This window comes from Microbacterium oxydans, assembly GCF_000956405.1.
Lineage (GTDB): Bacteria > Actinomycetota > Actinomycetes > Actinomycetales > Microbacteriaceae > Microbacterium > Microbacterium oxydans_C.
The window spans coordinates 1-57,671 of sequence record NZ_JYIV01000012.1 but is presented as its reverse complement, the minus strand read 5'-3'; the positions used below and the strand labels follow the sequence as shown (position 1 = coordinate 57,671).

Below are 57,671 nucleotides of genomic sequence, written 5' to 3'. Positions count from 1 at the left end.
GCTCGACACGACGCTGCGCGAGCTCACCAGCACGGCGCGCTCCGGCACGATGCCCCCTGAGCGCCTGCGGGGATCGACCTTCACCCTCAACAACTACGGGGGCCTCGGGGTCGACGGCTCGGCCGCGATCATCAACCACCCGGATGTGGCGATCCTCGGCATCGGGCGGATCATCGAGCGGCCCTGGGTGGTCGATGGCGCGATCGTGGCGCGACGGATCGTCCAGCTCTCGCTCGCCTTCGACCACCGGGTGTGTGACGGAGGCTACGCCGCGGGCTTCCTGCGCCGGGTGACCGAGCTCATCGAGCATCCTTTGCGGGCATTCGGGAGAGTCTGACGGGAGCCCCTTCGATCCCGGGGGCCGCCATGCGCTACGCTCGGCAATTACTGACCGATCATTCGGTTATGAACACCCGAGCGCCGCCCAGCGCTCTCTCCCCCGGAATCGCAGAACAATGGAGTTCGCATGACGTCAGCAGTCTCCGCCCGCACCTCGTCCACACGGATGCCCACCGAAGAACGGCGCGTGCTCGCCGGCACCCTGGTGGGCACATCGATCGAGTGGTACGACTTCTTCATCTACGCGCAAGCAGCAGGACTGGTGCTCGCACCCCTGTTCCTGGCGCCGATCGCAGAGGAGAACCCCGGCTTCGCCCAGGTGCTCTCGTTCGCGACGATCGGCATCTCCTTCCTCTTCCGCCCGCTCGGGGCGATCGTCGCCGGCCACCTCGGCGACAAGCTCGGTCGCAAGAAGATGCTCGTGCTCACGCTCGTCATGATGGGTCTGTCGACGTCGTTGATCGGCCTCCTTCCGACGTATGCCGCGATCGGCGTGGCCGCGCCCATTCTGCTGATCCTGCTCCGCATCGTGCAGGGATTCTCCGCGGGCGGCGAATGGGGCGGGGCCGCCCTGATGGCCGTCGAGCACGCGCCGAACAGCCGCAGAGGACTCTTCGGGGCCTTCCCGCAGATCGGCGTTCCCGTCGGGATGATCCTCGCCACCTCCACCCTGTGGGTGCTCACCAGCTCCATGTCGCCGGAGGCCTTCCTCGAATGGGGCTGGCGCATCCCCTTCCTGCTCTCGATCGTGCTCATCGCGGTGGGCTACGTGATCCGCCGCGCGGTCGATGAGAGCCCGGTCTTCGAAGATCTGCGACGCCGCCGCAAGGAGGCCTCCGCTCCCCTGAGCCGGCTCTTCCGCCAGAACACCAAGCAGGTCGTCCTCACCGCCATCATCTTCATCGCGAACAACGCGGCGGGGTACCTGCTGATCGCCTTCTTCGCGACCTACGCCGTCACCACCCTGGGCATGGACCGACCCCCGGTGCTGCTGGCGACCACCCTCGCCTCGTTCGGATGGCTCATCTTCACCCTGTGGGGCGGACACCTCTCCGACCGGCTCGGCCGCATCCGCACGTTCCAGATCGGCTACGTGGCGCTCGCGCTCTGGGCGGTGCCGATGTGGTTCCTCATCGACACCGCGAACATCCTCTGGTACTTCGTGGCGCTGTTCGTGATGACGTTCGCGCTCGGGCTCTCCTATGGCCCGCAGGCCGCCCTCTATGCGGAGATGTTCCCCGCGAACGTTCGCTACTCGGGCGTCTCCATCGGCTACGCCCTCGGCGCGATCCTCGGTGGAGCGTTCGCACCGATGATCGCCGAGGCTCTGATGAACCAGTTCCACGCGGCATGGACGATCGGCGTCTACATCGCAGTGGCGTCCGTGATCTCGCTGATCGGCGTCTCGCTCGTCAAGGAGACCAAGGGCGTGGACCTGCTCAGCTGACGCCGCCCCGATGCGGCTCCGGCCACACGTGTGACATAATTACCGGACGATCGGTCAGTAATTCGGGCCGATCGTCCGGACAACGGGAAACCGTCGAGACAACGCAGTCAGGAGTTCCGCATGACCGAGGCCTACCTCGTCGGAGGCGTACGCACCCCGGTCGGTCGCTACGGCGGAGCCCTCGCCTCCGTCCGTCCCGACGACCTCGCATCGATCGTCGTCCACGAGGCGGCGCGACGTGCAGGCGTCGACCCTCTCCAGGCGGAGATCGACGAGGTCATCCTCGGCGCCGCGAACCAGGCGGGCGAGGACAACCGCAATGTCGCCAGGATGGCGGTCCTGCTCGCCGGCCTTCCCGACAGCGTCCCCGGCATCACGGTCAATCGGCTATGCGCCTCCGGCATGTCCGCCGTGACGATGGCCGCTCAGGCGATCCGCGCCGGTGACGCCGACCTCATCATCGCCGGCGGCGTCGAATCGATGACCCGCGCACCCTGGGTGCAGGCCAAGCCCGAGAAGGCGTGGGCGAAGCCCGGCGCCGCGTTCGATACCTCGATCGGCTGGCGGTTCCCGAACCCGCGACTCATGGCCCGCGAGAAGGCGACGTACACGATGCCGGAGACCGCGGAGGAGGTCGCGCGCGTCGACGGCATCGGACGCGAAGAGGCGGACGCGTTCGCCCTGCGCTCGCAGCAGCGGGCTGCCGCGGCGATCGCAGACGGACGGTTCGAGGCGGAGATCGTCGGAGTCCCCGTCGGCTCGGGTGAGGTGCTCGTCGACGAGGGCCCTCGTCCGGAGACGACGCTCGAAGGCCTCGCCCGACTGCGGCCCGTCGTCGCGGGCGGTCAGGTCGTCACCGCCGGCAACTCCAGCGCGCTCAACGACGGTGCCTCGGCGATCATGGTCGCGAGCGCGGAGGCGGTCGAGCGGCACGGGCTGACACCGCGGGCGCGGATCGTCGTCGGCACCAGCGCGGGACTCGCGCCCGAGATCATGGGGCTTGGACCGGTGCCCGCCACGGAGAAGGCCCTCCGACGCGCCGGGCTCTCCGTCGACGACATCGGCTCGATCGAGCTCAACGAAGCATTCGCGACGCAGTCCATCGCGTGCATCCGACGCCTCGGACTCGACGAGACCCGCGTGAACGCCGACGGCGGAGCGATCGCGCTCGGTCACCCGCTCGGCTCGTCCGGCTCACGCCTTCTGGTCACCCTCCTCGGACGCATGGAGCGCGAGGGCTCCCGCTATGGACTCGCCACCATGTGCGTCGGCGTCGGCCAGGGCGCTGCTCTGATCGTGGAGAAGGTGTGATGCCGCGGTCTCCCCTCGGCGATACGCAGGCGCACGACGAACCCCTCCTCGTCGAAAGGCGTCACGACCGCGTGGTCGCCACCCTCAATCGGCCGCACAAGCGCAACGCGATCGACCAGGCCACGATCGACGCGCTGCACGCGCTGTGCGCCGAGCTGGAGGCCGTGCCGCTCCCGCTGATCCTCACCGGCGCCGGCGGGGTCTTCGCGGCGGGTGCCGACATCGCCGAACTGCGCGAACGGCGTGCCGCCGACGCGCTGCGCGGGATCAACGCTCACGCGTTCGTCCGTCTCGCCGAGCTGCCGATGCCCGTCATCGCGGCGATCGACGGCTACGCGCTCGGCGGTGGAGCCGAGCTCGCCTACGCGGCGGACATCCGCATCGGGACGCCGACGCTCGCGATCGGCAACCCGGAGACCGGGCTGGGCATCCTCGCAGCGGCCGGCGCGAGCTGGCGTCTCAAGGAGATCGTCGGCGATGCCAGGGCGATCGAGCTGCTACTCACGGGTCGCGCGGTGAAGGCAGAGGAGGCGCTGCGCATCGGGCTGGTCTCGGCGATCCACGAGACGGCGGACCTGCTGCCGGCCGCCCACGCCATCGTCGACCGCATCGCCCGCAACGACCCTGCAGCGACCATCGCGACCAAGCGGGTGTTCCGGACGCCCCGCGACCAGCACCCCTCCGCCGACCTGGAAGCCCAGGCCGAGCTCTTCGAGAGCCCGGAGAAGTTCCGACGGATGACCGACTTCCTCGAACGGAGAGACCGATGACCGAGAGCACGTTCATCGCGCCCGAACAGGTGGGGGTGCTCGGCGGCGGACGCATGGGCGCAGGCATCGCGCACGCCTTCCTGCTCGCCGGCTCCCGGGTCGCCGTCGTCGAACGCGACGCCGACGCGGCGGAGGCGGCCACAGCACGCGTGCTCGAGTCCATCGACGCCTCGGTCGCACGCGGCACGGCCCTCGACTCCCCCGAGGCCTATCGGGCGCGCCTGACCACGGGCACGGATGCCGCCCTGTTCGCGCAGTGCACGCTCGTCGTCGAAGCCGTTCCGGAGGATCTCGCCCTCAAGGTCGACGCGCTCCGTCGGGTCGAGGCGCAGATCGCGCCGGACGCCGCCATCGCCTCGAACACCTCTTCCATCTCGATCGATGAGCTGGCCGCGGTGCTCGATCGCCCCGAACGCCTGCTGGGCATGCACTTCTTCAATCCGGTGCCCGCCTCCACCCTCGTCGAGATCGTCCATGGTGCGAGCACCGCCCCTGCGCTCGTCGATGCCGCCCGCGGCTGGGTGGCCGCCATCGGCAAGACACCGATCGTCGTGGCCGATGCTCCCGGATTCGCGTCGTCCCGCCTCGGCGTCGCGATCGGGCTCGAGGCGATCCGAATGCTGGAAGAAGGTGTGGCCTCCGCCGAGGACATCGACGCCGCGATGACGCTCGGATACAAGCATCCGGTCGGTCCGCTGCGACTCACCGACATCGTCGGGCTCGACGTGCGTCTGGGCATCGCCGAGTACCTCTGCGCACAGCTGGGTGAGCGCTTCGAACCGCCGGCCCTGCTGCGACGACTGGTCGCCGAAGGCCACCTGGGCCGCAAGAGCGGACGCGGCTTCTACGAATGGGACGCCTCATGAAGGGAACAGAAATGACGGAGATACTCCCCAGCTACGTCGAGGGAGCATGGTGGACGCCGTCGTCCGATGCCGGGGCCACGGACGTCCGTGACGCCTCCACGGGCGAGGTCGTGGCGCGTGTCTCGACCGACGGACTCGACCTGGGTGCTGTGCTCGACCACGCGCGCACCGTGGGGCAGGCATCGCTGGGTGAGCTCACGTTCCATCAGCGCGCCGTGCTGCTCAAGCAGCTCGCCCTCGCCCTCACCGAACGCAAGGCCGAGCTGTACGAGCTGTCCAGCCGCACCGGTGCCACCGCGCAGGACTCCTGGGTGGACATCGACGGCGGGATCGGCGTGCTGTTCGCGTACTCGAGCAAGGGCCGGCGCGAGCTGCCCAACGCGACGGTGTACGTCGACGGGGGCGTGGAGAACCTCTCCAAGGACGGCTCCTTCCTCGGCCGCCACATCTACACGCGACTCCGCGGCGTCGCCGTGCAGATCAACGCCTTCAACTTCCCGGTCTGGGGGTCTCTCGAGAAGTTCGCTCCCGCGTTCCTCGCCGGCGTCCCCACCGTCGTGAAGCCGGCCACCCCCACCGGCTACCTCGCCGAGGCCATGGTGCGCGTGATGGTGGAATCCGGTCTCCTCCCCGACGGGTCACTGCAACTCGTCTCCGGCAGCGTGCCCGGCCTCTTCGATGAGCTGCGGCTGGGCGATCTGGTGGCCTTCACCGGCTCCGCGTCGACCGCCGAGAACCTGCGTGCCCACGATGCGGTGCAGACGGGAGGGGTGCGCTTCACGAGCGAGACCGACTCGATCAACGCGTCGGTCCTCGGGACGGATGCCGTCTCGGGCACGCCGGAGTTCGACGCCTACGTCAAGCAGCTGGTCGCTGAGATGACGACCAAGGCCGGGCAGAAGTGCACTGCAATCCGCCGGGCGATCGTGCCGGCGGAAGCTGTCGACGACGTGATCGCCGCGGTCCGCGAGCGGCTGTCGTCGCGCGTGGTCCTCGGCGATCCGCGCGCCGAGGGGGTGACCATGGGTCCGCTCGCCTCCACCGCACAGCGCGAGGAGGTTCTGCGCCAGGTCGACCGTCTGCGGGACGGCGGTGGCGAACTCGTGATCGGGACGACCGACGCGCCGACCGTCCGCCGCGCTGACGGCACCGAAGGAGAAGCCCCCGACGGCGCCTTCGTGACGCCGATGCTGCTGCGCTTCCCCGATCCGACGAGCGCGGCCGTCAACGAGATCGAGGCATTCGGACCGGTGTCGAGCATCGTCGGCTATCGCACCCTCGACGAGGCGAGCGCCCTCGTGGCTCGCGGCGGAGGCTCGCTCGTGACCAGCGTTGCGACACACGACCCGGAGGTCGCCGTCACACTCGCCACGGGCATGGCCGCCTACAACGGACGCGTCCTCTTCCTCGACAGGGACGACGCCCGCACCTCGACGGGGCACGGATCGCCGCTGCCGAACCTCGTCCACGGTGGCCCCGGGCGTGCGGGCGGCGGCGAGGAGCTCGGCGGCATCAGGGCGGTGCTGCACCACATGCAGCGCACCGCGGTGCAGGGCTCCCCGGAGATGCTGACCGCGCTCACGGGAGTCTGGCACCAGGGCGCAGCCTCGCGTCCGTACGAGCAGGGCGACGGCGTGCACCCGTTCCGCAAGTCGCTGGCCGAGCTGCACGTCGGCGATCAGGTGGCCAGTGCCTCCCGCACGGTCACCCTCGATGACATCGAGACGTTCGCGACGTTCACCGGCGACACGTTCTACGCGCACATGGACGAGACCGCGGCCTCCGCGAATCCGTTCTTCCCCGGACGCGTGGCACACGGGTACCTGCTGGTCTCGTGGGCGGCAGGGCTGTTCGTCGACCCGGCGCCGGGGCCCGTGCTCGCGAACTCCGGGCTCGAGAACCTGCGATTCGTGACGCCCGTCTCCCCCGGTGACGACATCCGGGTCGAGCTGACCGCCAAGCAGATCACGCCAAGGGAGACCGACGAGTACGGGGAGGTGCGCTGGGACGCCGTGCTGAAGAACCAGCACGACGACATCGTCGCCACGTACGACGTGCTCACCCTGGTGGCGAAGGAGCGGGCGGCGGCGTGACGCCGAGAGCCGGAGCCCCGGTCAGACGACCGCGGCTCCGGCTCCGTCGTCTGTGCGCAGGCCGTCCAGGGCGATGGCCACGACGTCGTCGGCGAGACGGTCGGCGCCCTCGCGCCCGCCGGGCCGATACCACTCGACGATCGAGTTGATCATCCCGAACACCAGACGCGCCACCACACTGGCATCGATGTCGGCCCGCAGCTCTCCTTCACCCTGCGCCTCCGAGACCAGTGCGGTGATCCGACGGTCGAACGCCCGGCGACGGATGAGGGCCTTGCGTTCCACCTCGGTGTTGCCCCGCACGCGCAGCAGCAGGGTGACGGCCGGCAGCTGCTCCACGAGCACCCGGACGGCGCCGCGCAGCACATGCTCGAGCCGGTCGACCGCGCTGGACGGCGCCTGGTCGGCAGCCGAGTCGGGAAGCGGGTCATCCACCACGGCCTCCAGGCCGCTCAGCGCGGCGTCGAGAGCGAGGTCGAGGATCTCGTCCTTCGAGCCGAAGTGGTGGTAGATCGCCGACTTCGACAGACCGAGGCGCTCGGCGAGCATCCCGATAGATGTGGCGTCGTACCCGTACTCGTTGAACGCGGCGACGGCGACCGCGAGGATCCCCTGCTGGTCGTACCCCGGTCGGCCTCGTCGCGTGCTCTGCATCTCGGACATCACCCCACAGTCTCGCACCCGAAGAGACGCGCGGGCAGGAGCGCCGACCGCGAGGCGGGCGCGACAGCCGTCCGCCTCGCTCCCCGCATCAGCGCAGGTCGTACACCCGCTTGTACTTCCCCTCGCTCCGGGGCAGCGCTCCCGGCTCCTCGAGCTGGACGGCCACCGTCGACCCCACGAAGATCTTGATGCGCTGCGCGAGCACCTCCGCGGCGCTGCGGCAGGTCTCCACGGCCAGGTCGGGGTGCCGCTCGATGCGCACCTTCAGCGTGTCCATGCGCCCCTCCTTGGACAGCTCGAGGATGAAGTGCGGGGTCAGCTGCTCGATCCCCAGCACCAGCTCCTCGATCTGCGTGGGGAACAGGTTCACGCCCCGCAGGATGATCATGTCGTCGTTGCGGCCGGTGATCTTCTCCATCCGCCGCATCCCGGGCCGCGCGGTTCCCGGGAGCAGGCGGGTGAGGTCGCGGGTGCGGTAGCGGATGACCGGGAACGCCTCCTTGGTCAGAGAGGTGAACACGAGTTCGCCGAGTTCGCCGTCAGGCAACACGACGCCGCTCTCTCCGTCGATGATCTCGGGCAGGAAGTGGTCCTCCCACACATGCGGGCCGTCCTTGGTCTCGAGGCACTCGTTGCCCACGCCTGGTCCCATCACCTCGCTGAGACCATAGATGTCGAGTGCGTCGATGCCGAGGCGCTGCTCGAGCTCGTGACGCATCTCGTTCGACCACGGCTCCGCGCCGAGCACCGCGACCTTCAGCGAGGTGGAGTGCGGGTCGACCCCCTGCGCGGCCATCGCATCGGCGATCGTCAACAGGTAGCTCGGCGTGCACAGGATCGCGTCGGGTTCGAAGTCGAGGATGAGTTGCACCTGGCGCGCGGTCTGGCCGCCCGACATCGGGATCACGGTCGCCCCGAGTGCCTCTATGCCCGCGTGCGCCCCGAGCCCACCCGTGAAGAGTCCGTAGCCGTAAGCGTTGTGCACCTTCATGCCTGGACGGATGCCGCTGGCCCGCAGCGACCGCGCGACCAGCGATCCCCACCGTTCGAGGTCGCCCCTGGTGTAGCCGACGACCGTGGGCCGGCCGGTGGTGCCGCTGGAGGCGTGGATGCGTGCGACATCGGACATCGGCACTGCGAACATCCCGAACGGATAGGTCTCGCGCAGATCCGCCTTGGTCGTGAAGGGAAGCAGCCGCACGTCGTCGAGCGTGCGGATGTCGTCCGGGTGCACGCCCACCTCATCGAACTTGCGTGTGTAGAGGGGGACGTTCGCGTAGGCGTGCCGCACGGTCTGCTGGAGTCGATCGAGCTGGAGCGCGGCGATCTCGTCGCGGGTCATCCGCTCTTCCGCGTCGAGCTCGGCGGATGCGGGTGCGTGGACTCGGGAGGGCGTTGCGGTCGTCATCGACACGAGGTTCTCCGGGCGTTCAGAAGGTCTGGCTGGTGGTGCGGGAGCGTCCGCGGAACTCGGCGACGGCATCGCCCTGTTCGTCGACGACTGTCACGTCGTAGATGCCGGAGCGGCCGCGGCGCGACCGCCGGACTGCAGTGGCGGTGAGCGTCTGCCCCGACACCGTCGGCTTCAGGAACGAGATGTCCGCACCGGCGGCGACGGTGACCCTGTCGTCTTCGTTGCAGGCGATCGCGAAGGCGGTGTCGGCCAGGGCGAAGACGAAGCCGCCGTGGGTGATGCGGAAGCCGTTCGTCATGTCGTCCCGCACGCGCATCGAGACGACCGCGTGGCCAGGATCATCACGTTCGACGACGAGTCCCAGCGAGGCCGAGGCGCGGTCGCGCTCCATCATCGCGCGATTCGTGCGCACGGCGTCGGTCGCCTGCATCGTCGCATCTGTCATCGTCGACCTCCTCGTCGAGCGGATCGGAGGTCGCCGCTGCGCCATCCGACCCGCTCATACTAACCGACCGATCGTTCAGTTAGTCAAGCGGGTCGGCCTCGACTGCTCCTCGGGCGCGCTGCCTGTCGAACCCTCAGCCGAAGTCGGGAAGCTGACGCCGGGTCGCATCCTCCGTCAGGATGCCGGTGATCACGGCGCTCGGGTCGCCGGCGTCGCGATCGACGCGGAACCGGATCACCGCGCCTTCACGCGTCGTCCACTGATAGAAGTACTCGCCGGAGGACACGACGCGGATCTCGGTGCCCCCGGGGTACGCCTCCTTGGCCTTGCCGATGGAGTCGCCGATCCGCACCTCGCCTGCCGTCGGCAACGCGGCAGGATCCTCCCGGCTCTCGTCCCCGACGTTCGAGAGGCCGACGGACGCGGCGTCGACGACGGAGCTGCCCTCGTTGCTCCACAGCACCACCGAGGCGGAACCGTCCGGACTGACGATCCGGGTCTCTCCTCCATCCCACTCCGGCCCGATCACCGTCGCTCCCGGCACGGCCGCGATGGCCTCGTCGACGTCGGAGCCGAGGACGATCGGCCCGATCCCGGTGGCACTCACCTGCCAGGTGCTCCACGCCGCAGCAGAGTCGACGGCAGGCGGCGTCGCTGCGGGCGTCGGCGGGTTCGCAGTCAGCTCCTCGATCAACCGCGAGCGAGCGTCGGACGCCTGGTCGCGCAGGAACGCGGCGGCCCCTTCAGCGTCGAAGGCGGCGTCACCGGTGAACGGCTGCCAGATGTTCACGAGGACGTTGCCGACCGACGCATACCCCTGGTAGAGCCGGTGCCCGTCGCCGAACCCGTCGTCGATCACCAATGCTCCGGTGACGGCGCGGATCCCGTCACCGGAGTCGAGGGTGGTCGAGTCGAACGTGGATGCACCGGTGCCGTACATGAACTCCGCACACTGCTTCGCCATCTCGACGTAACGGTCCATCAATCCCTGCGCCGTCGCCTCATCCGCGAACTGGAGCACATGCATCCAGCCATCCCTCCCATCGGGGAGGGAGCTGGTCCAGGTGACCGAACGCGCACCGACCGACCTCAGGGAAGGCTCATAGAGGAAGAGGTTGCAGATCGCCGGCGTGAGCTCGGGCCCACCCCCGTCTGAGATCTGGATCAGCGACGGCGACGGCGTCCCCACCTCCCCGACGTCGGGCAGGAGACCGGCGATCTCCTCGGCGCTCGGCAGGAACCAGTCGAGCTGATCCCCGACGAACACCGTCGGTCCGTCGTACGGCGTCGGGGCGGGGCTCTCGGTCGCCGGAGTGGGCTTCGGCGTGGCTTGCGGTGCGGGCACGCATCCCGTCAGGGCGATGATGGCTCCCGCGGTCAGCACTCCCAGGACACTTCTCGACAACGACCACCGTGTGGACATGAACCCTCCGTCTGCTCGCGACGCCGTGATCGACGCCCCCTCGCTGATGAGCCTAGGGCCAGAGCCGTCGCTCTCGTCTCGACGGACCATGTCGATATCAGAATGGAATGAGATGCATGCCGGAGTGCGCATATGAGACGAAGGACCGTCTCACTCACCCTTCGTCGAGAGCCGCGGAGACGGCTGCTCGCGCGGCATCCGCCGAGCCAGCACCGACGGCTGCCTCTGCGGCTCGTCGGCAGTCATCGACCGACAGCTCGCGCAGCCGCGCGGCCACTCGACCGAGCGACCGCGGGGTCATGGAAAGCGATGTCACTCCGAGACCGACGAGGACCGGAGCGAGCGCGGGGTCGCCCCCTGCTTCCCCGCAGACGCCCACCGGCTTCCCGGCAGCCCGACCTGCGGCACCGACGGCGGCGATGAGTCGCAGCACCGCGGGCTGCCACGGATCGTTGAGGTCGCCCAGATCGCTGAGAAGCCGATCCGCCGCCATCGTGTACTGGGCGAGGTCGTTGGTGCCGAGGCTCACGAAGTCGACGACCTCGAACAGCTCCGCGGCGAGCAGCGCGGCGGACGGCGTCTCGATCATGATGCCGACCCTGTCCAGCCCCGCGGCGCGACAGCGTTCGGTGAAGTGCCTGGCCTCGTCGACCGTCGCGACCATCGGAGCCATCACCTCGACCTCCGCCGTTTCCGCTGACGCCGCTCGGGCGAGAGCGACCAGCTGATCGTCGAGCAGCTGCGGGCGACGTCGGGCGATCCGCAGCCCGCGTACGCCGAGTGCGGGGTTGTCCTCGCTGTCGGAGTTGGCGAAGGGAAGGGGTTTGTCACTCCCCGCGTCGAGGGTGCGCACGACGACCTTGCGTCCGGGGAAGGCGGACAGCACTCCGCGATAGGCGGCCACCTGCTCGTCGACGCTCGGGGCCTCGGTGCGGTCGAGGAAGCAGAACTCGGTGCGGAAGAGTCCGACGCCCTCCGCCTGCGCCGAGGCCGCCGCCTTCGCATCAGCCGCTCCCCCGACGTTCGCGAGCAGCGGCACGCGGTGCCCATCGGCGAGTGTGCCGACGCCGTCGAAGTCGACAGCGGTCACGGATGCCCGCGCTTCTGCGATGCGGGCTTCAGCAGGAGCCACCTCGACCGTGCCGCGGTCGCCGTCCACGAGGACCATCACCCCGTCGAGCAGCGCCTCGGCGCCAGTGAGGCCCACCACCGCCGGCAGGCCCAGGGAGCGCGCGATGATCGCGGTGTGCGAGGTCGGTCCGCCCTGGCCTGTGACGAGGGCCACGCATCTCCCTCCGGCGAGCAGCGCGGTGTCCGCAGGAGCGAGGTCGGTGGCCACGAGCACGAAGGGCTCGTCCCGCTCGGGCACGCCCGGCATGTCGACCTCGAGGATCTCGGCGATGATCCGGTCGCGCACATCTCGGATGTCGGCGATGCGCTCGGCCATCCGACCACCCAGAGCGGCGAGCGCCTTCTCGTGGGCGAGGGCCGTCTCCCAGACCGCACGGGCGCCGGTGCGTCCCTTCGACCGCACGAGAGCCGTCGCCTCGGACACCAGCTCGGGGTCGGATGCCAGCAGGCGCGAGGCGTCGAGGATGGCCCTCGTCTCCCCCGTCGCCTGCGCGGTGCGAGAGCGGAGTTGACCGGCGACCGCCACGGCCGCCCACTCGATCGCGGACACCTCGGAATCCCGGTCGGCGGCAGGCACCACCACGTCGGGATCGGGTTCAGGAAGCGGCGGTGCCAGATGCACGACGGGGGCGGCGACCCGGCCGGTGCTCACCCCGCGCCCGCGGAGCACGGTTCCCGGCGCGACGGTTCGCACCGGTTCCACCTGCCCACCCGACGTCGGTTCATCGGCGGAAGTCGGCGAACCGGGCGCGGTCGTGGTCGCCGTCGGGGCAGCGTCGTCGTCGGGTCGGGCTTCGTCTGTCCCCTCGCCGAAACCGTCGTCGAACAGCGCGACCAGGCGATCCAGCGCGTCGTCCGCGCCATCGCCCCGCGCCGTCAGCTCGAGTTCGTCGCCCTGTCGAGCGCCGAGCACGAGGAGTCGCGTCAGGCTCGCGGCCGCCGCGTCGGGGCCGTCCGGGAGGCGACGCAGGTGCACGTCCACTACCGACGACGCCTTCGCGATCAGGGCGGCAGGACGCGCGTGGAGACCCTGCGGATTGCGCACCCGCACACGGCGCATCCGCACATCGTCGTCCACCGGGGTCTCGGCGACCTGTGTCGCGGGCGCCTCCTCGTCACCGAGCGCACCGGTCTTCGCCGCGAGGGCCGATGCCGCTTCGGCGGCCACGGTGTCGAGCGACCCACCGGCCGCAGCGGACACGACGGCGGCCAGAAGCCCCTCGACGAAGGGAGCGGGAGCGAGCCGCACCGGCACCTCGCTCGAGCGCAGCTCCACAGCGAGCTCGGCACTCAGCACGGCCGAGCCGAGATCCATGAGCACGAGCACACCGTCGCAGTCGGCTGCGAGCTCGTCGATGGCCGCGGCCACCGCGACGGCGTCCGTTCCGAGGATCGGTGCGCCTTCGGCGTCCACGCCTGCTCCGGCGGCGACCTGCACCCGCACCCTGCCGTCGTGGACCATCTGGAGGGCGAGCTCCAGCGCCGCCTCCCCGAGCCGTGCGCTGTGGGAGACGGCGACGATGCCGATCATCAGGCGCTGTCCTCGATCGTCTCCGCGAGCGTCTCGAAGAGGATCGCCGTCGAGGCCGCTCCGGGGTCGAGGTGACCAGCGCTGCGCTCGCCCAGGTAGCTCGCCCTGCCCTTCCGGGCGACGAGAGGCAGCGTGGCGTCGCGACCCGCCGCCGCGGCATCCGCCGCCGCTCTGACCGCATCCGAGACGGACGAGCCCGCGGCGAGCGCGGCGTCCATCGCGTCGACCGCCGGAGCCATGGCGTCGAACATGGTCTTGTCCCCCGCCTCGGCCTTGCCGCGAGCGACGATGCCGTCGAGTCCTGCCCGCAGCGCGGCCGCGAGAGCCGCCCCGTCGAGGTCCGACACAGCGCCTGCGGTCATGCCCATGCGCAGGAAGAACGTGCCATAGAGCGGTCCGCTGGCTCCGCCGACCGAGCTCACCAGCGTCATGCCGACGGTCTTCAAGAGCTCGTCCACCGTTGCGGGCACCCCGGCGGACAGCTTCTCGCCGACGGCGCCCATGCCCCGGGCCATGTTGGCTCCGTGATCGGCATCGCCGATGGCCGAGTCGAGTTCGGTGAGCCAGTCGCGCTTCTCTGTCACGGCAGCACCGAAGCGTGCGATCCAGTCGGCGAGGACGGCGGTGTCGACCGCGGCCATCAGGCGCCCCACCGCAGACCGGGGGTGTTCACGGGTGAATCCCACAACCGCAGCAGCTCATCGTCGGCTTTGAGCAGCGTCACCGAGCACCCGGCCATGTCGAGCGAGGTGATGTAGTTGCCGACGAGGTTCCTGGCGACCTGTACCCCGGCTTTCTCGAGCAGCGCGGCGACCTCGCCGTACATGAGGTAAAGCTCGATCAGCGGTGTCGCCCCCATGCCGTTGAGCATGACGATCGCGGGACCGGTGGCGTCGATGTCGGCGAGGATCGGCTCCACCAGCTGTCGGGCGATCTCGGACGCCGGAGCGAGAGGTTCGCGGTGTCGGCCCGGCTCCCCGTGGATGCCGATGCCGATCTCCATCTGGTCGTCCGGGAGGTCGAAGGTGGGCTTGCCCGCTGCGGGCACGGTGCAGCTGGTGAGCGCCATGCCCATCGAGCGGCCCTGTCCGTTCACCTTCTTCGCCAGCTCGACCACGGCTGCGAGGTCGCGCCCCTCTTCTGCTGCCGCGCCGACGATCTTCTCGAGCAGCACGGTGAGACCCACCCCGCGGCGTCCTGCCGTGTAGAGGGAGTCCTGCACGGCGACGTCGTCGTCCACCGTGATGCTGCCCACCTCGATGCCGTCCATGGCGGCGAGCTCGGCCGCCATCTCGAAGTTCAGCACATCGCCGGTGTAGTTCTTCACGATGTGGAGCACACCGGCTCCGCGATCGACGGCCTTGGTCGCGACCTGCACGCGGTCGGGGGTGGGAGAGGTGAAGATCTCACCGGCGACAGCGGCGTCCAGCATCCCGGTGCCGACGAAACCGCCGTGCAGGGGTTCGTGGCCGGACCCTCCGCCCGAGACGATCGCGACCTTGCCCTGCGCCTTGGGCGTGGCGCGGGTGATCACGTGGTTCTCGAGGTCGACGGAGAGCTCGGGATGAGCGAGGGCGACGCCCCGCAGGGATTCGACGAGGACGTCTTCCGGGGCGTTGATGAGCTTCTTCATCGTTCGATCTCCTTTGATCCTTCGGGGACTCTTTCGCAATAATCCGAAAGTAATTCGTTAATGTCGAATATGCTCGGAGCCTGCCGGGTTGTCAAGATCCATCGCCAAGCCCGGCCCATCGACACCGGCTCGACGACGCACCGGAAGGAGGCCTCCCCGTGATCCAGGCGATCGACCGCGCGGCGAAGATCCTCGAACTGCTCCAGGGAGCACGCCACCTCGGCATCACCGATCTCTCCGGAGCGCTCGGGCTGCCGCCGTCGACCGTGCACGGAATCGTGAAGTCGCTGCGCGCGCACGGACTGGTCGCGAAAGAGCGGGGCGGTCAGCGCTACATGCTCGGACCCACCCTGCTGCGCCTGAGCAACGTGTACCTCGACACCCTCGACGTGCGCGCCAGGGCCATGCGGTGGACGCAGGAGCTCGCACGGCGTACCGACCTGTCCGTGCGCCTGGGTGCGCCACACTTCACGGATGTGCTCGTCATCCACCACAACCTGCGCCCGGACGACAGCCAGCAGATGCTCGAGACCGGAGTCGCCATCCCGGCCCACGCCTCGGCGATGGGCAAGGTGCTCCTCGCATACGACCTGGGCTTCCAGCAGAGCGTCTTCGAACAGCCGCTGCGCAGTCTCACCGGTGACACCGTCACAGACGTCGCGCGCCTGACACTGGAGCTGCCGTCGATCGCCGAACGCGGAATGGCCGGCGAGTTCGACGAGGCGGTGCTCGGCGAGTCGTCGATCGCCGCTCCCGTCGCGGACGCCTCGAACGACATCGTCGCCGCGGTCGCCGTCGTGCTGCCCACGTCGCAGGCGCCGGCGTCCGATGCAATCCTCAACGCACTGCGGGAGACGGCGCGCAACATCTCACGAGAGCTCGGCGCCACCGCCTGGCCCCCGCGCGTCGCGCCCGCCGACGACTGAAACCCCGTCGACGACGGAAATCCGGCCGACGACGGAACCACCGTCTCGCTCAGCGTCAGCCCGGCGGTCGACTGTCAGCCGCGCAGCGCCAGCGCGAAGGGCAGCACGTCCGTCGCGCCGGCACGACGGAGTTCACGGGCCGCCACGGTCATCGTCCACCGGCTGTCGACCAGGTCGTCGACGAGCAGCACAGGCCCGGTCGGCACCTCCAGATGCCGAGCACTGAAGCGATCCCAGAGTCCTGCGAGGCGGAAGACACTGTTGCCACCAGGCCCGCCGGAGGGACCTCCGCCCACGGGTTCGAGCGCGCCGAGATACGGCAGGCGCCCGACGTCGGCGAGTCCGCGCGCGAGCGAGTCGACCAGCAGCGGGTGCGAACGCGAGGGCATCGCGACCACCGCCACGGGGCGCTCCTCCCATCCCCAGCCCGCGAGCACACGCACGCACGCCTGCAGCAGCTGTGGAGTCACCACGGCATCGGGCGCCCCGGCCGCGAACAGCTCGCGCAACACTCCGCCCCAGCCCAGGTCGGTGAGTCGTGCCAGCGCTCGCCCCTCCCCCGCCTGTTCGTCAGCGGGGATGCGCCCCTTGACCGGCACATCGAGCCGGTCGGCACCGGTGGGCCAGGCACGGCGAGGCTCGATCGGCACTCCGACGCGGTCGAGCGACTCCACGGCCTGCGAGCTCGCGGACGCGCCGATCTCCCGCGGGAACCACTCTCCCGCGCAGTTGTCGCACCTCCCGCACGGAGCGGCCGTGCCGTCGTCGAGCGCGCGCTGCAGGAACTCCATGCGGCACCCGTCGGTCTGCTCGTATTCGATCATGTGCTGCTGCTCGGCGACGCGCTCTGCGGCGATGCGCTCATACCGCTCGGCGTCGTAGGTCCACGGCGCACCGGTCGCGACCCACCCGCCCTGCACGCGCCGGACCGCGCCGTCGACGTCGAGCACCTTCAACAGCAGCTCCAACGGCGTGCGGCGGATGTCGACCATCGCCTCGAGCGCCGGCGTGGAGAGAGGGGCATCGCCGAGGGCGCCGATCACCCGTTCGGCCCGTTCGCGATCCGGCATCGAGGCGGTCGCGAAGTAGTGCCAGATGTCACGGTCCTCGACGCCCGGGAGCAGCAGCACATCCGCGCTCTCGCTGGCGCGCCCGGCGCGACCCACCTGCTGGTAGTAGGCCACGGGAGAGGACGGCGCGCCGAGGTGCAGAACGAAACCCAGATCGGGCTTGTCGAACCCCATGCCCAGCGCGCTCGTGGCGACGAGAGCCTTGACCTCGTTGCGCTTGAGCATCCCCTCGGACTCGGCGCGCTCCTCGGGGTCGGTCTGCCCGGTGTAGGCACGCACGTCGTGGCCGTGATCGCGCAGCAGTCGCGCGGTGTCGACGGCGGCTGCGACAGTCAGCGTGTAGATGATGCCGGAGCCGGGCAGGTCGTCGAGGTGGCTCAGCAGCCAGGCCAGGCGACTCGCCGAATCGCGCAGGCGCAGCACCCCCAGCCGCAGCGACGTGCGAGCGAGCGGCCCGCGGATCGTGAGCACCGGGACCGCATCGGGATCGCCGGTCGCCCCGCCGTCCGCTCGCAGCCCATCGTCCGCCCGTAGGCTGCCGAGCTGCTCGGCCACGTCTGCCACGACACGGCTGTTGGCGGTCGCCGTTGTCGCGAGCACCGGCACGTCCGACGGCATCTGTGCGATCAGGTCGCGCAGACGGCGGTAGTCGGGGCGGAAGTCATGACCCCAGTCGCTGATGCAGTGCGCCTCGTCGACCACCAACATCCCGATGCGCCGCACGAGCGCGGGCAGCTGCTGTTCGCGGAAGGCGGGGTTGTTGAGCCTCTCGGGAGAGACCAGCAGCACATCGACCTCGTCACGGTCGAGCTGCGTGAGCACGTCCGACCACTCGTGCGCATTGGTGGAGTTGATCGCCACGGCCCGCACTCCCGCACGTTCGGCGGCGGCGATCTGGTCGCGCATGAGGGCCAGCAGCGGCGACACCAGCACGGTCGGCCCCGCCCCCTGTCGGCGCAGGAGGAGGGTGGCCACGAAGTAGACGGCGGACTTGCCCCAGCCGGTGCGCTGCACCACGAGCGCGCGGCGGCGCCCTTCGACCAGTGCCTCGATCGCCTCGTACTGCCCGTCGTGGAAGTCGGCGTCCGGGCGTCCGACGAGTTCGCACAGAGCCGCACGGGCGGACTCGCGGAGGTCGTCGGCCTCGGGGGATGCAGCGGGGGCGTGGGCGGTCATCCCTCCACTCTGCCTCAGACCTCCGACACCTCGGGGACCCGTTCCACGGGTCCATCGAGCCCCCGGGCGAGTCCCGTCGTCTAGCGTGAGGGGATGATCACACGCGAGCTCGCCGTCGCCCTGCGGGACACAGGACTCGTCTGGCACCCGGCCGAAGGCGACCGCTTCCAGCTCGACCTCCCCGACGAGGTGGAACTCGACGCTGAGGCCGACATCTTCACCGTGAGCGAGATGACGATCGAGGCCCGTCAGACTCCGAGCGGCACCGATCTGGCGTTCAACGGCACGACGGAGTGGGCGCTCGACGCGGTGACGCTCGCGGATGCCGTGTGGCTGCCGCGGGAGGACCAGCTGCGAGATCTGCTCCGGGGAACGTTCCGCTCGCTGGTGCGTCTCGAGGACTCCTTCCGCGTCGAGATCGAGGTCGGCGGCGAGCGGCTCGCTTTCGAGCACCCCGACCCCTCGGAGGCGTACGGCCGCGCCCTCCTCGATCTGGTCTCCCGCTCGCGCTGACCCCGACGCGCTGACGCCGTCGTCTTGTCTCCGGCGGTCCACTGTGTCAGAATTACCAAACGATCGGTCAGTAAAGATGGCCCGATGCCGAGGAGTCGATGATGACCAGTCCCGCAGACCTGTCCCTGGTGGGCGAGATCTCCGATGAGGAGCGCCTGTTCGACGAGCTCATCGCCAACGAGCAGCGCATCGAACCCCGCGACTGGATGCCCGACGCCTACCGCAAGACGCTGGTGCGGCAGATCTCGCAGCACGCGCACTCCGAGATCATCGGCATGCAGCCGGAGGGCAACTGGATCACGCGCGCGCCGAGCCTCAAGCGCAAGGCGATCCTGATGGCCAAGGTGCAGGACGAGGCCGGCCACGGCCTGTACCTCTACTCCGCCGCGCAGACCCTCGGCACCACTCGCGACGAGATGATGGACCAGCTCATCAGCGGCAAGGCCAAGTACTCGTCGATCTTCAACTACCCGACCCCGACCTGGGCGGACATGGGCGCGATCGGCTGGCTCGTCGACGGCGCCGCGATCTGCAACCAGGTGCCACTGTGCCGGGCGTCGTACGGGCCTTACGGCCGCGCCATGGTGCGCGTCTGCAAGGAGGAGTCGTTCCACCAGCGTCAGGGCTTCGAGATCCTGCTCACCCTGATGCAGGGCACCGAGGAGCAGCGCGCGATGGCGCAGGACGCGGTGAACCGCTGGTACTGGCCGAGCCTCGCCATGTTCGGGCCGCCCGATGACCAGTCCCCCAACTCGGCGCAGTCGATGAAGTGGAAGATCAAGCGGTTCTCGAACGATGAGCTGCGCCAGCGCTTCGTCGGCATGCTCGTGCCCCAGGCCGAGATCCTCGGCGTCACGCTGCCCGACCCCGACCTGCGCTTCGACGAGGAGAGCGGACAGTACGTGATCGGCGAGATCGACTGGGACGAGTTCTTCGAGGTGGTGCGCGGCAACGGGCCCTGCAACGCCGAACGCCTCGAACGCCGCCGGACGGCTCATGAAGAGGGCGCCTGGGTGCGCGAGGCCGCGGCCGAGTACACGCGCAAGCAGTCGCCGAAGACGAAGGCGGTGGCGTGATGGCGACGCCAGGAGCCGACGAGCGCGAACCGTGGCCGCTGTGGGAGGTCTTCGTCCGGGCGAACCGCGGGCTGAGCCACGTGCACGTCGGCTCGCTGCACGCGCCGGACGCCGAGATGGCGATTCGCAATGCGCGCGACCTCTACACACGCCGTGGAGAGGGCGTCTCGATCTGGGTCGCCCCCGCGGAGGCGATCACCACGAGTGACCCCGACGCCAAGGGCGCCTACTTCGAGAGCCCTGCGGGGAAGAACTACCGCCACGCCGTGTACTACACCGCCTCGGAGGGAGTGCCGCACCTGTGAACGAGGACACGGTGAACGAGGACATCGACGTGCACGGGAACGTCTCCGTCGACGAGCTCGACCTGGCGCAGGAGCTGTCCGGCACCGGCGCGGTCGCGGCGTCGGCCGACGTGGCGGAGTACGCGCTTCGTCTCGGAGACGACGCCCTGATCCTCTCGCAGCAGCTCGGTGCCTGGATATCCCGGGCTCCCGAGCTCGAGGAGGACGTGGCTCTGGGCAACATCGCCCTCGACCTGCTCGGCCATGCGCGCTCCTTCCTCCACTACGCCGGGTCGTTCGACGGGCGCAGCGAAGACGACCTGGCCTTCTTCCGCGACGAACCCGATTTCCGCTGCGCGTGGATCGTGCAGCAGCCCAACGGCGACTTCGCCCAGACCATCGCGCGCCAGTTCGTGGTGGCCACCTATATGTTCGAGCTGTACTCGGCCCTGCGCGGCAGCAGCGACGAGACGTTCGCCGCCATCGCCGAGAAGTCACTCAAGGAGGTCGACTACCACCGCGACCACGCCGTGCAGTGGATCCTGCGCCTCGCCGGAGGCACGGAGGAGTCGCGCGCCAGGGTCATCCGCGCGCTCGGCGACGTGTGGCCGTACGTCGACGAGCTGTTCCGTGACGACGATCTGATCGCGCGGCTCGGCGACGCAGCCGTGGCCCCGTCGACGCTGCGACCCGCTTTCGACGGCGTGGTGGAGACGGTGTTCGCGGAGGCGGAGCTCTCGGTGCCCGCCGTGATGTCGTCGTCGGCGGGTGGACGCACCGGTGCTCATGCGACGCCACTCGGCCACATCCTCGCCGAGATGCAGGTGCTCGCTCGACGGCATCCGGGTGCGACATGGTGACTCTCACCCCGACGCAGGCGGCGTGGCGGATCGCGGCCTCCGTGCCCGACCCCGAGGTTCCCGTGCTCACGATCGAGGACCTCGGCGTGCTCCGTGCGGTCGAGGTCGACGGCACGACGGTTCATGTCGACATCACCCCGACCTACAGCGGCTGCCCCGCGATGGACACGATCCGCGACGATGTGGTCCTGGCACTCACCGCCGCCGGCTTCGACGAGGTGTTCGTGCGCCTGGTGCTCTCCCCCGCCTGGACGACGGACTGGATGACGCAGGCGGGCAAGACCAAACTCGCCGAGTACGGCATCGCACCGCCCACGGGCCGCGCCGCCGTGTCGACCGGCCCCATCCGCCTGGCGTTGAGCGTGCGCTGCCCCCGCTGCGGATCGGTCGACACCCGCGAGGTCTCCCACTTCGGCTCCACGTCGTGCAAAGCGCTGTTCGAGTGCCGCGCCTGCCTCGAGCCCTTCGACCACTTCAAGGTGCACTGACATGTCGCTCTTCACCTCCTCGCCCGCGCCCACCCCGCAGGCGACGACGCGCCGCGAGACCGCGCCCCGCACGCGCGCCCGGTTCCACACCCTCACGGTCGAAGACGTGCGCCCGCTCACCGATGACGCTGTCGAGGTGACCTTCACGGTCCCCGCGGCCCTCGCCAGCGAGTACGACCACCTTCCCGGCCAGTACGTGGCCCTGCGCACGACACTCGACGGCGTCGAGGTCCGGCGTTCGTACTCGCTGTGCCGCGCCCCGGAACACCGCGACGACGGCCAGGACACCCGCCTCAGCGTCGCCGTGAAGCGGGACGAGGGAGGTCTCTTCTCCACGTGGGCGCAGACCGGTCTCCACGCCGGCTTCGAGATCGATGTGATGAGCCCGCAGGGCACCTTCACCTCGGCACTCCCCGACCTCGATGACCGGCACGTGGTGGGGATCGCCGCCGGCTCCGGCATCACACCGCTGATGGCCCTCGCGCACACCGTTCTCACGCGCTCGGACACGTCTCGGTTCACGCTGCTGTACACCAACCGCGCGACGCTCGACGTGATGTTCCTGGAGGACCTTGCCGACCTCAAGGACCGCTACCCCACCCGGCTCGTCCTGCACCACGTGCTGTCCCGCGAGCAGAGGGCGGCCCCGGTGCTCTCCGGGCGCATCGACGAAGAGAAGCTCCGGACGATCCTCGCCACGCTCATCCCACCTGCCACCGTGGACGAGTGGTTCCTGTGCGGTCCGCTCGCACTGGTCGACCTCTGTCGCGAGGTGCTGGCCGACCACGGCGTCGACCGCTCCCACGTCCGCTTCGAGCTGTTCACGACCGGTGACGAGCCGGCGCGCGCGGCCCGCCCCGTGCAGGTGCGAGCCGGGGAGAAGACCGTACGCATCGAGGTCACGCTCGACGGGGTCTCCTCCACCGTGGAGAGCCCGGTGGACGCACATGAGTCGGTGCTCAACGCGGCGCTGCGCGTGCGACCCGATGCGCCGTTCGCCTGTGCCGGCGGGGTCTGCGGCACCTGCCGCGCACGTGTGATCGAGGGCAGCGTGACGATGACGGAGAACTACGCCCTGGAGCCCGACGAGCTCGAGCGCGGCTTCGTGCTCACCTGCCAGTCCCACCCCACCAGCGACCGCGTGGTCGTGGACTACGACGTCTGACTCCGGAGGAATCCATGATCGACCTCGCCATCGCCGACGACGTCGCCACGATCGTGCTGAACGCGCCCTCGAAACTGAACGCCCTCGGCGAGAGGGCACTCGCCGAACTGGATGCCGCCTACGTGGAGGCGGAGGCTGCGGGTGTGCGCGCGCTCGTGCTCCGCGGCGAGGGGCGCGCGTTCTGCGCGGGGCGCGACATCTCCGGGGTCGATCCCCGCGACGACGACGTCCTCGGCTATCTCGACGGTCTCGTGACCCCGCTGCTGCAGCGCATGTCGCGGTTCCCCGCGCCGACGTTCGCGGTCGCCCACGGCGCCTGCCTCGGCGTGGGCCTCGGCCTGCTGATCGCGACCGATGTGGTCTACGTGGCGGAGTCCGCGAAGATCGGCTCCCCGTTCGCCGCCCTCGGCGCGACGCTCGACTCCGGCGGGCACGCGCTGTTCCTCGATCGGCTCGGCGCGCACAAGACGCTCGATCTGATCTACACGGGCCGTTTGATGAGCGGGTCGGAGGCCGTCGCTTCCGGCCTCTTCTCGCGCGTGTTCCCCGATGACGAGGTCCTCCCGGCGACGACCGACGCGGCCGCCGCCACTGCCCGCGGTGCGACAGCGGCGTTCCTCGCAAGCAAGGAGCTCATCGCCCGCATCCGAGACGAGCGGCTCACCCTGTGGGATGCGGTCGGGATCGAGAACGCCGCACAGGCCGCGCTCTGCGACACCGACGACTATCGCGAGGGGTTCGCCGCGTTCCAGGAGAAGCGCCAGCCGGAGTTCCGCGGGCGCTGACTCAGGATCGTCAGTGCACCAGCTGACTCAGGATCGTCGGATCCTTGATCTTGTCGTCCGACGACAGCATCACGACCTTCGACACGATCTCCGCCGTACGCGGATCGTCGTCCACGAACGGCAGGAACACGCGGCCGCGGTGCTGCGCGCTCACCGGGATGATGAAGAGCGTGTTCCCCGGGATGCGGTGCACGATGCCGGATCCGAGGTGCACCGAATACGTGCCCAGCGCGCCCTTGATCCGCACATGGTGACCGTCGATCTCGACGTTGTCCAGTCCGAGCAGCCGACAGGTCTCCTCGACGATGCGTCGTCGCAGTTCGATGCTCGACTCGGAGGCCTGCGGATCGACACCGCTCACGTGCGCGACCGACACCACGAGATCGAGATCCCGCATCGTCTCGGAGAACACCCGAGGCGGCACCTCCGAGAGGGGGATCGCACGGTGCGAGCCGACGTGCCCGAACCGGACATCGTCGGTCACGGCCTCCTCCACCTCGGCAGCAGTCCCCCAGCCGCCCGAGGTGTTGCAGAACGCGATGATCCGCTCGTTGTGGAATGTGCGCTCGTAGCCGAACCCGTAGTCACGCACCCACCCGCGGGCAGCGAAGAGTCCGGCAGCACGGCGGGAGTCGAGCTGATGACCGACGTACCTCCGGGAGGAGATGCCCTGCTCGACCTGTTCGTTCTCGTTGAGCACGTAAAGTTCGCGGAAGAGCTGCTTGAAGGGCTGCGGCCGACCACGGGTCATGACCACGTGCTGAAGGTCGGGCCAATCGCCACTCGTCAGCAGATCCAGCGGGTGAGCGATGCGCAGACCGCCGACAGCGCGGATCACCGACTCATCGGCGAGGATGAGTTCGTCTCCACCGGCACTGAGGAACCCGGCGCGGCCCTCGCCGTCGACCATCACCAGCTCGGGGAGCATCCTCCCCAAGATGGGGTGCGACTGCAGAAGGGACAGCTCCTCGGCGTCGATCACGTCGCCGAGGACACACGCCGCTTCGAGCGATTCGCGCATCCGCTGCGCCTGCTTCTTGAGCTCGCGGGCGCGCAGCGTCAGGGCGGCGATCGCTTCCACCTTGCGGCTCTTGGCGGGCACCGCGGCGAGCGTCTTTCCCGCGAGTTCGACCGCGACGACGGGCATTCCCAGGTCGTCGATGCTCAGGCTCACCGTCACATCGCCGTCGACGGCGGTCACGGGACCACTGCTGAGGTCGGCGGCGGTCCTGGCCTCCATCGCCCACGTCAGGCGCTGCGGGTCGCGGTAGCCGGCCGCACGCGCGAGGTTCTCCAGCGCGGTGTGCACAGCCGCGGTCTCGGCCGCGCGACGCTGGGGTCCTGAGGTCTTCCCCGAGCGGACGAAACCGCGCAGCACCTCGTACCGGCGCAGGATCTCATCCGGGTCGCCGGACAACGGCAGCAGACCATATGCGCGGACGGCGTCCTGGTGCCGCTTCTCGTGCATGCGCGTGAGCAGCTCATCTTCGCCGGTTCTGCCACGCAGCACGTTCGCGAACAGCTCCGCCTGCTTCTGCTGCCCGGCGGTCGAGGCGTACTTCGCCGCCTTGAGCACGCGGTCGAGACGGTCGTCTCCCAGCTCCGCGTGCATCCTCGCGAACCACGCGACGTCGGCGCTGCCGAGCTCGCGGTCCTCGTCGGTCACGGGTGTGCGCCGGTGGATCTCGCTCGCTCTCTCGGCACGGATCCACCTCTTGATCTCGTATCCGTCCAAGGGAGTGTGCGCATGGATCCACCAGACTGCGGAGGCGAACCCCGGCCAGCCGAGGTGCTGCTCGAACAGTTCCGCCCACTGTGGGGCGTACATCGCGGTCTCGATGATCCGACTCTCCGGGATCTTCGAGCCAGCGAAGGCCCTGGCCACCGACTCGACGGTCTCGTCCGCGGCAGGACTGTGAATCCGCACCAGGTGGGACAAGACACCCTCGCGATCCGAGACGTACAGATCGCGGCGCACGAAGGGACGACGCCCGAGCGCCTGCAACACCGCTACCAGGCTCTCTGCGCCGGTCGCCCGCTGCAGGGCCATCGCCATGACCGAGTACGGCGTCGCGAACTCGCCGCGGGGCAGTTCGAGGTCGATCACGGCACGCTGGACCTGTTCGACCAGCCTCCGCACCTGCGGAGTCGCCGACGTGATCGCGCTGAACAGCCCCAGCGGATCACGCTCGACGACGTTCAGCTCGCAGTTCCGCGAGGGGTGCGTGACGACGTGGTCGATGAGGTCGGCGCGGCTGGCGATACCTCGCTCGAACGCCTCGATCACGAACCGCAGCGGCGGCCGGAACCGGAACGGCTGGTCGACGACGACCGCGGCCGGATGCCAGCGGGTCGACGGGGAGAGCTCGATCCGTTCTCCGCCCCACTGATCGACGGCGCCCTCCGGTTCGTCGATGAAGCGGAGCGTCCGCCACAGCCGGTCGAGCTGCCCGTCGTCGAGCACGGCAGGATCCAGGGAGCCGAGCGCGGACCTGATCGCGCCGGCGCTCTCGCGCGGGTCGACCCCGGCATGACGATTCGAGACGATCTGCACATTCCGCGGTCCGATCAGCTCCTCGACCGGCAGCTGGGAGGCCTCCAGATCGATCAGATCGAGCACGGGCTCCATCCACGTCGACCTGCGCTCCCGACGAGCCAGATGCTCGATCAGCGAGATGCGGAGCGATCGGGTCGACGGGTTGGTCTCCTCCCCCAGATCGCCGATGACCTGTCTCGCCAGCGGGCCGGAGCCGGCGGACAGCAGCCGCAGGAGGTCGAGTTCGACCCCGCCGTCCACCAGGTCGGCTCTGGTGCGCTCCCACCACGGTTCCACGAGCGTCTCGAGCGGCATCGAACCGTCTTCGTTGCGCGCGATGCCCTTCAGGTTGGAGAGGAGTTCGACGCCTCCGGAGGTGTGCACCTCGACGCTCGTGTGCTCGTCGAGCCAGGCCCCGAGCGACTGCCAGATGCGTCGCGCTCCCGGGTGGTAGATCGCCCATCGTGATGCGGGGGGCGCGACCGGGCGCACGGCCGGCGTGCGATCTTCGACGCTGTAACGGAGAAGAACGGGGAGGTGTGCGTTTCCTGACGCCGCCGCCGTCGTCGTCTCAGGCGTCTTCGCGTCGGAGCCGAGTGCACCGGTGGGCTCGCCCGCCGCAGCCTCTACAGCTGGTTCCGTCGGTGACGTCGATGGCGCCGGCACCACTCCGGCCCCGCTCTCCGAGAGTCCTGCGAGCTGCGCCAGCTCGTCGGCCGCGCGCCGCTGCTCGGGCTTCCCGGCGCGCAGGCGTGCCAGCGTCGCCTCGACAGCGTCGGGACCCTGCTTCTGGAGCAGCTGGAGCGCCGTCTTGCGGATGTCGTCGGTCGTGCGCGTGAGGGCCTTCTCGAGCAGCAGCGCCTCCTCACCGGTGATCTCATCGACCTCGAGGGCAACACGTGCCGAGGTGCGCACATGCCAGGAGACGTCCAGCGCAAGCGTGAAGAGCTCCGCCCGGTACGTAGCGGGATCCTTGGCGAACTTCGCCACCGCGTAGCGGCGCGCGTCCGCCGAAGCGATCGTGAGGTCGATGTCGTCGGGACCGGAGGCTGCCGTGAGGAGGTCGACGATGTCCGAGCGCTTCAGCGCCTCGATCCGAGGAGCCAGGATGCCCGTATCGACGTTCTGCGCCGCACCGACCTGATCCACGCGCATCCGCAGCGCCGAGAGGGCGGTCTCGGAAAGCGGAGCCGGGCCGCGGACGAGGCCACCGTCTACCCACCAGGCTCCCAGCGCGGTACGGAGAACCGCGAAGTCCTCGTCCGCGAAGGCTGTCACGAGAACTTCGGCGGCGGAGGGGCGGGCGAGTATGACGAGCATCCGCGCCGCAGCGAGGCGTTTCCCCGCATCGGGCTCGGCGAGGAGCACAGAGGCCGCGGCGATGGTCGCCTCGACGTCGCGGAGCGCGAGCGCCCACAGCCCGAGGAATGCGTCGGTCGGCGAACCGGTGCGCAGCTGCTCGACCGAGAGAGGATTCCGCGTGACCCGCGCGAGGGTCGCGAGCGCTTCGGCGGCCTGAGCGGATCGCCGGGTGTCGAGCGTCTCCCGCGTCCACCCGGATAGTGCATGGATCGTGCTGGAGAACCGCACGAGGTCGTTGTCGACGATGAGCTCGAGCAGCATCGCGAACGCGTCGGGATGACCGGCGGGAGCCGCTTCGAGGATCGTCTGACGCAGTCCCTCGGCCCGCCCCGCCTCCCGCAGCTGCCTGCCGACGAGTTCCCACGCCGCCGGGTCATGCGCCGCCAGCAGCGCCCGGTATCCCTCCCGTGACGGGCCGCCGATCGGATGCGTGCCTTCGATGCTGTCGATGAGGATGCGTCGTACTTCGGAGTTCCCGGCGTCGAGCACCGAGGCGAAGACGGCGCCCAGCGGCGTGTACTCCCCGAAGTACAGCAGCCAGGTCGCCTGCCACTCGACCGGCTGCGGGAAGTGGGTGACGTGCCGCAGCAGCGTGACGAGCGTCGCCCACCTCGACGACAACGAGTCGGCGGACGCGCCCGACCTCGCCTGCTCCCACCACGCGGCCAGCTCGGTTCCGAGTGGAGGACACAGCGCGAGGAGGACCTTGCGGAGCTTTCCGTCGGGGAGCTGATCGAGTTCGGTGGCGAGCACAACGGCTGTCTGCGCGATCCCCTCACGGACGACGGCGTCGTAGTCTCCCGACCGGTCGTTCAGGTTCTCGGCGATTCGTTGTGCGAGACGTGGTGCCAGGATGCCGCTCGCGCGGATCGGGCTGCGGCCCTTGTGATCGCAGGAGCAGTTCTTCTGCAGTTCAACGTTGGCCTGTTCGGCGGTCAGCAACTGATTCCCTATCCCGTCAGCGCGACCAGTCGCACCAGGCGGAGCCGGGAGTGCGGTTCGATCGTGACGATGTCGTCGAGGTCGGTGATCCGGACATCGTCCAGGAAGGCGAAGAAGAGTTCATCGACGAAGGCCTCGATGGCGCGTGCGTAAGCGACGTCGAGCGTCGGAGCGGCGGGAAGCGTTCGCGGCTCGTGGCCATAACGGCCGGTCTCGGCGCCCGCGATCAGATCGACGGGAGTGATGATCTGCAGCAGTGCTGCGCGCGATCGATGAGCGTCGTAGGAAGCGAGCCCCTGCGCGACCAGTGGCCGCAGCAGGGCGCGGAGTGAGCGCCGGCCGTCGAGCTCGTCCATCGTGAGGGTCTCCCCGACCGCACGGCTGCCCAGCGTTGCGGTCTCGACGATCATGCGACTCATTGTGGCACGCGGCGTCGGACATTCCGGCCCGGCCATCCCACACCGACGTCAGCCGCATCAGGCGACCACGATCGACTGTTCTCGACTCCGCTGCGGATGTCCGACGCCGGTGCGACAATGCCGAGATGAAGCTCACAGAGCTGGTCGCCACCGCAGAACACGTCGGAGCCACGTCATCCAGGCTCGCGAAGATCGACGGCATCGCCGAGCTGCTTGCGCGCGCAGATCCGTCCGAGCTGCCTGCGGTCGTGGGGCTCCTGCTCGCGTCACCGCGCCAGGGACGCCTCGGCGTCGGATGGCGCGGGCTCACCACCATCGAGATCACCCACGCCGGTGAGCCCACGCTCACGGTGAGCGATGTCGACGCCTCGCTCACCACTCTCGCCGCCACGTCCGGATCAGGCTCCGCCGCCGCTCGCACCGGCATTCTCGGCGGCCTCGCCGCACGGGCGACAGCGGCGGAGTGGGACTTCCTCGTCCGCGCGATGCTCGGCGAACTCCGCACCGGGGCGTTGTCCGGGGTGCTCCTCGACGCGATTGCGAGAGCGGCCGACCGCCCCCTCGCCCTCGTGCGTCGCGCCGCCATGTTGTCCGGCGACCTCGGGGAGACCGCTCGTGTCGCCCTCACCGACGACGCAGACGCGCTGGACGCCATCGGTCTTCAGGTCGGACGCCCTGTCCTCCCCATGCTGGCGGCCACCGCGCCCACACCCTCCGCTGCGCTCGAGATCACCGGCACGGCGTCGGTGGAGTACAAGCTCGACGGCGCGCGCATCCAGGTGCACCGTCACGGCGACGAGGTCGGCGTCTACACGCGGAGCCTGGCCGACATCACCCATCGCGTGCCGGAACTCGTCGAGATCGTGCGGGCTCTTCCCGTCGACGATGTCATCCTCGACGGAGAGACGCTGTCGCTCGACGAAGACGGTGGGCCGCGCCCCTTCCAGGAGACGATGTCGAGGTTCGGTGCCGACGCCTCACGCGAGCTCGTGCTGCGGCCATGGTTCTTCGACGTGCTGCACGTGGACGGACGCGACCTGATCGACGAGCCGCTCTCCGTCCGTCTCGCCGAACTCGAACGCGTGGCCGGCGACTGGCGGATGCCCGGCATCGTGACCGACGACCCCGGCGCCGCGGAGCAGCTGTCGCGCGAAGCCCTCGCTGCCGGCCATGAGGGTGTCGTGGTCAAGGGCCTCGACGCCCCCTACGCTGCCGGCCGTCGGGGGAAGTCCTGGGTCAAGGTCAAGCCCGTGCTGACCTTCGACCTCGTCGTGCTCGGCGCCGAGTGGGGCTCCGGCCGTCGCCAGGGCTGGCTGTCGAACCTGCACCTGGGTGCACGCGACCCCGACGGCGAGTTCGGCGACCCCGGCGGCTTCGTCATGGTGGGCAAGACCTTCAAGGGCCTCACCGACGAGCTGCTGCGCTGGCAGACCGAGGTGTTCCCCGAACATGAGACGCACCGCACGGCATCGACCGTGTTCCTGCGGCCGGATGTCGTCGTCGAGATCGCGATCGACGGGGTGCAGCGCTCTCCGCGGTATCCGGGAGGTATCGCGCTGCGCTTCGCCCGGGTGAAAGGCTACAGATCCGACAAGTCGCCCGCCGAGGCCGACACGATCCAGTCACTGCGTTCCCTGCTGCGCGGCTGACAGGCCGCCCGATTCAGGCGGACGGCGCGAGCCCCTGGTCCTCTTCCCGAACGGTGCCGCGGAACGACCACGGGAAGTTGATCCAGAGGTCGGTGTCCTTCCACGCGAAGTCGGGCTGGATGATGGTGGACGGCTTCGTGTAGATCGTGACCGAACGCACGTCGGCGCCCTTGTCCTTCAGCAGCTGCACGGCCAGGGCGAGCGTGCGACCCGAGTCGGCCACGTCATCGACGAGCAGCACGCGGCGGCCGTCGAGATACGCCATGTCGAGCTCAGGAGGCAGCACCTCCGGCGCGTCAAGCACGGTGCCGATGCCGGTGTAGAACTCGACGTTGATGGCGCCGCAGTTCTTGGCGCCGAGCCCGTAGGCGATCGCTCCCGCCGGGAGCAGGCCACCCCGGGCGATGGCGACGACGACCTCCGGCATGAAGCCGCTGTCCAGGATGCTTCGTGCCAGATCGCGCGTCGCCTCCCCGAAGCCGTCCCAGGTGAGTGTCTCGCGCTCGATCTCCGCATCAGTCATTCCTGCATTCTCCCGCATGTCACCGGGCTCGCTCGCCGATAGACTGAGCTGGTCCGGCCCGGCCGGTGCCTGAAAAAGAGGCACGAAGCACTTCGCGAAGACGCGGAGGCGAGACACATACGGATCCCGCAGTTCCTCCGTCCCTGTCTCGAAAGGCTTTCCCATGCCCTCCGTGTCCGCCCATGTCGCCCTCACCCTCGCCCAGCACATCGATGCCGTCTTCGGGGTGATGGGAAACGGCAACGCCTACTTCCTCGACGCGATCGAGACCCAGACGGATGCTGTGTTCACCGCGGTCCGTCACGAGCAGGGTGCCGTGGTGGCAGCCGACGCCCACTTCCGCACCTCGGGTCGCATCGCCGCAGGCACCTCGACGTACGGAGCCGGCTTCACGAACACGCTGACCGCCCTCGCCGAGGCCGTGCAGGCTCGAGTGCCGCTGGTGCTGGTCGTCGGCGATGAGCCCACGTCCGGCCCCCGCCCGTGGGACGTCGACCAGATCGCCCTCGCCTCCGCGGTCGGCGCTCGCACCTATACGGTCGGACGGGCGGATGCCGCCGCCACCACCGTCATCGCGATCGAGCACGCGCTCACCTACCGGGTGCCCGTCGTCCTCGCGATCCCCTACGACGTCGCAGCGCTCGACGCAGGTGAGGTGCCGGACGCTCCCTCCCCCCGGACCCCGACCCCGCTCGCTCCGCGTGGCGAGTTCGCCGAGGGGATGCTCGACGAGATCGCGTCCGTCCTGGCTGGGGCAGAGCGCCCGTTCCTTCTCGCCGGTCGCGGCGCGTGGCTGTCCGGAGCGAGCACGGCGCTGGGAGAGCTGGCTGCGGCTACCGGCGCCCTCACCGCCTCTTCCGCCCTCGGTCGCGGAGTGTTCCCCGACACCAGGTACGACCTCGGTGTGACCGGTGGCTTCGGCGCGGACGGTGCGATGGAGCTCGTGCGCTCCGCCGACGTCGCCGTCGTGTTCGGGGCGAGCTTGAACCAGTTCACGATGCGGTTCGGCGACCTGTTCGCACCGGGAACCCGGGTCTACCAGATCGACATCGCACCGGCGGCGACACACGCCCACGTCGGAGGCTTCGTCCGCGCGGATGCCCGGCTCGCCGCGGAAGCGCTCGTGGCCCGGCTCGGCGACACGGGCCCGGCACACTCCTGGCGTGAGAGCGTCGACGTGGCAGCCGCGCGGACCTACGACGCGGGTGACGACCTCGCCCCCGACGGGCGCCTCGACCCGCGCTCCACCGCTCGCCGCATCGCCGAGCTGCTGCCGGAAGACCGCGTCGTGGTGTCGGACGGCGGGCACTTCATCGGGTGGGCGAACATGTACTGGCCCGTCGCCGCCCCCGACCGCATGATGATGGTCGGCACCGCGTTCCAGTCGATCGGGCTCGGATGGCCGAGTGTCGTCGGGGCCGCTCTCGCGCGTCGCGAGTCCACCGTGGTGCTCACCTCCGGCGACGGTGGCGGCCTGATGGCGATCGCGGACCTGGAATCGGCCGTCCGGGCGGCCGGCGGACGAGGCATGGCAGTGGTCTGGAACGACGCGGCCTATGGAGCCGAGGTCAACCTCTACGGTCTCAAGGGACTGGCGGAAGGACCGATGCGCATCCCCCAGGTCGACTTCGCCGCGTTCGGGGCTGCGGTCGGCGCAGAGGGTATCGTCGTGCGCACGCTCTCCGACCTCGACCGGCTGGCGAGCTGGGTCGAGGAGGACCCGTCCTCACGTCGCTTCCTTCTTCTCGATCTGCGCATCTCAGGCGATGTGATCGCGCCGTACCAGCAGGAGATCATCCGCGTGAACTCCTGACCCGCAGGATCAGCGGCATCGCAAGGGGTTGTCGGCACGACGGCCACGTCGTGCCGACACCCCCGTCGATCATCCGAGACGTCGTCCACCGAGATGCCGACGCCTCCGTGCGATGACGAGGCCGCCTCCGAGCGCCAGCAGCAGCGCTCCGGCGAGGAGGAACGCGGTGCTGTCAGCTCCTGTCGTGGCGAGGCTGCCGTTCCCCGTCGCACCGGAACCGGTGCGTGCATCTCCCCGCCCACCGGGAGCACCACCCGGAGCCGCACCGGGCGCACTTCCCCCGGTCGATGCCGTGACGGTGACGGCAGCGGCCGTCTCCACTCCGTCCTGGTCGATGAGCACGATGCGATGGGCGCCTGGCGATGTATCGGCGGGAACGGTCACGGTCGCACGGAACCCGCCGGTCGCGTCGGTCGTCACGGTACCGAGCGGGATCGGGGTCGAACGCAGCTCGATCCGCAGCGTGGTGTCGGCGCGGAAGCCGGTGCCGGAGACCGTCACCGCACCCCCGGCAACAACCGATTCCGACTCGAGCGCCACGGCCGGCTGTGCGGGTTCCGGAGTGGTGCACCCGCCGTCGCAGACCGTGAAGTTCGCGAGCACCGCCTTGTGGTCGGAGGGCCACACGACATCCGGCGTCAGGATCGCGTCGGCGCTGTCGTCGACCACGCGCTGATTGCGCACGATCGTCGACTGCGGTCCCACCACGCTCGCTCCGTCGATCGCCAGCCGCTCATCCGGCGTGGCGAAGATGTAGTCGATACGGTCGCGCTCATCGGCGTCGGGAGCCCAGGTCAGAGATGACGTGGGGAACAGAGGATTGTCCGACGGCCACGTGAAGCCCGGATTCGCCGCGGGATCGGGGTGCACGGTGCGGAAGGCGTCGACCAGGCCACCGTCGAGCAGCGTCTGCGTCGTCTGCCAGGGAACGACGACGCCGTTGTGGTCGAAGAGCTCGGCGGTGGCGGCGGTCCAGTCCTGCGACGGCGGCTCGTTGAAGTCGCCGCCCACGACGGCGATCCGTCCGGCCGTACGCTCGGAGGCGATGTCGGCGAGCAGCTCGGCGGCAGCGGCCGGTCGACCGGACTGTGCGTTCGCCCGCAGGATGGCCTCGACGTCGGTCACCGGGGCGTCGAGCTTGTTCCAGGTGTTCCACCCTGCGGGCCAGTCGCCGTGGATCTCCCCGCCGTAGCCGCGCGGAAGGTACGTGGTGTACCAGCGGTATTCCAGGTGGCCGCCGTACACGACCACCTCGGATCCGTTCACGTCGATGACAGCCTTGGACCACCAGCGGCCGATCGTGTCGGTGGAGACGATCGGATAGCGCGAGACGATCCCGGTATCAGTGGCGGTGAGGTGCTGGTAGCCGAGCAGGGCGGCGACCTGAGCGGGCGCCTGACCCACCTCGGGGAGGAATGTCACGTCGGCGTCGGTCTGCGCGATGACGTCCGCGATCTGCCGAGCTCCGTCGGCGACCTGTGTGCCGCCGTGCCAGACGTTGAAGGTGAGAACGTTGAGGCCGCTCTTCCCATCGACTTCGGGCTTCGGTTCGGCTGGTGTAACGGGCTGGCCCGCATCCTCGTCTGTGACCGTGAGGTCGATCGGCCCGGCGAGCACGGTGTAGCCGTCGTCTTCGAGAAGGTAGACGTCGTACTCGCCCGCGCCCATCGTCGCCGAGTTGCGGGTCCAGCCGTCCCGACTCGACGGGTTCCATGTGACCTGGCCGGTCTGGTCGGCGACGTATCGCCAGTCCAGGGATGCCGGACCGCCGGGCACCGCGCCGTCGCGATAGATCCCGATCCAGTTGCGGTCGTGCACCGCCGAGCCGGCGTCGAACGAGAACGTGACCGTCTCGTCGACCCCGATGCGCGGAGCATCCAGCGTGAGCATCCCGTCCGCCGCCTGAGCGGCGGGGACGACGAGGAGACCGGCGAGGACGATGCCGGTGCCGAGCAGGGCGAGGAGTCCCCGCTTCGGCCGGGAGGCGGAGGTCATGACGAGGAGATCCTTTCGACGACGTGGCGCGTCGAAAGCTACGGCCGCCGGATGACCGGACCGTGACCGCGAGGTGAATGACAGAATCGGACGATGCCTGGTCTCCATCACGTCGAGCTGTGGATCGCCGATCTCGATGAGGTGCGCGCCGAGTGGCGCTGGGTCCTCGAGCGGGTGGGATTCTCCCTCGCGAGCGAGTGGAGCGGGGGCGAGTCCTGGGCCGCAGGGGGCACTTATCTCACGATCACGATGTCTCCGAATCTGTCGAGCTCCGCGCACGACCGTCGACGCGCCGGCCTCAACCATCTGGCTTTCCAGGGCGGTGATCGCACCGCGGTGGACGCGCTGATGGCCGAGGCCGAGCGCCACGGCTGGCGACCGCTGTATGCGGAACGCTACCCGCACGCCGGGGGTGAGCAGCACTACGCGGGCTGGCTCGCGAACGCTTCCGGCTTCAAGATCGAAGTGGTCGCGGACCCTTCGTAGCGGAGCAGGCGCGCTGCCAGACCCCTAGGCGGCGTAGTCGGGCAGCTCCTGCAACGTCCAGGTGTTCCCGTCCGGATCGTCGAACGATACGAACCGTCCCCAGTCGAGGTCCTCGACGCCACGTGCCTCGACGCCGAGCCCCTGCAGATGCGCGAGTGCCTCGTCGGCATCGGGCACCACCACCTGGATCGTGTTCTGCTGCCCCGGCTCGAGTTCGATGCCCAGCCCGGTGCCGAACGCGATCGAGCAGGCGGACCCCGGCGGTGTCATCTGCACGAAGCGCAGCCCCTCGACGGGCGTCTGGTCGTGATCGGCGTTGAAGCCGATCCTCTCGTAGAACTCCTTGGACCGGTCCACATCGGTCACCGGTACGAAGATGAGTTCGATCTTCCAGTCCATCGTGCACTCCTTCTGTCGGGCTCCCTCGCCCGTCGATGCTCACAGTACGCGGGGCCACCGACACCGCATCGACACCGACACCTGGATCGCACCGCCGCGATCCTCGGAGTCAGATCCACCCCTTGTCGAGCGCGATACGCACCGCCTGTGCTCGGTTGGCAGCCCCGGTCTTGCCGATGGCGGCGGACAGGTGGTTGCGCACGGTGCCGGCCGACAGGAACACCTCGGCGGCGATCGCGGCCGCCGAGCGTCCGTCCGCGGCGAGTCGCAGCACCTGGCGTTCCCGATCGCTGAGCGGGTTCGCTCCGTCGAACAGGCTGTCGGCGGCGAGCGCCGGATCCAGGACCCGCAGCCCCGAGTGCACACGGCGGACGGCGTCGGCGAGTGTCTCGGCTGGGGTGTCCTTGACGATGAATCCGCTCGCACCGGAGTCCAACGCGGAGCGCAGATAGCCGGGGCGCGCGAAGGTCGTGACCACGAGGATGCGCGTCCCCGCGCTCACCTCCCTGATCCGTCGGGTCGCCTCCACGCCGTCCATGCCCGGCATCTGGATGTCCATCAGACACACGTCGGGGTGGAGCTCCTCGGCCAGCCGCACGGCCTCCGCGCCGTCCGAGGCCATGCCGACCACGGCCAGGTCGGGCTCGAGGTCGAGCAGCGCACCGAGCGCGCCGCGCACGAGCGCCTGATCGTCGGCGATCAGCAATCGGATCGAGCCCTCGCCACGCATGTTCACCAGGTCACCTCCACGCGCGTTCCGCCCGTCTCGCTCGGGCCGAGGGCGAAGGCCGCCCCCGCGGCCGCCGCACGCTCCCGCATGCCGCGGATGCCGTTGCCCTCGGCGGTCGCGATGCCCACCCCGTCGTCCTCCACCGCGAGCCTCCCCGGCAGCAGGAGCACCCGCACGGTGTGCGCCCGCGAATGCCGCAGGACATTGGTCGTCGCCTCGCGGAGGATCCAGCTCGCGGTGATCGCCTGCACCGGCGACAGCGCCTCCGGCTCACCCTCGATCCGGACCTCGATGTCGGCGGCGCGGAACGAGTCGCGGGTGGACGCGAGCTGCTCGACGAGGGTCGTCGCCCGCGCCCCGGCAACCGTCGAACGGACTCCGGCGATCGCCTCGGCCGTCAGCCGCTCGATGTCTGCGAGCTCGGCCCTGGCGCGTTCTGGGTCGGAGTCCATCAGCCTCCGCACCAGCTGGGCCTTGAGACCGACCACCGTCAGCGAATGCCCGATCAGGTCGTGCACATCGCGGGCCACGGCTTCGCGTCCCTCGCTCGTCGCCAGTTCGAGGCCGAGCCGCTCCGCCTCGGCCGAACGCAGGATGAGCCACGTCGACACCGTGTTGACCACGCCCAGCAGTGCGACGATCGCGAGCACCGACAGATAGCTCAGTCCGCCGGGCAGCAGGAACACGCAGAGCGCGGTCACGGTGACCGCCGCGATCGTCGTGATCCAGTGCCAGACGCGCGTCAGACCGTAGGACGCGAACGACATGATGAACGGCAGGAAGCTGAGCGCCGAGCCGCCTTCCGCCGGCACCGAGATCAGGGCGCAGACGATGAGCGCGGCGAAGGTGACCCACTGCCGCTTCGACGGAGGGCGCCCCAGCCCGCCACCGCCGCGCATGCCGTGCATGAAGCCGGTGACGTACAGCACGACGAAGGCCACCAGCGCCGACCAGCCCACCACCACCCAGGCGAGGGGCGCCTCCGAACCGAGCAAGGCGATCACGGGATAGACGAGGAACACCAGCCAGACCACAGCCATCAGCCAGCCGAACCGCGCCCACGGATCCTTTCCCGTGGCGCGGTTCGACGTGCGCTTCTCGTGCGGGGTCATCCGTCCAACCTACTGTCGCGGCGTGCCACTACTGCCGCGCCCGCGAGCGCTTCATCCCCATCGCGACGAGGAGCGCGAACAGAGCGAGCCAGACGGCCACGTTCAGGAACAGCATCCACAGCGGGTCGGTCTGCCCCGTCGTGAGCACCCCGTCGGTGAGAGGCCAACGGCTCAGCGCGACGAAACCGTAGAGAGGGGTGAACCGGGCGATGTCGAGCATCACCCCGTCGAGGGGCATGAATACGTTGCCGAAGAACGCGAAGAACGTCATCGAGATGGAGGCGAGTGCTGCGGCCGAATCAGAGCTGAAGAAGAGCCCCACCCCGAGGCCGAACAGTCCGTACATGAGACCGATCCCGAGGATGATGCCCGCCGTCGCGACCCACCGCCAGGCGTCCTCGGCCTGAGCACCGGTCATCATCCCTGCCGCGAACACCGCGACCAGGGCGAGCGCGGCGAAGGACACGGCAGTGAGCAGCTTGGTGAGCGCATACCCCGCAGTGGTGAGCGGGGTCATCGCGAGCTGCCGCCCCCACCCCTGCTTCGCCTCGGTCGCCGCGAGCGAGGTGAGCGAGCTCATCGCGACAGCGGTGCCGTACGCGGCCATCGAGGTCATCACGTAGAACGAGACGTTCCCGTGGCCGGCCGAGAGCGATCCGTATCCCATCCCGGCGCCGAACAGCAGGTACATCGCAACCGGCATCGCCAGGGTGAACGCGAGCGTGTAGGGGTTGCGCAGCTGGCGGATGCCTTCGATGCGCAGCATGGTGGGTGAGACGAGCATGTCAGTTCTCCGTCAGAGCAGTGAAGGCGGTTTCGAGGGTGGGAGCGGCGATCTCCAGGTCGTGGGCGCCGCCGTCGAGGAGGATCCGGGCTGCCGCATCGGAGTCCGTCGCGCGCAGACTGAGACGATCTCCGTCCACCCGCACGGCGGCGATCCCGTCCGTGGCGTTCAGAGCCGCGACGAGCACGGTCGGGCTGTGGTCGACCGTCGCGGACACCGTCCGCTCTCCGAGGCTGGCGCGCAGCAGCGCGGTGGGGGCGTCTGCGACGACCGTTCCGCGATGCATCACGACGGTCCGCCGGGCGAACTGCTCCGCCTCTTCGAGGTAGTGGGTGGCGAAGACGATCGTGCGTCCGGCATCGGCATCCGCGCGCATCACGTCCCAGAAATGGCGGCGGGCCGTGACGTCCATGCCCGCCGTCGGCTCGTCGAGCACCAGGATGTCGGGGTCGGAGATCATCGCGAGCGCGAACTTCACGCGCTGCTGCTCGCCGCCCGAGCACTTCGACACCCGTCGGCGGGCGAGTGCGGTGAGGTCGGCGCGTGCCATGACCTCGTCGACCCTGCCGCGTGCGTCGTCTCCGTAGAGGGAGGCGATGAGGCGCACGGTCTCCCCGACGGTGAGGTCCCCCAGCAATCCGCCCGTCTGAAGCACGGCGCCGATCGCCCCGCTCGCGGTGGCGCGCTGCGGTGCGACACCGAGCACCCGCACTGCGCCACTGCTCGGCTCGGTGAGTCCCAGCAGCATGTCGAGCGTGGTCGTCTTGCCCGCTCCGTTCGGCCCCAGCAGCGCCACGACCTCGCCCCGCCGGATGGACAGGTCGACCCCGTCCACCGCCTGCACACGGCGCTCCCCGGCGCCGAAGTGTCGTTTCACGGCGCTGAGTTCGAGCACCACGGGGTCATCGGTGAGGGCAGCGGAAGCCGGTCGCGCGGTGACCCGCGTCGCCGATCCGTCCACGGAGGTGTTGTCCATGCCTCCAGCCTCGCCCGAGTCCGACGAGGATTCCGGAGGGCGGTGTCATCTCCTCGACGTGACACGTGTCATGTCGAGCCCTCGGCTCATCGTGCCGGGAGCAGCGCCCCCTCGAGGAACTCGGAGAGCTCGGCCGTGTCGTCCAAGGGCAGGATCGCCGCCACGTACTGGTCGGGGCGCACCACGACCACCACGCCGTCGCGCGACAGCTCTCGCGCTGCGAAGATGTCGGTCTCCGTCCACTTGCTGGGGCCCGCCGCGTAGACCTTCTCCCAGTCGGTGAGCCCGAGCGGGCCGGTCTTCGGCTGGAACAGCTCGGGTGCCGAGGTGACCTCGACCTCCTCGAAGGGCTGCTGGTAGACGGCCTTGACGTCGAAGATCGCATCGACGTCGGCATCCGCCGGAGTGAAGCGCGCGAACAGCGGAGCGGCCTGCTCCGCCCATGCGGCGAGTGCTTCGCCGGTGCGGTCGCCGAATGCGTACACGCGCCAGCGCCCGTCGGCCTTCGCGTGGTGTCCGAGGTGCACCACGTTGCCGTCGCCGACGCGCACGACCTCGGCCGACTTGAACCGCTTGCCCAGGGGGTAGCCCGCGGCCAGCGCCTGGTGCGCGTCGGTCCCGGTGATCATGGAGGACGTGTACTGCGTCATGAACCCGGACGGGAACTCGGCCGTTGCGAGGTAATACGTGGCGAGCTCGTTGGGGTCGGAGATCTCCTCGGGCTTGCGGGCCATCAGGCTCGACCATTCGCGGTCGAAGTCGATCAGCTGTTGAGCGACCGGGCGCCGCTCGGCACCGTACGTGGCCAGGAGCGCTTCGGGGGCACGGCCGGTGAGGACCGACCCCAGCTTCCAGCCGAGGTTGAAGCCGTCCTGCATGGACACGTTCATGCCCTGGCCGGCCTTGGCGCTGTGGGTGTGGCAGGCGTCGCCGGTGAGGAACACGCGGGGTGTGCGGCCGGAGCCGTCGATCACATCGTCGAAGCCGTCGGTCACGCGGTGGCCAACCTCGTACACGCTGTGCCAAGCGACCTCCCGCACGTCGAGCGTGTAGGGGTGCAGGATCGCGTTGGCGCGACGGATGATCTCCTCGATGGGCGTCTGGCGCACCCGGTGGTCGTCGTCCTCCGCGACCTCGCCGAGGTCGATGTACATGCGCGAGAGGTATCCGCCCTCGCGCGGGATGTGCAGGATGTTGCCCGCCTCCGAGTTGATGGCGCACTTGGTGCGCCAGTCCGGGAAGTCGGTGTTCACGAGCACGTCCATCACACCCCAGGCATGCGCGGCGGAGGCGCCGACATGCGTGCGGCCGATCGCCTGTCGCACACCGCTGCGTGCACCGTCGCACCCGGCGACGAACTTCGCATGGATCGTGCGTTCTTCCCCCGCGCGCTCACCGGCGATGTAGCGGATCCCCACCTCGACCGGGTACTCCCCCTCGTCGTGGACCGTGAGCCCGGTGAACTCGATCCCGTAGTCGGGCACGATCCGCCCCGGGCCGTTGGCCGCGGCCTCGGCGAAGTAGTCGAGCACGCGCGCCTGGTTCACGATGAGGTGCGGGAACTCGCAGATGTCGTAGGCGTAGTCGGCCGTCCGGGAGGTGCGGACGATCTCGTCGCGCTTGTCGGGGTCCGGACCCCAGAAGTTCATCCAGCCGATGTTGTAGGCCTCGGCGATGATCCGCTCGGCGAACCCGAACGCCTGGAACGTCTCGACGCTGCGCGGCTGGATGCCGTCGGCCTGTCCGAGCGGGAGGCGGCCGTCGCGCTTCTCGATGATGCGGGTGGAGATCTCGGGGTACTGCGCCATCTGGGCGGCCAGCAGCATTCCTGCAGGCCCCGATCCGACGATGAGCACGTCGATCTCGTCAGGGAGGTCGGTGGGGCGGGCTGCGCCGATGCCGGCCGCGTCCTGCACACGCGGGTCAGCGGACACATAGCCGTGGTGGTGGAACTGCATCGTCGTCGATTCCTTCCGGACGTCTTCGTCGGGTCAAGCGCGTCGGGTCATGCGCTTCGGGTCGTGTATGAGGAGCTCTTGCGCGAAGAACAGGCTTGTTCTATATTCGAACAGAGAGTTCTACTATTGAACACAGCCTAGACCGCGCCGTCCGTCATCGCAAGGGAGCGCCCCCATGCCCGGCAGCACCACGTCTCCCGCTTCGCAGACCCTGAGCCGCGGCATCCGAATCCTCGAGGTGCTCGCCGACGCCCGCGCGTCCCTGACGATCGACGAGCTCGCGTCCCGACTCGGCGTGCATCGCTCGATCGCCTATCGGCTGCTGCGCACGCTGGAGGACCACGGACTCGTCACGCGCGACGCCGCAGGGGCCGTGAGCCTCGGCGCCCGGATGGCCGCACTCGCCGCCGGCGTCGCGCACGACCTTCAGGCCGAGGCACTCCCCGAGCTCACGTCGATCGCCAACGAGCTCGGCATGACCTGCTTCCTCGGCGTGCTGGACGGCGAGGAGTGCATCACGCTCGCGAGCGTCGAGCCCCGACATGCCGTCGCGAGCGTCGCCCAGCGCCCCGGCGCCCGTCACCCGGTCACGGTCGGCGCACCAGGCAAGGCCATCCTGTCGCAGCTCCCCGCGGACGAATGGCCGGAGGTCGTGCCGCCGACTCTCGCCGACGATGTGGAGAAGGCCCGCATCCGCGGCTACGCGACGAGCCATGACGAGGTCATCCCCACAGTGCAGGCCGTCGCCGTCCCCCTCGCCCTGCGCGGGCAGCGCCCCGCCGCGATCGCCGTGGTGCACGTGTCCACCGACATCGACGAGACCGAGATCGCCGCGCGCCTGCAGCGGGCGGCGTCCGACATCCGCGACGCTCTCGACGGCTGACGCCGGGCTCCACGCACGCGCACGCGTGCAGACGAGCACTCCCGTCGCACTTCCTGTCGGTCTCCGAGAGGGCAGACGACAGGAAATGCGACGGGAGCAGATCGCAGCGCGGTGGGTCAGGCCTTCGCGAGTCCGTAGATCGGGCTGACGGACTGCTCCTCTTCGTGATCCGGTCCGAGCGGGATGCCGGAGCGGTCGCGAAGCAGAAGGGTCGCGACGAGGCCGAGCACCGTCATGCCGGCCAGGTACCAGGTGACAGCTCCCGTCGATCCCGTCGCCTTCACGATGGCCGTCGCGATCGTCGGCGCGAAGGCGCCGCCGGCGATGGCGCCGATCGCGTACGAGATCGAGACGCCGGAGAAGCGGATGCTCGCAGGGAACAGCTCGGCGTACAGCGCCGCCTGCGGACCGTACGTGAAACCGAGGCCGATGGTGAGGATCGCAAGTCCCGCGAACAGCAGCCCGATCTCCCCGGTGTTGACCAGCGGGAACAGCGTGAACACACCCACCAGCTGCAGCACCCAGCCGATGATGTACGTCGTGCGGCGGCCGATGCGGTCGGACAGCCACCCCGCGAGGAGCGTCGTGAGCAGCCAGGTGACCGCAGATCCGGCGACAGCCCAGAGGACGGGGCCGCGCTCGAGGCCGATGGGGCCCGCGGGATCGGTGGCGTACCCCTGGATGTATCCGCCGGTGGTCATGTAGCCGACCGCGTTGTTGCCGGCGAACACGAACGCGGCGACGATCACGAGCAGCAGGTGCTTGCGGAACAGCTGCGCGATCGGCATCTTCGCCTTCTCCTTGCGGGCGGCGAGCTCGGTGAACACGGGGCTCTCCTCGACCTTGCGACGCACGTAGTAGCCGACCAGGATCAGCACGACACTCAGCAGGAACGGCACGCGCCAGCCCCAGGCGAGGAACTGGTCGCCGGGGGCGATCACCGTCATGAGCGCCATCACACCGGAGGCGAGCAGGAGGCCGAGAGGCACGCCGATCTGCGGGGACGCTCCGAAGATGCCGCGCTTCTTGCGGGGCGCATGCTCGACGGCCATCAGCACGGCACCACCCCACTCACCGCCCGCCGAGATGCCCTGCACGATGCGCAGCAGCACCAGCAGGATCGGCCATCAGGCCGATGGTCTCGTACGTGGGCAGGATGCCGATGAGGGCGGTGGCCGCACCCATCAGGATCAGCGTCCACATCAGCACGGCCTTGCGCCCGAGCTTGTCGCCGTAGTGGCCGGCGAGGAAGGCGCCGAGGGGGCGGAACAGGAAGCTGACGCCGACCGTCGCGAAACCGATCAGGGCGCTGTTCTCGCCGAGCGGGGCGAAGAAGAGCTGGCCGAAGACGAGACCGACGGCCGTGGCGTAGATGAAGAAGTCGTACCACTCCACGGTGGTTCCGACGACGGTGGCGAACACGACACGACGTCTGTCTGCCGCTGTCGCGATGGTTCCGGTGGGCGTGAACCCAGCCTGTGACTGCCCGCTCATGGGGTGTCTCCTTTGGTTGTGACCGCATTGTCACGGCGCGCGACGGACGTGAATCCGGAGTGCTTGCCGAGGGGTGAACCGATAATATATGATTTCGAATACGACGCACAAGGCGTCGCGCAGGCCACTGACAGCGCGAGGAGGCGCCCCGTGACGGAACCCATCGACCGCCCCGGCAAGATCATCGCGATCCACCTGAGCTACGCCTCCCGAGCGGATCAGCGCGGCCGGCGCCCCGCCGCCCCCTCCTACTTCTTCAAGCCGGCCAGCTCCGTCGGCGTCTCCGGCGGCACCGTCGAGCGGCCGGCCGGTACCGAGCTGCTCGCGTTCGAGGGAGAGATCGCGCTCGTGATCGACTCGGCCGCGCGCCGCGTCTCCCTCGACGACGCCTGGTCCCACGTGGGCTGGGTGACCGCCTCGAACGACCTCGGCCTGTACGACCTGCGCGCCAACGACAAGGGCTCGAACGTCCGCTCCAAAGGCGGCGACGGCTACACCCCGATCGGCCCCGAGCTGATCGATGCCCGCACCGTCGACCCCGCGGCGCTGCGCGTGCGCACCTGGGTCAACGGCGAACTCCGCCAGGACGACACCACGGCAGGGCTGATCTTCCCGCTCGCCCAACTCGTCGCCGACCTCTCCCAGCACTTCACGCTCGAGCCCGGCGATGTGATCCTCACCGGCACCCCCGCCGGCTCATCCGTCATCGTCCCCGGCGACGTCGTCGAGGTCGAGGTGGACGCACCGGATGCACCGGGAGCCCCGAGCTCGGGTCGCCTCGTCACCACCGTGACCCAGGGCGAGACTCCTTTCGACGCAGAGATCGGCTCGCTCCCCGCCGTGGACGACCTGCAGCGCACCGAGGCATGGGGCTCGCGGGCGGAAGCAGGACTGCCTCCCGTCGAGAAGGCTCCCGGCCTCTCCCCCGAACTGCGCGCACAGTTGCTGGAGGCGCCGACGGCCGGGCTCTCGGCACAGCTCCGCAAGCGCGGACACCACTCCTGCTTCATCGACGGCGTCTCGGTCAACATTCCGGGACAGAAGATCGTCGGCACCGCGAAGACGCTGCGCTTCGTCCCGTTCCGCGAAGACCTCTTCGCCTCGCACGGCGGCGGCTACAACGCCCAGAAGCGGGCGTTCGACGCCGTGGAGGACGGCGAGGTCATCGTGATCGAAGCTCGCGGCGATGCCACGACGGGCACGCTCGGCGACATCCTGGCCCTGCGCGCCAAGGTGCGCGGCGCAGCGGGAGTGGTCACAGACGGCGGCGTCCGCGACTACGACGCGGTGGCCGAGATCGGCCTTCCCGTGTTCTCGCAAGGCGCGCACCCGTCGGTGCTCGGTCGCAAGCACGTGCCGTGGGACGTGGATGTCACGATCTCCTGCGGCGGCGCGACCGTGCAGCCCGGCGACATCATCGTCGGCGACAGCGACGGCGTGATCGTGATCCCACCGTCCCTGGCCGCCGAGGTCGCGGCGAGCGCCGTCGCGCAGGAGATCGAAGACGCCTGGATCGCCGAGCAGGTCGCCGCAGGACACCCGGTCGACGGCCTCTTCCCCTTGAACGCCGAGTGGCGGGCCCGCTACGAGAAGGCCGTGTCCGACGGGAGCGTGCGATGACCGCGACGGCGGCGAGCAAGTCCGAGGTCGCCTACGAATGGCTGCGCTCGCGCATCACGGGCCACATGTTCAGCCCCGGCTACCGGCTGGTGCTGGGGTCAATCGCCGATGACCTCCAGATGAGCGTCGTCCCGGTGCGCGAGGCGATCCGCCGCCTCGAGGCCGAAGGGCTCGTGACGTTCGAGCGCAACGTCGGCGCGCGGGTGACCCTCGTCGACGAGAGCGAGTATGCGCACACGATGCAGACTCTCGGCCTCGTCGAAGGCTGTGCCACCGCCCTGTCCGCTCCCCTGCTCGATGACCAGGCGCTCGATGAGGCCGCCCGGATCAACGACCGGATGGCGCGGATGCTCGACCATCTCGACGCGCACGCCTTCACCGAGCTCAACCGCCAGTTCCATTCGGTGCTGTTCGAACCGTGCCCCAACCCGCATCTGCTCGATCTCGTGCATCGGGGCTGGTCGCGGCTCTCCGGCATCCGTGAGACGACCTTCGCCTCGATTCCAGGGCGCGCCCAGCATTCGGTCGAGGAGCACACCGAGATCCTCGACCTCATCCGCGCGGGCGCCGACCCGCTCGAGATCGAACTCGCCGCCCGCAACCACCGCTGGCGCACGATGGACGCGTTCCTCGACGCCCTGCACACCCGTTCCGCCCAGACGACTTCCGCACAGACGATGTCAGCACAGACGACTTCCGCACAGACGACCGGAGAAACCTCATGACCGATTCGCGCATCCCCGCAGACCTTCCCGACCACATCCAGCACTACATCGACGGCGCCTTCGTGGATTCCGTCGACGGCGACACGTTCGACGTGCTCGACCCGGTGACGAACAAGACCTACACCACGGCCGCCGCCGGCAAGAAGGCCGACATCGAGCTCGCGGTGGCCGCAGCCAAGCGCGCCTTCGACGAGGGGCCCTGGCCGCGTATGCTGCCGCGCGAGCGCTCCCGGGTGCTGCACAGGATCGCCGACATCGTCGAGTCGCGCGACGCCCGGCTCGCCGAGCTGGAGTCCTACGACTCCGGGCTGCCGATCACGCAGGCACTCGGTCAGGCCCGCCGCGCCGCCGAGAACTTCCGCTTCTTCGCCGACCTGATCGTGGCCCAGGCCGACGACGCCTTCAAGGTGCCCGGCAAGCAGATGAACTACGTCAACCGCAAGCCGATCGGCGTCGCCGGGCTCATCACCCCGTGGAACACGCCGTTCATGCTCGAGTCCTGGAAGCTCGGGCCCGCGCTCGCGACCGGCAACACGGTCGTGCTGAAGCCGGCCGAGTTCACGCCCCTCTCCGCCTCGCTGTGGGCGGGCATCTTCGAGGAGGCAGGCCTGCCGCAGGGCGTCTTCAACCTCGTGAACGGCCTCGGCGAAGACGCCGGCGACGCGCTGGTGAAGCACCCCGACGTGCCGCTCATCTCCTTCACCGGCGAGAGCCGCACGGGGCAGATCATCTTCGGCAACGCGGCACCGTTCCTCAAGGGCCTGTCGATGGAGCTCGGCGGCAAGTCGCCCGCCGTCGTGTTCGCCGATGCCGACCTGGAGGCCGCCGTCGACGCGACCATCTTCGGCGTCTTCTCCCTCAACGGCGAGCGCTGCACCGCCGGCTCCCGCATCCTGGTCGAGCGGTCGATCTACGAGGAGTTCGTGGAGCGCTACGCCGCGCAGGCGAAGCGCGTCAAGGTCGGCTACCCGCATGACCCCGCCACGGAGGTGGGCGCGCTCGTGCACCCCGAGCACTACGACAAGGTGATGTCCTACGTCGAGATCGGCAAGACCGAGGGCCGCCTGGTAGCGGGCGGCGGTCGCCCGGAAGGGTTCGACGAGGGGAACTTCGTCGCACCGACCGTGTTCGCCGATGTCTCCCCCGATGCCCGCATCTTCCAGGAGGAGATCTTCGGGCCGGTGGTCGCGATCACGCCGTTCGACTCGGACGCGGAAGCGCTGTCGCTCGCGAACAACACCAAGTACGGTCTCGCAGCGTACATCTGGACCAACGACCTCAAGCGCGCACACAACTTCGCGCAGTCGGTCGAGGCCGGCATGGTGTGGCTGAACAGCAACAACGTACGGGACCTGCGTACTCCGTTCGGCGGAGTGAAGGCCTCGGGCCTCGGCCACGAGGGCGGCTACCGCTCGATCGACTTCTACACCGATCAGCAGAGCGTGCACATCACGCTCGCGGAGCACTCGCACAACCCGACCTTCGGCAAGAACTGACCCCACTGTCTCGTTCCGGTCGCACTTTCTGTCGCTCTGCGGGCGCGGAAGCGACAGAAAGTGCGACCGGAACCCTCACGCAAGGACGCTGACATGACACACCGCGAAGATATGACCCTGACCTCCTCGGGCTTCTACGTCTCCCAGGAGGCGCCGATCCGCTCGGACAACCCCATCGCGACGCCGCAGAGCTCGCCGCCGGACATCCTCCGCTGCGCCTACATGGAGCTCGTGGTCACCGACCTCGCCGCGTCGCGCCAGTTCTACGTCGACGTCCTGGGGCTGTACGTGACCGCGGAGGACGACGAGGCGATCTACCTGCGCTCGACGGAGGAGTTCATCCACCACAACCTCGTACTGCGCAAGGGGCCCATCGCCGCTGTCGCCGCCTTCTCGTATCGAGTGCGCACGCCGGAGGACCTCGACCGCGCCGTCGAGTTCTACACCGAGCTCGGCTGCGAGGTCCGCCGCAAGGAAGACGGCTTCGTCAAGGGCATCGGAGACTCGGTGCGCGTGGTCGACCCGCTCGGCTTCCCCTACGAGTTCTTCTACGCCACCGAGCACGTCGAGCGGATGTCGTGGCGGTACGACCTGCACATCCCCGGCGAACTGGTGCGGCTCGACCACTTCAACCAGGTCACTCCGGATGTGCCGCGCGCCGTCGGCTTCATGCAGGACCTCGGCTTCCGCGTCACAGAGGACATCCAGGACGAGGAGGGCACGGTGTACGCCGCCTGGATGCGCCGCAAGCCCACCGTGCACGACACGGCCATGACCGGCGGCGACGGACCCCGCATGCACCACGTGTGCTTCGCGACGCATGAGAAGCACAACATCCTCGCGATCTGCGACAAGCTCGGTGCTCTGCGCCGCTCCGACTCGATCGAGCGCGGACCCGGCCGTCACGGCGTGAGCAACGCGTTCTACCTCTACCTGCGCGACCCCGACGGGCACCGCGTCGAGGTGTACACGCAGGATTACTACACGGGCGACCCCGACAATCCCGTCGTCACGTGGGACGTGCACGACAACCAGCGTCGCGACTGGTGGGGGAACCCGGTGGTGCCGTCCTGGTACACCGATGCCTCGCTGGTGCTCGATCTCGACGGCAACCCGCAGCCTGTGGTCGCCCGCACGGACTCCAGCGAGATGGCGGTGACCATCGGTGCCGACGGCTTCTCCTACACGCGCGCCGACGACGACAAGGACATGCCCGAATACAAGCAGGGCGAGTACAAGCTCGGCCACCAGCTCTAGGAGGATCCGATGCTGCCTGAGGAGACGATCGCCGCGATCGCCGCAGAACTCGCCGAGGCCGACCGCGCACACGGCGTGATCCCGCGCATCACCGCACGGTATCCGGAGGCGACGGTCGAGGATTCCTACGCGATCCAGGGCGTCTGGAGGGACTCGCAGATCGCCGCGGGGCGCCGGCTCGTGGGGCGCAAGATCGGCCTGACCTCGAAGGCGATGCAGCAGGCGACGGGCATCACCGAACCCGACTACGGCGTCATGTTCGACGACACCGTGTACGAGTCCGGCGCCGAGATCCCCGTCGACCACTTCTCGAACGTGCGCATCGAGGTCGAGCTGGCCTTCGTGCTGAAGACGCCGCTCGAGGGGCCGGACTGCACCCTCGAGGATGCTCTCGCCGCGATCGACTACGCGGTGCCGGCGCTCGAGGTGCTGAACTCGCACATCGAGCTCGAGGGTCGCACGATCGTCGACACCATCAGCGACAACGCCGCCTACGGGGCGATGGTGCTCGGGACGGTGCACAAGCGCCCGGACGAGATCGATCTGCGCTGGGTGCCCGGCGTGCTCTCCCGCAACGGAGAGATCGAGGAGACCGGTGTCGCCGCCGGGGTGCTCGGGCATCCGGCCACTGGCGTGGCGTGGCTCGCGAACAAGTTCCACCAGCACGGCGCGCGTCTCGAAGCGGGCGAGATCATCCTGGCAGGATCGTTCACACGCCCGATGTGGGTGTCGCGCGGCGACGAGGTGCTGTGCGATTACGGACCGATGGGAACAATCGCATGCCGCTTCGTCTAGCTCCGTCCTTCCGCGAGCAGGTGGCCGACTCCGACCGATCGCTTGTCGGGATGTGGGTCTGCTCCGGCAGCCCGCTGCTCGCCGAGGTCGCCGCGGGGTCGGGACTCGACTGGCTGCTGATCGACATGGAGCACTCGGCGAACACGCTGGAGTCCGTGCTCGTGCAGCTTCAAGCGGTCGCCGCCTACCCGATCGCTCCCCTCGTGCGGGTGCCGTCGAATGACACCGTCGCGATCAAGCAGATCCTCGACCTCGGGGCGCAGAACCTCATCGTCCCGATGGTGTCGTCCGCCGAAGAGGCGCGCACCGCCGTCGCCGCGACCCGGTACCCGCCGGAGGGCGTGCGCGGAGTGGGTAGCGCTCTGGCACGCAGCGCCCGCTGGAATCGCGTCGACCGGTATCTGCAGGAGTCAGCGCAGCACGTCTCCCTCACCGTGCAGATCGAGACGGCTGCGGGCGTCGAAGCCGCCTCCGAGATCGCGGCGGTCGACGGCGTCGACGCGGTGTTCGTCGGTCCCTCCGACCTCTCCGCGTCGATGGGATTGCTCGGCCAGCAGACGCACCCCGAGGTCACGGCCGCCGTCGAGAGGGTCTTCGCCGCCGTCAAGGCTGCGGGCAAGGCCGTGGGTGTGAACGCCTTCGACCCCACGGCCGCCGATGCCTATCTCGCAGCGGGCGCCGACTTCGTGGCGGTCGGAGCCGACGTGGCGCTGCTCGCCCGCGCCTCCGAGGCTCTGGCCGCCCGCTTCATCGCCGTGGATGCCGCCGACCGCGCCAGCTACTGACCGTTCGAATCGCGCGAATCGTTGTATCCAGCCCCTGGATGCACCCATTTGCGCGATTCGAAGAGTTCCGGGCCGTGGCAGGATAGCCGGGTGCACAGAGGCGAGGTCATGAGGTGATCCGCGGGCTCGCCGCGATGCAGGACCGCAACTTCCGCTGGTTCTTCCTGGCCCGTGCCATCACGATGATCGCCGGCTCGATGTCGTCGATCGCGCTCGCGTTCGCCGTCCTCGAGATCGACAACGACGCCAGGTCGCTGTCGCTCGTGCTCGCTGCGTTCACGATCAGCAACATCGTGTTCGTGCTGTTCGGCGGAGTGATCGCCGACCGTCTCCCCCGCGCGCTGATCATCCAGGCCTGCTACGTGGTCGACATCCTCTCGATCGGCACGATCGCGGCACTGCTGTTCACCGGCACCGCCACGATCCCCCTGCTCATCGTGCTGTCGATCGTGAACGGCGCCTCCACGGCGTTCGTGCTCCCCGCGATGCAGGGCATCATCCCTCAGCTCACAACGCCGGAGCACCTGCAGCAGGCGAACGCGATGCTGTCCTTCGTGCGGTCCGCCGTGACCATCGGCGGCCCGATCATCGCGGGCGTCCTGGTGGCGACGGCGGGGCCGGCGTGGGCGATGGTGGTGCAGGCCGCCGGCTGGGTGATCGCGATCCCGGTGCTCGCGCTCGTGAAGCTGCCGCCACCCTCGCACGCGGGCGGCACCACGATGTTCCACGACCTCCGCATCGGCTGGCGGGAGTTCTGGAGCCGGTCGTGGCTGTGGACGATCGTGCTGGCCTTCATGATCATGAACGCCATCCACGTTGGTGCGTGGGGCGTCGTCGGTCCGTACATCGCCAAGAACAACGACCTGCTGGGCATCACCGGCTGGGGATGGGTGGTCAGCGCGGAAGGCGTCGGGGTGCTGCTGATGACCCTGCTGCTGATGTGGTTCCCGCTGCGACGACCGCTGCGCTACGGGATGATCGGCATGGCCGCGTTCGCGATCCCCGTCACCATCCTGGGCATCCACCCCGCCGTGGTGCTGCTGGCCATGGCCGCCTTCATCGCGGGTGCCGGGGCCGAGGTGTTCAGCACCGGCTGGAACCTCGCGATGATGGAGAACATCCCCGGCGAGAAGCTCTCCCGGGTGTCGAGCTACGACATGCTCGGGAGCTTCGTCGTGATGCCGATCGGAACCCTCGTCTACGGCTGGCTGATCACGCACGCGGATCCGGCGACCGTTCTGATCACGTCCGGGGCCGTCTACGCGGGCGTCGCGCTCATCACGCTCACGGTGCCGAGCGTGTGGCGGATGGGCAGGCCGGAAACCGCGACGCTCCCCGCGTGAGCGAGCGGATTCATAGCATCGACCGCGAGACTGTGGACATGACCTTCGCCGCACTCCAGCCCCTCGCCGATCGTGCCGCCCTCTTCGTCGCGCTCCGTCAGGACGCTCTCTCCGCTGCTGCCGATGCCCTCGGCGAGCACCGTTGGGACGCCGACCTCGCTGCCGGCACGATCACGTTCACGGCCGACGCGGACTCGTCGCGCCAGCTCGTCACCCGCGCCCACCTGATCGCGACGATCGCTCCTGGCCCCCGTTCCCTCCTCTGGGCGTGGGCTCACCCGAGCGGCGATCCCCAGGGCATCGCAGGGCAGCTGCACGCCTACGGCAGCGAGCACGGCATCGCAGAGCTGACCACGGCCGAGGTGCCGTTCCCCGACGGCGCCTCCGGCGACGACGCATGGATCGCTCAGGCTGCACACACGATCGGCGGCGTCGCGGTCGAGCTCACCGGCCGTTCCCCGTACTACTCCGCCCCGGTCGGCAACGGAACCCGCGCCGTGTTCCTGCTCGATGCGCCGCTCGCACCCCTCACGGTCGCGGATGCGGTCATCGCGCTGCCCCGGGTGCTCTCCGCCACCGCTGTCCCTGACGCGCGCACGTCTGTCTGGGACCTCGCGCGCCTCGCGGGGTGGACCCTCACCTGGACGGACGAGGCGTTCTCCGGGGCGACGGTGTCGGATGCCACCGGAACCGCGAGCTTCCGTTTCGACGAGCAGGCCCGCATCAGCGGAATCGAGAGCTCGCTGCACAGCCAGGGGTGATCGCGAGCGACGGATGCTCGACGAGTCGGGTTGATACGACCTCGCGACGCGAAGAAAGGCGCCCATCCTCCAGGATGGGCGCCTTTCTCGTCTCGAGGTCTAGTCGTCAGAGCGATCGCTCCGCGGCCTCCACGACGTTCGTCATGAGCAGCGCGACCGTCATGGGCCCGACGCCGCCCGGGTTCGGGGAGATGTACCCGGCGACCTCTGCGACGTCCGGCGCGACATCTCCGAAGACGATGTTCTTCCCGGTCTCGGCGTCGGTCTCGCGCGTCACGCCCACATCGAGCACGGCGGCTCCGGGCTTGATATCTTCTGCGCGGATCAGGTGCTTCACGCCGGCTGCGGCGACGATCACATCGGCCTCGCGGAGGTACTTCGGCATGTCGACGGTGCCGGTGTGGGTGAGCGTGACCGTCGCGTTCAGGTCACGACGGGTCAGCAGCAGCCCGATGGAGCGGCCGATGGTCACCCCGCGGCCGACCACCACCACGTGCTTGCCCTTGAGGTCGTAGTCGTTGCGCAGCAGCAGCTCGATCACCCCGCGCGGGGTGCACGGCAGCGGCGTGTGGATCGGCGCGTTCACGTTGAGGACGAGGCGCCCGAGGTTGGTCGGGTGCAGACCGTCCGCGTCCTTCGCCGGGTCGATCCGCTCCAGGATCGCGTCGGTGTCGAGGTGCTTCGGAAGGGGCAGCTGCACGATGTAGCCGTGGCACGCGGGATCGGCGTTGAGCTCGTCGATCAGTGCCTCGACGTCGGCCTGCGTCGCATCGGCGGGCAGTTCACGCTGGATCGAGTTCATCCCGATCGCCTCGGACTGCCGATGCTTCATGCCCACGTAGAGCTGCGAGGCCGGGTCGGCTCCCACCAGCACCGTCGCGATTCCGGGCGTGACCCCCTTGCTCTTCAGCTCGGCGACACGCTCCGTGAGCTCGGCACGGATCGCCGCGGAGGCCGCCTTCCCGTCGAGGATCTTCGCAGTCACTGCTGCAGGTCCGGGTAGAGCGGGAACGCGGCGGCGAGCGCGTCCACGCGGGTGCGCAGAGCCTCGACGTCGGCCCCGGGGAGCAGTGCGAGCGCGATGATGTCGGCCACCTCGGTGAACTCGGCGTCGCCGAAGCCGCGGGTCGCGAGCGCGGGCGTGCCGATGCGCAGGCCCGAGGTCACCATCGGCGGACGCGGGTCGTTCGGCACGGCGTTGCGGTTCACGGTGATGTGGATGTCGTGCAGGAGGTCCTCCGCCTGCTTGCCATCGATCTCGGCGTCGCGCAGGTCGACCAGCACGAGGTGCACGTCCGTCCCGCCCGAGCGCACGGCGATGCCGGCGTCCTTCACGTCCTGCTGCGAAAGGCGCTCGGCGATGAGCTTCGCACCGCGCAGCACGCGCTCCTGGCGCTCCTTGAACTCCGGCGTGCCGGCGAGCTTGAACGCGGTCGCCTTCGCCGCGATCACGTGCATGAGCGGACCGCCCTGCTGGCCGGGGAAGACCGCGGTATTGATCTTCTTGGCGAGGTCGGCGTCGTTGGTGAGGATGAAGCCCGAGCGCGGGCCGCCGATGGTCTTGTGCACGGTCGAGGAGACGACGTGCGCGTGAGGAACCGGGTTCGGGTGCAGACCTGCGGCGACCAGACCCGCGAAGTGCGCCATGTCGACCCAGAGGATCGCGCCCACCTCGTCGGCGATGGCACGGAACGCCGCGAAGTCCATCGTGCGCGGGTAGGCCGACCAGCCGGCGATGATCACCTTGGGCTTGTGCTCGATCGCGAGGCGACGGACCTCGTCCATGTCGATCGTCGAGGTCTCGGCGTCGACCCCGTAGGCGACGATGTCGTACAGGCGACCGGAGAAGTTGATCTTCATGCCGTGCGTGAGGTGGCCGCCCTGGTCGAGCGAGAGGCCGAGCAGGGTGTCGCCGGGGCGGGCGATGGCGTGCAGCACCGCGGCGTTCGCTGATGCACCGGAGTGCGGCTGGACGTTCGCGAACTCCGCGCCGAACAGGCTCTTGGCGCGGGAGATGGCGAGCTCCTCCGCGACGTCGACCTCTTCACAGCCGCCGTAGTAGCGACGGCCCGGGTAACCCTCGGCGTACTTGTTGGTGAGCACGGAGCCCTGCGACTGCAGCACCGAGACGGGCACGAAGTTCTCCGAGGCGATCATCTCGAGGAAGGTCTGCTGACGCTTCAGCTCTCGGTCGAGAACCTGGGCGATCTCGGGATCGACCTCGGACAGCGGGGCGTTGAAGTAACGGTCGGTCATGACGTGCTCCTTTTGACGACGGATTCGAAAGGGGTGTTCCTATCGGCCCAGGCGCGCGGTCGAATTCCGTGGTCAGTCGCTCCCCGGTGGTAGTCCACCCAGACGCCAGTCGCGACGGTTACGAGCATAGCCGATCGGGGACCGTGTGCACGCGGGGTTCTCGGGCATCGTCGCAGAATCGATTCGATGTCAGCCATTCCCCTCGAGGATGCCGACGGGTAGGTTTTGTTCATGGTCCTTCCTCATCCTCTTCCCCTCGTTCCCGTCCCCGTTTCGGCCGTCGCGCGGGAAGGTCGGATGCCGATCACCGCAACGACGCGTGTTCTCGGCTCCTCCCCTGCCGTCGCCCAGCTGATCGATGCGGTCGAGCGTCGCAGCGGCATCCGCCTCTCGCGCGCCGACGAGGCTCCGGCCGACATCGAGCTCCTGATCGATGCCGGGTCCTCGGCACCCGAGGGATACACGCTCGAGATCGGTGACCGAGCAGTCGTGGTGGGCGCCGATGAGGCGGGACTCTTCTACGGCGTGCAGACCCTGCTGCAGCTGCTGCGCCAGGACGACTCCGGCTGGGCCCTGCTCGGAGCGGACATCGCGGACTCACCCCGTTTCCCGCGGCGGGGAGTCATGCTCGACGTGGCGCGTCACTTCTTCGGCGTCGACGACGTCAAGCGGTTCATCGATAGCACCAGTGCCCTCAAGTTCAACCACCTGCACCTGCACCTGAGCGACGACCAGGGGTGGCGCGTGCACATCGACTCCTGGCCCCTGCTGACCGAACGGGCCTCTCTCACCTCGGCGGACGGCGACCCCGGCGGCTTCTACACGAAGGACGACTACCGCGAGATCGTGGCCCACGCCGCCTCGCGTCACATGATCGTCATCCCCGAGATCGACCTCCCCGGACACACCCATGCGATCGGTGTCGCCTATCCCGAGCTCGTCGAGGCCCCCGTGCTGAACGACAACCTGATCGCCGATTCGGAGCGGCTCGGGCAGCCCCTCCCCGTCGCGGGTGAGACCTACCTGGGGTGGGGGGTCGGTCACTCCAGCGTCCGCATCCACGAGGAGCGCACCTATGACTTCGTGCGCGACGTCGTGCGCGAGCTCGCCGAGATGACACCCGGCCCATACATCCACATCGGCGGGGACGAGTCCCTCGGCACCCCTCAGGCCGACTTCGATCTGTTCGCCGAGCGTGCGACCGCCATCGTCGTGGAGGCGGGCAAGGTGCCGGTGGCGTGGCACGAGATGGGTTCCGCCGCGAACATCGCCGAGGGCACGATCGGGCAGTACTGGGGCAAGACCACCCCGGAGGGAACGCATGCAGAGGAGGCCGTCCACTTCGTCGAGCGCGGCGGCGCCCTGATCATGTCGGCCGCGAACGTCACGTACCTCGACATGAAGTACACGGAGGACTTCCCCCTCGGCCTCACCTGGGCCGCGATCATCGACGTGCGCTCCGCCTATGAATGGGAGCCGACGGGGATCCTCGACGTGCCGGACAGCGCGATCCTCGGTGTCGAGGCTCCGCTGTGGTCGGAGACGACCCGCACGCTCGACGAGGTCGAACGGCTCGTGTTCCCTCGCGCCGCCGCCCAGGCCGAGGTGGGCTGGTCGCCGAGAGAGGCGCCCGAGCGCGGGTGGGAGTCGTTCCGTGTGCGGGTCGGGTCGCTCGCCCCGCTGTGGAAGGCTGAGGGGGTCGATTTCCACCCCGCAGACGAGATCCCCTGGAGCGCATGTTGAGCACCCACTCCTCCGCGACCGGTTCGCTGGTCATCCACTCCGCACGGGTCGTCGATCGCGGCGACATCGTCGAGGACGGCTGGGTCCGCATCGACGACGGCTTCGTGACCGCGCGCGGAACGGGTTCGGGGTGGACGCCGGCGGACGAGGTCGTGGATGCGGCGGGCATCGCAGGCCCCGGCGCTCTGCTCACCCCCGGATTCGTCGACATCCACGGGCACGGCGGGGCAGGCGCGGCGTTCGACGACGGAGCGGAGGCCATCCGCATCGGTCGCGACCTGCACCGGGAGCACGGCACGACCCGTGCCGTCGTGTCACTGGTCACGGCGTCGCTGGACTCGCTGGCCCGCAACGTCGGGCTGATCGCCGATCTGACCGAGACGGATCCCGACATCCTGGGCTCTCACCTCGAGGGCCCGTTCCTCGACCCAGGTCACCACGGTGCACACGATCCGTCGCTGCTGCGCCACCCGACGACCGCCGATGTCGCCCGGTTGCTGGACGCCGGACGCGGCACCATCCGCCAGGTCACGATCGCTCCGGAGCTCCCGGGCGGTCTCGACGCGATCCGGCAGATCGTGGCTGCCGGCTCAGCGGCCGCAGTGGGCCACACGGATGCGGACGCGAGCATGGCGGTCGCCGCTTTCGAAGCGGGCGCCTCCATCCTCACGCATGCGTTCAACGCGATGCCGGGGATCCATCACCGCTCCCCGGGGCCGGTGCTCGCCGCGGCAGCGGACCATCGCGTGGTGCTCGAGGCGATCGCCGACAACGTCCACCTCGACCCGCACGTCATCAAGCTCGTCTTCGACTCCGCACCGGGGCGGGTGGCGCTGATCACCGACGCGATGGCAGCCGCGGGAAGCGCCGACGGCCACTACGACCTCGGGGCGGTGAGTGTGACCGTCGAGAACGGGGTGGCGCGAGCCGATGACACCGGGTCGATCGCCGGCTCGACCCTGACGCAGGATGTCGCACTCCAGCGCGCAGTGCAGGCCGGTGTGAGCCTGGCTGAAGCCGTCCGAGCCCTCACCCAGACCCCGGCGCGTGCGATCGGGCGCGACAAGTCCCTCGGCGGTCTGCGCGTCGGAATGCTCGGTGATGCCGTGCTCCTGGATGCGGAACTGCGCGTCGCGCGCGTGTGGTCAAGACCACGGCTGCTCGTCTGAGACGGCGCCGCGCGCGACGCGCAGCTCTGCGCTCTCCGGTCATGCATCGGTGGGGTGGGAGGCCGCCGTTCCCCAGATCGGCGGCCTCTGTTCCCCTCGTGAGACGGGCGGCCGGGTTCTCCTCCCCCGAGGATCCCGACCCGCCCGACCGGCGCGAATACCCCCCGCACCAGTGCCTGGATCCCGCCCCCCGGTGGGATCGCTACGGCTGTCTACATGGGATGAGACGTGGCACATCCCGATTCATTACG

General features: G+C 69.3%; 48 protein-coding genes, 1 pseudogene and 1 riboswitch (1 of these 50 running past the window's edge). Of the genes and pseudogenes, 28 read left to right on the top strand and 21 right to left on the bottom strand.

The window, feature by feature from the left end:
• The 6 genes from RN51_RS01405 to paaZ form a co-directional block, all read left to right on the top strand.
• Positions 1-337: the 3' portion of a dihydrolipoamide acetyltransferase family protein gene (locus tag RN51_RS01405; RefSeq protein ID WP_045262256.1), read on the top strand. It extends 1,112 nt beyond the left edge of the window; 337 of the gene's 1,449 nt are visible here — the last part of the coding sequence; the start codon falls outside the window, past its left edge; it ends in the stop codon at positions 335-337.
• A gap of 129 nt (positions 338-466) precedes the next feature.
• Positions 467-1,786 carry an MFS transporter gene (locus tag RN51_RS01400; RefSeq protein WP_045262255.1) on the top strand — a complete coding sequence of 440 codons (1,320 nt, stop codon included), beginning with the start codon at positions 467-469 and terminating at the stop codon, positions 1,784-1,786.
• 120 nt (positions 1,787-1,906) lie between these two features.
• On the top strand, positions 1,907-3,097 hold the full coding sequence (locus tag RN51_RS01395) for an acetyl-CoA C-acyltransferase (protein ID WP_045262254.1): 1,191 nt from the start codon (positions 1,907-1,909) through the stop codon (positions 3,095-3,097).
• Positions 3,097-3,867, top strand: coding sequence for an enoyl-CoA hydratase/isomerase family protein (locus RN51_RS01390; RefSeq protein WP_045262253.1), 771 nt, complete (start codon positions 3,097-3,099; stop codon positions 3,865-3,867). Before RN51_RS01395 ends, RN51_RS01390 begins: the two co-directional genes overlap by 1 nt.
• On the top strand, positions 3,864-4,733 hold the full coding sequence (locus RN51_RS01385) for a 3-hydroxyacyl-CoA dehydrogenase family protein (RefSeq protein WP_045262252.1): 870 nt from the start codon (positions 3,864-3,866) through the stop codon (positions 4,731-4,733). Before RN51_RS01390 ends, RN51_RS01385 begins: the two co-directional genes overlap by 4 nt.
• A gap of 11 nt (positions 4,734-4,744) precedes the next feature.
• Positions 4,745-6,826 (top strand): phenylacetic acid degradation bifunctional protein PaaZ, encoded by a 2,082-nt coding sequence (gene paaZ / locus RN51_RS01380; RefSeq protein WP_045262251.1) that lies wholly within the window; start codon positions 4,745-4,747, stop codon positions 6,824-6,826.
• 21 nt (positions 6,827-6,847) lie between these two features.
• On the opposite strand, the gene RN51_RS01375 is transcribed toward paaZ, so the two are convergent.
• The 7 genes from RN51_RS01375 to dhaK form a co-directional block, all read right to left on the bottom strand.
• The gene (locus RN51_RS01375; RefSeq protein ID WP_045262250.1) at positions 6,848-7,489 is read right to left on the bottom strand and encodes a TetR/AcrR family transcriptional regulator; all 642 of its coding nucleotides are present in this window, start codon (positions 7,487-7,489) and stop codon (positions 6,848-6,850) included.
• Between the two features lie 88 nt (positions 7,490-7,577).
• Positions 7,578-8,897, bottom strand: a complete 1,320-nt coding sequence (gene paaK / locus RN51_RS01370) for a phenylacetate--CoA ligase PaaK (protein WP_045262266.1) — start codon at positions 8,895-8,897, stop codon at positions 7,578-7,580.
• A gap of 22 nt (positions 8,898-8,919) precedes the next feature.
• Positions 8,920-9,348, bottom strand: a complete 429-nt coding sequence (paaI, locus tag RN51_RS01365; RefSeq protein ID WP_045262249.1) for a hydroxyphenylacetyl-CoA thioesterase PaaI — start codon at positions 9,346-9,348, stop codon at positions 8,920-8,922.
• A gap of 133 nt (positions 9,349-9,481) precedes the next feature.
• Positions 9,482-10,771, bottom strand: coding sequence for a sensor domain-containing protein (locus RN51_RS01360; RefSeq protein ID WP_197073155.1), 1,290 nt, complete (start codon positions 10,769-10,771; stop codon positions 9,482-9,484).
• 154 nt (positions 10,772-10,925) lie between these two features.
• Positions 10,926-13,433: a phosphoenolpyruvate--protein phosphotransferase gene (gene ptsP, locus RN51_RS01355; RefSeq protein ID WP_082066217.1), complete on the bottom strand. Its 2,508-nt coding sequence runs from the start codon at positions 13,431-13,433 to the stop codon at positions 10,926-10,928.
• A complete protein-coding gene (gene dhaL / locus RN51_RS01350) occupies positions 13,433-14,074 on the bottom strand; it encodes a dihydroxyacetone kinase subunit DhaL (RefSeq protein WP_045262247.1) in 642 nt (213 codons plus the stop codon). The genes ptsP and dhaL overlap by 1 nt, the downstream gene beginning before the upstream one ends.
• Entirely contained in the window at positions 14,074-15,066 is a 993-nt protein-coding gene (gene dhaK, locus RN51_RS01345; RefSeq protein WP_045262246.1) for a dihydroxyacetone kinase subunit DhaK, read from the bottom strand. The genes dhaL and dhaK overlap by 1 nt, the downstream gene beginning before the upstream one ends.
• A gap of 158 nt (positions 15,067-15,224) precedes the next feature.
• Between dhaK and RN51_RS01340 the strand changes: the two genes are divergently transcribed.
• Positions 15,225-15,992, top strand: coding sequence for an IclR family transcriptional regulator (locus RN51_RS01340; RefSeq protein WP_045262245.1), 768 nt, complete (start codon positions 15,225-15,227; stop codon positions 15,990-15,992).
• Between the two features lie 74 nt (positions 15,993-16,066).
• Here RN51_RS01340 and RN51_RS01335 read toward each other — a convergent pair whose 3' ends face one another.
• Complete coding sequence (locus tag RN51_RS01335; protein WP_045262244.1) at positions 16,067-18,238, bottom strand: RecQ family ATP-dependent DNA helicase; 2,172 nt, start codon at positions 18,236-18,238, stop codon at positions 16,067-16,069.
• Between the two features lie 93 nt (positions 18,239-18,331).
• On the opposite strand from RN51_RS01335, the gene RN51_RS01330 reads away from it, so the two are divergent.
• The 7 genes from RN51_RS01330 to RN51_RS01300 all read left to right on the top strand — a co-directional run bounded on the left by RN51_RS01330 (position 18,332) and on the right by RN51_RS01300 (position 23,409).
• On the top strand, positions 18,332-18,751 hold the full coding sequence (locus RN51_RS01330; RefSeq protein ID WP_045262243.1) for a hypothetical protein: 420 nt from the start codon (positions 18,332-18,334) through the stop codon (positions 18,749-18,751).
• 101 nt (positions 18,752-18,852) lie between these two features.
• Positions 18,853-19,827 (top strand): 1,2-phenylacetyl-CoA epoxidase subunit PaaA, encoded by a 975-nt coding sequence (gene paaA, locus RN51_RS01325; RefSeq protein WP_045262264.1) that lies wholly within the window; start codon positions 18,853-18,855, stop codon positions 19,825-19,827.
• Positions 19,827-20,132: a 1,2-phenylacetyl-CoA epoxidase subunit PaaB gene (gene paaB, locus RN51_RS01320; RefSeq protein ID WP_029262355.1), complete on the top strand. Its 306-nt coding sequence runs from the start codon at positions 19,827-19,829 to the stop codon at positions 20,130-20,132. The genes paaA and paaB overlap by 1 nt, the downstream gene beginning before the upstream one ends.
• Complete coding sequence (gene paaC, locus RN51_RS01315; protein WP_052674535.1) at positions 20,129-20,971, top strand: 1,2-phenylacetyl-CoA epoxidase subunit PaaC; 843 nt, start codon at positions 20,129-20,131, stop codon at positions 20,969-20,971. Before paaB ends, paaC begins: the two co-directional genes overlap by 4 nt.
• Positions 20,965-21,459, top strand: coding sequence for a 1,2-phenylacetyl-CoA epoxidase subunit PaaD (paaD, locus tag RN51_RS01310; RefSeq protein ID WP_045262242.1), 495 nt, complete (start codon positions 20,965-20,967; stop codon positions 21,457-21,459). The genes paaC and paaD overlap by 7 nt, the downstream gene beginning before the upstream one ends.
• A 1-nt stretch (position 21,460) precedes the next feature.
• On the top strand, positions 21,461-22,624 hold the full coding sequence (paaE, locus tag RN51_RS01305; protein ID WP_045262241.1) for a 1,2-phenylacetyl-CoA epoxidase subunit PaaE: 1,164 nt from the start codon (positions 21,461-21,463) through the stop codon (positions 22,622-22,624).
• 14 nt (positions 22,625-22,638) lie between these two features.
• Positions 22,639-23,409 (top strand): enoyl-CoA hydratase/isomerase family protein, encoded by a 771-nt coding sequence (locus RN51_RS01300; RefSeq protein WP_045262240.1) that lies wholly within the window; start codon positions 22,639-22,641, stop codon positions 23,407-23,409.
• 10 nt (positions 23,410-23,419) lie between these two features.
• On the opposite strand, the gene RN51_RS01295 is transcribed toward RN51_RS01300, so the two are convergent.
• Both RN51_RS01295 and RN51_RS01290 read right to left on the bottom strand, forming a co-directional pair.
• Complete coding sequence (locus RN51_RS01295; protein WP_045262239.1) at positions 23,420-28,249, bottom strand: DUF5724 domain-containing protein; 4,830 nt, start codon at positions 28,247-28,249, stop codon at positions 23,420-23,422.
• 8 nt (positions 28,250-28,257) lie between these two features.
• Positions 28,258-28,659, bottom strand: coding sequence for a hypothetical protein (locus RN51_RS01290; RefSeq protein WP_045262238.1), 402 nt, complete (start codon positions 28,657-28,659; stop codon positions 28,258-28,260).
• A gap of 134 nt (positions 28,660-28,793) precedes the next feature.
• Between RN51_RS01290 and RN51_RS01285 the strand changes: the two genes are divergently transcribed.
• A complete protein-coding gene (locus tag RN51_RS01285) occupies positions 28,794-30,317 on the top strand; it encodes an ATP-dependent DNA ligase (RefSeq protein ID WP_045262237.1) in 1,524 nt (507 codons plus the stop codon).
• 13 nt (positions 30,318-30,330) lie between these two features.
• Here RN51_RS01285 and RN51_RS01280 read toward each other — a convergent pair whose 3' ends face one another.
• On the bottom strand, positions 30,331-30,840 hold the full coding sequence (locus tag RN51_RS01280) for a phosphoribosyltransferase (protein ID WP_045262236.1): 510 nt from the start codon (positions 30,838-30,840) through the stop codon (positions 30,331-30,333).
• 163 nt (positions 30,841-31,003) lie between these two features.
• Between RN51_RS01280 and RN51_RS01275 the strand changes: the two genes are divergently transcribed.
• Positions 31,004-32,653, top strand: a complete 1,650-nt coding sequence (locus RN51_RS01275) for a thiamine pyrophosphate-binding protein (protein WP_045262235.1) — start codon at positions 31,004-31,006, stop codon at positions 32,651-32,653.
• Between the two features lie 69 nt (positions 32,654-32,722).
• On the opposite strand, the gene RN51_RS18110 is transcribed toward RN51_RS01275, so the two are convergent.
• Positions 32,723-34,648, bottom strand: coding sequence for an endonuclease/exonuclease/phosphatase family protein (locus tag RN51_RS18110; protein ID WP_197073154.1), 1,926 nt, complete (start codon positions 34,646-34,648; stop codon positions 32,723-32,725).
• A 93-nt stretch (positions 34,649-34,741) separates the two neighbouring features.
• Between RN51_RS18110 and RN51_RS01265 the strand changes: the two genes are divergently transcribed.
• Positions 34,742-35,134 (top strand): VOC family protein, encoded by a 393-nt coding sequence (locus RN51_RS01265; protein WP_045262234.1) that lies wholly within the window; start codon positions 34,742-34,744, stop codon positions 35,132-35,134.
• Positions 35,135-35,158: 24 nt separating this feature from the next.
• On the opposite strand, the gene RN51_RS01260 is transcribed toward RN51_RS01265, so the two are convergent.
• The 6 genes from RN51_RS01260 to RN51_RS01235 all read right to left on the bottom strand — a co-directional run bounded on the left by RN51_RS01260 (position 35,159) and on the right by RN51_RS01235 (position 41,093).
• Entirely contained in the window at positions 35,159-35,533 is a 375-nt protein-coding gene (locus RN51_RS01260; protein WP_045262233.1) for a VOC family protein, read from the bottom strand.
• 109 nt (positions 35,534-35,642) lie between these two features.
• Entirely contained in the window at positions 35,643-36,263 is a 621-nt protein-coding gene (locus RN51_RS01255; RefSeq protein WP_045262261.1) for a response regulator transcription factor, read from the bottom strand.
• A gap of 2 nt (positions 36,264-36,265) precedes the next feature.
• A complete protein-coding gene (locus RN51_RS01250; RefSeq protein WP_045262232.1) occupies positions 36,266-37,375 on the bottom strand; it encodes a sensor histidine kinase in 1,110 nt (369 codons plus the stop codon).
• Positions 37,376-37,403: 28 nt separating this feature from the next.
• Positions 37,404-38,159, bottom strand: coding sequence for an ABC transporter permease (locus RN51_RS01245; RefSeq protein ID WP_045262231.1), 756 nt, complete (start codon positions 38,157-38,159; stop codon positions 37,404-37,406).
• Between the two features lies 1 nt (position 38,160).
• Positions 38,161-39,135 (bottom strand): ABC transporter ATP-binding protein, encoded by a 975-nt coding sequence (locus RN51_RS01240; RefSeq protein ID WP_045262230.1) that lies wholly within the window; start codon positions 39,133-39,135, stop codon positions 38,161-38,163.
• A gap of 86 nt (positions 39,136-39,221) precedes the next feature.
• The gene (locus RN51_RS01235; RefSeq protein WP_045262229.1) at positions 39,222-41,093 is read right to left on the bottom strand and encodes an FAD-dependent monooxygenase; all 1,872 of its coding nucleotides are present in this window, start codon (positions 41,091-41,093) and stop codon (positions 39,222-39,224) included.
• A 175-nt stretch (positions 41,094-41,268) separates the two neighbouring features.
• Between RN51_RS01235 and RN51_RS01230 the strand changes: the two genes are divergently transcribed.
• A complete protein-coding gene (locus tag RN51_RS01230; protein ID WP_045262228.1) occupies positions 41,269-41,976 on the top strand; it encodes an IclR family transcriptional regulator in 708 nt (235 codons plus the stop codon).
• A 116-nt stretch (positions 41,977-42,092) separates the two neighbouring features.
• On the opposite strand, the pseudogene RN51_RS01225 reads toward RN51_RS01230, so the two are convergent.
• Positions 42,093-43,470, bottom strand: a pseudogene (locus tag RN51_RS01225) (MFS transporter).
• Between the two features lie 150 nt (positions 43,471-43,620).
• Here RN51_RS01225 and RN51_RS01220 point away from each other — a divergent pair.
• The 8 genes from RN51_RS01220 (at position 43,621) to RN51_RS01185 (ending at position 52,252) form a co-directional block, all read left to right on the top strand.
• Positions 43,621-45,090: a fumarylacetoacetate hydrolase family protein gene (locus RN51_RS01220; protein ID WP_045262227.1), complete on the top strand. Its 1,470-nt coding sequence runs from the start codon at positions 43,621-43,623 to the stop codon at positions 45,088-45,090.
• On the top strand, positions 45,087-45,815 hold the full coding sequence (locus RN51_RS01215) for a GntR family transcriptional regulator (protein ID WP_045262226.1): 729 nt from the start codon (positions 45,087-45,089) through the stop codon (positions 45,813-45,815). The genes RN51_RS01220 and RN51_RS01215 overlap by 4 nt, the downstream gene beginning before the upstream one ends.
• A complete protein-coding gene (gene hpaE, locus RN51_RS01210; protein WP_045262225.1) occupies positions 45,812-47,311 on the top strand; it encodes a 5-carboxymethyl-2-hydroxymuconate semialdehyde dehydrogenase in 1,500 nt (499 codons plus the stop codon). Before RN51_RS01215 ends, hpaE begins: the two co-directional genes overlap by 4 nt.
• A 93-nt stretch (positions 47,312-47,404) precedes the next feature.
• Positions 47,405-48,568, top strand: a complete 1,164-nt coding sequence (gene hpaD / locus RN51_RS01205) for a 3,4-dihydroxyphenylacetate 2,3-dioxygenase (protein WP_045262224.1) — start codon at positions 47,405-47,407, stop codon at positions 48,566-48,568.
• 9 nt (positions 48,569-48,577) lie between these two features.
• Complete coding sequence (locus RN51_RS01200; RefSeq protein ID WP_045262223.1) at positions 48,578-49,363, top strand: 2-keto-4-pentenoate hydratase; 786 nt, start codon at positions 48,578-48,580, stop codon at positions 49,361-49,363.
• Entirely contained in the window at positions 49,348-50,148 is an 801-nt protein-coding gene (locus RN51_RS01195) for an HpcH/HpaI aldolase family protein (protein WP_045262222.1), read from the top strand. The genes RN51_RS01200 and RN51_RS01195 overlap by 16 nt, the downstream gene beginning before the upstream one ends.
• Before the next feature lie 113 nt (positions 50,149-50,261).
• On the top strand, positions 50,262-51,491 hold the full coding sequence (locus RN51_RS01190; protein WP_052674534.1) for an MFS transporter: 1,230 nt from the start codon (positions 50,262-50,264) through the stop codon (positions 51,489-51,491).
• Between the two features lie 38 nt (positions 51,492-51,529).
• Positions 51,530-52,252 carry a DUF6882 domain-containing protein gene (locus RN51_RS01185; protein ID WP_045262259.1) on the top strand — a complete coding sequence of 241 codons (723 nt, stop codon included), beginning with the start codon at positions 51,530-51,532 and terminating at the stop codon, positions 52,250-52,252.
• 106 nt (positions 52,253-52,358) lie between these two features.
• On the opposite strand, the gene RN51_RS01180 is transcribed toward RN51_RS01185, so the two are convergent.
• Complete coding sequence (locus RN51_RS01180; protein WP_045262221.1) at positions 52,359-53,237, bottom strand: bifunctional methylenetetrahydrofolate dehydrogenase/methenyltetrahydrofolate cyclohydrolase; 879 nt, start codon at positions 53,235-53,237, stop codon at positions 52,359-52,361.
• Complete coding sequence (gene glyA / locus RN51_RS01175) at positions 53,234-54,508, bottom strand: serine hydroxymethyltransferase (RefSeq protein ID WP_045262220.1); 1,275 nt, start codon at positions 54,506-54,508, stop codon at positions 53,234-53,236. Before glyA ends, RN51_RS01180 begins: the two co-directional genes overlap by 4 nt.
• A 38-nt stretch (positions 54,509-54,546) precedes the next feature.
• Positions 54,547-54,631, bottom strand: a riboswitch (ZMP/ZTP riboswitch).
• Between the two features lie 108 nt (positions 54,632-54,739).
• On the opposite strand from glyA, the gene RN51_RS01170 reads away from it, so the two are divergent.
• The gene (locus RN51_RS01170; RefSeq protein WP_082066208.1) at positions 54,740-56,251 is read left to right on the top strand and encodes a family 20 glycosylhydrolase; all 1,512 of its coding nucleotides are present in this window, start codon (positions 54,740-54,742) and stop codon (positions 56,249-56,251) included.
• The gene (nagA, locus tag RN51_RS01165) at positions 56,245-57,420 is read left to right on the top strand and encodes an N-acetylglucosamine-6-phosphate deacetylase (protein ID WP_045262218.1); all 1,176 of its coding nucleotides are present in this window, start codon (positions 56,245-56,247) and stop codon (positions 57,418-57,420) included. Before RN51_RS01170 ends, nagA begins: the two co-directional genes overlap by 7 nt.
• The last annotated feature ends 251 nt before the right edge of the window (positions 57,421-57,671 follow it).

Excerpts from the sequence above, each read along its gene's own strand:
- RN51_RS01400 (WP_045262255.1), top strand. The coding sequence starts at position 467 with ATGACGTCAGCAGTCTCCGCCCGCACCTCGTCCACACGGATGCCCACC.
- RN51_RS01395 (WP_045262254.1), top strand. The coding sequence starts at position 1,907 with ATGACCGAGGCCTACCTCGTCGGAGGCGTACGCACCCCGGTCGGTCGC.
- RN51_RS01390 (WP_045262253.1), top strand. The coding sequence starts at position 3,097 with ATGCCGCGGTCTCCCCTCGGCGATACGCAGGCGCACGACGAACCCCTC.
- RN51_RS01385 (WP_045262252.1), top strand. The coding sequence starts at position 3,864 with ATGACCGAGAGCACGTTCATCGCGCCCGAACAGGTGGGGGTGCTCGGC.
- paaZ (WP_045262251.1), top strand. The coding sequence starts at position 4,745 with ATGACGGAGATACTCCCCAGCTACGTCGAGGGAGCATGGTGGACGCCG.
- RN51_RS01375 (WP_045262250.1), bottom strand. The coding sequence starts at position 7,489 with ATGTCCGAGATGCAGAGCACGCGACGAGGCCGACCGGGGTACGACCAG.
- paaK (WP_045262266.1), bottom strand. The coding sequence starts at position 8,897 with ATGACGACCGCAACGCCCTCCCGAGTCCACGCACCCGCATCCGCCGAG.
- paaI (WP_045262249.1), bottom strand. The coding sequence starts at position 9,348 with ATGACAGATGCGACGATGCAGGCGACCGACGCCGTGCGCACGAATCGC.
- RN51_RS01360 (WP_197073155.1), bottom strand. The coding sequence starts at position 10,771 with ATGTCCACACGGTGGTCGTTGTCGAGAAGTGTCCTGGGAGTGCTGACC.
- ptsP (WP_082066217.1), bottom strand. The coding sequence starts at position 13,433 with ATGATCGGCATCGTCGCCGTCTCCCACAGCGCACGGCTCGGGGAGGCG.
- dhaL (WP_045262247.1), bottom strand. The coding sequence starts at position 14,074 with ATGGCCGCGGTCGACACCGCCGTCCTCGCCGACTGGATCGCACGCTTC.
- dhaK (WP_045262246.1), bottom strand. The coding sequence starts at position 15,066 with ATGAAGAAGCTCATCAACGCCCCGGAAGACGTCCTCGTCGAATCCCTG.
- RN51_RS01335 (WP_045262244.1), bottom strand. The coding sequence starts at position 18,238 with ATGACCGCCCACGCCCCCGCTGCATCCCCCGAGGCCGACGACCTCCGC.
- RN51_RS01330 (WP_045262243.1), top strand. The coding sequence starts at position 18,332 with ATGATCACACGCGAGCTCGCCGTCGCCCTGCGGGACACAGGACTCGTC.
- paaA (WP_045262264.1), top strand. The coding sequence starts at position 18,853 with ATGACCAGTCCCGCAGACCTGTCCCTGGTGGGCGAGATCTCCGATGAG.
- paaB (WP_029262355.1), top strand. The coding sequence starts at position 19,827 with ATGGCGACGCCAGGAGCCGACGAGCGCGAACCGTGGCCGCTGTGGGAG.
- paaD (WP_045262242.1), top strand. The coding sequence starts at position 20,965 with ATGGTGACTCTCACCCCGACGCAGGCGGCGTGGCGGATCGCGGCCTCC.
- paaE (WP_045262241.1), top strand. The coding sequence starts at position 21,461 with ATGTCGCTCTTCACCTCCTCGCCCGCGCCCACCCCGCAGGCGACGACG.
- RN51_RS01300 (WP_045262240.1), top strand. The coding sequence starts at position 22,639 with ATGATCGACCTCGCCATCGCCGACGACGTCGCCACGATCGTGCTGAAC.
- RN51_RS01290 (WP_045262238.1), bottom strand. The coding sequence starts at position 28,659 with ATGATCGTCGAGACCGCAACGCTGGGCAGCCGTGCGGTCGGGGAGACC.
- RN51_RS01285 (WP_045262237.1), top strand. The coding sequence starts at position 28,794 with ATGAAGCTCACAGAGCTGGTCGCCACCGCAGAACACGTCGGAGCCACG.
- RN51_RS01280 (WP_045262236.1), bottom strand. The coding sequence starts at position 30,840 with ATGACTGATGCGGAGATCGAGCGCGAGACACTCACCTGGGACGGCTTC.
- RN51_RS01275 (WP_045262235.1), top strand. The coding sequence starts at position 31,004 with ATGCCCTCCGTGTCCGCCCATGTCGCCCTCACCCTCGCCCAGCACATC.
- RN51_RS18110 (WP_197073154.1), bottom strand. The coding sequence starts at position 34,648 with ATGACCTCCGCCTCCCGGCCGAAGCGGGGACTCCTCGCCCTGCTCGGC.
- RN51_RS01265 (WP_045262234.1), top strand. The coding sequence starts at position 34,742 with ATGCCTGGTCTCCATCACGTCGAGCTGTGGATCGCCGATCTCGATGAG.
- RN51_RS01260 (WP_045262233.1), bottom strand. The coding sequence starts at position 35,533 with ATGGACTGGAAGATCGAACTCATCTTCGTACCGGTGACCGATGTGGAC.
- RN51_RS01255 (WP_045262261.1), bottom strand. The coding sequence starts at position 36,263 with ATGCGTGGCGAGGGCTCGATCCGATTGCTGATCGCCGACGATCAGGCG.
- RN51_RS01250 (WP_045262232.1), bottom strand. The coding sequence starts at position 37,375 with ATGACCCCGCACGAGAAGCGCACGTCGAACCGCGCCACGGGAAAGGAT.
- RN51_RS01245 (WP_045262231.1), bottom strand. The coding sequence starts at position 38,159 with ATGCTCGTCTCACCCACCATGCTGCGCATCGAAGGCATCCGCCAGCTG.
- RN51_RS01240 (WP_045262230.1), bottom strand. The coding sequence starts at position 39,135 with ATGGACAACACCTCCGTGGACGGATCGGCGACGCGGGTCACCGCGCGA.
- RN51_RS01235 (WP_045262229.1), bottom strand. The coding sequence starts at position 41,093 with ATGCAGTTCCACCACCACGGCTATGTGTCCGCTGACCCGCGTGTGCAG.
- RN51_RS01230 (WP_045262228.1), top strand. The coding sequence starts at position 41,269 with ATGCCCGGCAGCACCACGTCTCCCGCTTCGCAGACCCTGAGCCGCGGC.
- RN51_RS01215 (WP_045262226.1), top strand. The coding sequence starts at position 45,087 with ATGACCGCGACGGCGGCGAGCAAGTCCGAGGTCGCCTACGAATGGCTG.
- hpaE (WP_045262225.1), top strand. The coding sequence starts at position 45,812 with ATGACCGATTCGCGCATCCCCGCAGACCTTCCCGACCACATCCAGCAC.
- hpaD (WP_045262224.1), top strand. The coding sequence starts at position 47,405 with ATGACACACCGCGAAGATATGACCCTGACCTCCTCGGGCTTCTACGTC.
- RN51_RS01200 (WP_045262223.1), top strand. The coding sequence starts at position 48,578 with ATGCTGCCTGAGGAGACGATCGCCGCGATCGCCGCAGAACTCGCCGAG.
- RN51_RS01195 (WP_045262222.1), top strand. The coding sequence starts at position 49,348 with ATGCCGCTTCGTCTAGCTCCGTCCTTCCGCGAGCAGGTGGCCGACTCC.
- RN51_RS01185 (WP_045262259.1), top strand. The coding sequence starts at position 51,530 with ATGACCTTCGCCGCACTCCAGCCCCTCGCCGATCGTGCCGCCCTCTTC.
- glyA (WP_045262220.1), bottom strand. The coding sequence starts at position 54,508 with ATGACCGACCGTTACTTCAACGCCCCGCTGTCCGAGGTCGATCCCGAG.
- RN51_RS01170 (WP_082066208.1), top strand. The coding sequence starts at position 54,740 with ATGGTCCTTCCTCATCCTCTTCCCCTCGTTCCCGTCCCCGTTTCGGCC.
- nagA (WP_045262218.1), top strand. The coding sequence starts at position 56,245 with ATGTTGAGCACCCACTCCTCCGCGACCGGTTCGCTGGTCATCCACTCC.